General features: G+C 43.1%; 52 protein-coding genes, 1 other RNA gene and 1 pseudogene (1 of these 54 cut by a window edge). 13 read left to right on the plus strand and 41 right to left on the minus strand.

What is annotated here, in order from left to right; translation table 11 throughout:
• Positions 1 to 282: 282 nt before the first annotated feature.
• Positions 283 to 462, plus strand: a complete 180-nt coding sequence (locus ACM2FC_RS15010) for a DUF3545 family protein (RefSeq protein WP_498481774.1) — start codon at positions 283 to 285, stop codon at positions 460 to 462.
• Between the two features lie 37 nt (positions 463 to 499).
• Here ACM2FC_RS15010 and ACM2FC_RS15015 read toward each other — a convergent pair whose 3' ends face one another.
• The 3 genes from ACM2FC_RS15015 to nfo all read right to left on the minus strand — a co-directional run bounded on the left by ACM2FC_RS15015 (position 500) and on the right by nfo (position 2,971).
• Positions 500 to 1,048 carry a hemerythrin domain-containing protein gene (locus ACM2FC_RS15015; protein WP_498481775.1) on the minus strand — a complete coding sequence of 183 codons (549 nt, stop codon included), beginning with the start codon at positions 1,046 to 1,048 and terminating at the stop codon, positions 500 to 502.
• Positions 1,049 to 1,135: 87 nt separating this feature from the next.
• Positions 1,136 to 1,822, minus strand: coding sequence for a uracil-DNA glycosylase (ung, locus tag ACM2FC_RS15020; protein ID WP_498481776.1), 687 nt, complete (start codon positions 1,820 to 1,822; stop codon positions 1,136 to 1,138).
• A gap of 276 nt (positions 1,823 to 2,098) precedes the next feature.
• Positions 2,099 to 2,971 (minus strand): deoxyribonuclease IV, encoded by an 873-nt coding sequence (nfo, locus tag ACM2FC_RS15025; protein ID WP_498481777.1) that lies wholly within the window; start codon positions 2,969 to 2,971, stop codon positions 2,099 to 2,101.
• 336 nt (positions 2,972 to 3,307) lie between these two features.
• Here nfo and grcA point away from each other — a divergent pair, with 336 nt between their 5' ends.
• The 3 genes from grcA (at position 3,308) to ACM2FC_RS15040 (ending at position 5,348) form a co-directional block, all read left to right on the plus strand.
• Positions 3,308 to 3,685 carry an autonomous glycyl radical cofactor GrcA gene (grcA, locus tag ACM2FC_RS15030; RefSeq protein ID WP_498481778.1) on the plus strand — a complete coding sequence of 126 codons (378 nt, stop codon included), beginning with the start codon at positions 3,308 to 3,310 and terminating at the stop codon, positions 3,683 to 3,685.
• Positions 3,686 to 3,859: 174 nt separating this feature from the next.
• Complete coding sequence (locus ACM2FC_RS15035) at positions 3,860 to 4,417, plus strand: flavodoxin family protein (RefSeq protein ID WP_498481779.1); 558 nt, start codon at positions 3,860 to 3,862, stop codon at positions 4,415 to 4,417.
• A gap of 70 nt (positions 4,418 to 4,487) precedes the next feature.
• Positions 4,488 to 5,348, plus strand: a complete 861-nt coding sequence (locus tag ACM2FC_RS15040; protein WP_498481780.1) for a LysR family transcriptional regulator — start codon at positions 4,488 to 4,490, stop codon at positions 5,346 to 5,348.
• Here the strand turns inward: ACM2FC_RS15040 and ACM2FC_RS15045 are convergent.
• The 6 genes from ACM2FC_RS15045 to secA form a co-directional block, all read right to left on the minus strand.
• On the minus strand, positions 5,284 to 6,063 hold the full coding sequence (locus ACM2FC_RS15045) for a TSUP family transporter (protein ID WP_498481781.1): 780 nt from the start codon (positions 6,061 to 6,063) through the stop codon (positions 5,284 to 5,286). The two genes, ACM2FC_RS15040 and ACM2FC_RS15045, sit on opposite strands and share 65 nt — an antisense overlap.
• Positions 6,064 to 6,221: 158 nt before the next feature.
• Entirely contained in the window at positions 6,222 to 9,455 is a 3,234-nt protein-coding gene (carB, locus tag ACM2FC_RS15050; RefSeq protein ID WP_498481782.1) for a carbamoyl-phosphate synthase large subunit, read from the minus strand.
• A gap of 17 nt (positions 9,456 to 9,472) precedes the next feature.
• Positions 9,473 to 10,612 carry a glutamine-hydrolyzing carbamoyl-phosphate synthase small subunit gene (carA, locus tag ACM2FC_RS15055; protein ID WP_498481783.1) on the minus strand — a complete coding sequence of 380 codons (1,140 nt, stop codon included), beginning with the start codon at positions 10,610 to 10,612 and terminating at the stop codon, positions 9,473 to 9,475.
• A 460-nt stretch (positions 10,613 to 11,072) separates the two neighbouring features.
• Entirely contained in the window at positions 11,073 to 11,882 is an 810-nt protein-coding gene (dapB, locus tag ACM2FC_RS15060; protein WP_498481784.1) for a 4-hydroxy-tetrahydrodipicolinate reductase, read from the minus strand.
• 61 nt (positions 11,883 to 11,943) lie between these two features.
• Positions 11,944 to 12,345, minus strand: a complete 402-nt coding sequence (gene mutT, locus ACM2FC_RS15065; RefSeq protein ID WP_498481785.1) for an 8-oxo-dGTP diphosphatase MutT — start codon at positions 12,343 to 12,345, stop codon at positions 11,944 to 11,946.
• Positions 12,346 to 12,448: 103 nt separating this feature from the next.
• A complete protein-coding gene (gene secA / locus ACM2FC_RS15070) occupies positions 12,449 to 15,178 on the minus strand; it encodes a preprotein translocase subunit SecA (RefSeq protein WP_498481786.1) in 2,730 nt (909 codons plus the stop codon).
• Between the two features lie 327 nt (positions 15,179 to 15,505).
• Here secA and ACM2FC_RS15075 point away from each other — a divergent pair, with 327 nt between their 5' ends.
• Entirely contained in the window at positions 15,506 to 15,976 is a 471-nt protein-coding gene (locus ACM2FC_RS15075; RefSeq protein ID WP_498481787.1) for a DUF721 domain-containing protein, read from the plus strand.
• A 53-nt stretch (positions 15,977 to 16,029) separates the two neighbouring features.
• On the opposite strand, the gene lpxC is transcribed toward ACM2FC_RS15075, so the two are convergent.
• The 16 genes from lpxC to rsmI all read right to left on the minus strand — a co-directional run bounded on the left by lpxC (position 16,030) and on the right by rsmI (position 34,051).
• Complete coding sequence (gene lpxC / locus ACM2FC_RS15080; protein WP_498481788.1) at positions 16,030 to 16,947, minus strand: UDP-3-O-acyl-N-acetylglucosamine deacetylase; 918 nt, start codon at positions 16,945 to 16,947, stop codon at positions 16,030 to 16,032.
• Between the two features lie 99 nt (positions 16,948 to 17,046).
• Positions 17,047 to 18,261: a cell division protein FtsZ gene (gene ftsZ / locus ACM2FC_RS15085; RefSeq protein ID WP_498481789.1), complete on the minus strand. Its 1,215-nt coding sequence runs from the start codon at positions 18,259 to 18,261 to the stop codon at positions 17,047 to 17,049.
• Positions 18,262 to 18,291: 30 nt separating this feature from the next.
• The gene (gene ftsA, locus ACM2FC_RS15090; RefSeq protein WP_237362962.1) at positions 18,292 to 19,554 is read right to left on the minus strand and encodes a cell division protein FtsA; all 1,263 of its coding nucleotides are present in this window, start codon (positions 19,552 to 19,554) and stop codon (positions 18,292 to 18,294) included.
• 1 nt (position 19,555) lies between these two features.
• The gene (locus tag ACM2FC_RS15095) at positions 19,556 to 20,329 is read right to left on the minus strand and encodes a cell division protein FtsQ/DivIB (RefSeq protein WP_498481790.1); all 774 of its coding nucleotides are present in this window, start codon (positions 20,327 to 20,329) and stop codon (positions 19,556 to 19,558) included.
• Between the two features lie 152 nt (positions 20,330 to 20,481).
• On the minus strand, positions 20,482 to 21,954 hold the full coding sequence (gene murC / locus ACM2FC_RS15100) for a UDP-N-acetylmuramate--L-alanine ligase (RefSeq protein WP_498481791.1): 1,473 nt from the start codon (positions 21,952 to 21,954) through the stop codon (positions 20,482 to 20,484).
• A 12-nt stretch (positions 21,955 to 21,966) separates the two neighbouring features.
• Positions 21,967 to 23,028: an undecaprenyldiphospho-muramoylpentapeptide beta-N-acetylglucosaminyltransferase gene (gene murG, locus ACM2FC_RS15105; protein WP_498481792.1), complete on the minus strand. Its 1,062-nt coding sequence runs from the start codon at positions 23,026 to 23,028 to the stop codon at positions 21,967 to 21,969.
• Positions 23,015 to 24,214, minus strand: a complete 1,200-nt coding sequence (gene ftsW, locus ACM2FC_RS15110; protein ID WP_498481793.1) for a cell division protein FtsW — start codon at positions 24,212 to 24,214, stop codon at positions 23,015 to 23,017. Before ftsW ends, murG begins: the two co-directional genes overlap by 14 nt.
• 17 nt (positions 24,215 to 24,231) lie before the next feature.
• Positions 24,232 to 25,572 carry a UDP-N-acetylmuramoyl-L-alanine--D-glutamate ligase gene (gene murD / locus ACM2FC_RS15115; RefSeq protein WP_498481794.1) on the minus strand — a complete coding sequence of 447 codons (1,341 nt, stop codon included), beginning with the start codon at positions 25,570 to 25,572 and terminating at the stop codon, positions 24,232 to 24,234.
• Positions 25,573 to 25,584: 12 nt separating this feature from the next.
• Positions 25,585 to 26,667, minus strand: a complete 1,083-nt coding sequence (gene mraY / locus ACM2FC_RS15120) for a phospho-N-acetylmuramoyl-pentapeptide-transferase (protein WP_498481795.1) — start codon at positions 26,665 to 26,667, stop codon at positions 25,585 to 25,587.
• Positions 26,664 to 28,025, minus strand: coding sequence for a UDP-N-acetylmuramoyl-tripeptide--D-alanyl-D-alanine ligase (locus ACM2FC_RS15125; protein WP_498481796.1), 1,362 nt, complete (start codon positions 28,023 to 28,025; stop codon positions 26,664 to 26,666). Before ACM2FC_RS15125 ends, mraY begins: the two co-directional genes overlap by 4 nt.
• Positions 28,022 to 29,509 carry a UDP-N-acetylmuramoyl-L-alanyl-D-glutamate--2,6-diaminopimelate ligase gene (murE, locus tag ACM2FC_RS15130; RefSeq protein ID WP_498481797.1) on the minus strand — a complete coding sequence of 496 codons (1,488 nt, stop codon included), beginning with the start codon at positions 29,507 to 29,509 and terminating at the stop codon, positions 28,022 to 28,024. Before murE ends, ACM2FC_RS15125 begins: the two co-directional genes overlap by 4 nt.
• A 23-nt stretch (positions 29,510 to 29,532) precedes the next feature.
• Positions 29,533 to 31,257: a penicillin-binding transpeptidase domain-containing protein gene (locus tag ACM2FC_RS15135; RefSeq protein ID WP_498481798.1), complete on the minus strand. Its 1,725-nt coding sequence runs from the start codon at positions 31,255 to 31,257 to the stop codon at positions 29,533 to 29,535.
• A complete protein-coding gene (gene ftsL / locus ACM2FC_RS15140; protein WP_498481799.1) occupies positions 31,254 to 31,571 on the minus strand; it encodes a cell division protein FtsL in 318 nt (105 codons plus the stop codon). The genes ACM2FC_RS15135 and ftsL overlap by 4 nt, the downstream gene beginning before the upstream one ends.
• 7 nt (positions 31,572 to 31,578) lie before the next feature.
• Positions 31,579 to 32,529, minus strand: a complete 951-nt coding sequence (rsmH, locus tag ACM2FC_RS15145) for a 16S rRNA (cytosine(1402)-N(4))-methyltransferase RsmH (RefSeq protein ID WP_498481800.1) — start codon at positions 32,527 to 32,529, stop codon at positions 31,579 to 31,581.
• A 191-nt stretch (positions 32,530 to 32,720) separates the two neighbouring features.
• Positions 32,721 to 33,101: RNase P RNA component class A (rnpB, locus tag ACM2FC_RS15150), an RNA gene on the minus strand.
• Between the two features lie 89 nt (positions 33,102 to 33,190).
• Positions 33,191 to 34,051 carry a 16S rRNA (cytidine(1402)-2'-O)-methyltransferase gene (gene rsmI, locus ACM2FC_RS15155; protein ID WP_498481801.1) on the minus strand — a complete coding sequence of 287 codons (861 nt, stop codon included), beginning with the start codon at positions 34,049 to 34,051 and terminating at the stop codon, positions 33,191 to 33,193.
• Between the two features lie 63 nt (positions 34,052 to 34,114).
• On the opposite strand from rsmI, the gene ACM2FC_RS15160 reads away from it, so the two are divergent.
• From ACM2FC_RS15160 to ACM2FC_RS15175, 4 genes are read left to right on the plus strand one after another with little or no spacing between them, the layout of a single operon-like run.
• Complete coding sequence (locus ACM2FC_RS15160; protein WP_498481802.1) at positions 34,115 to 35,926, plus strand: penicillin-binding protein activator; 1,812 nt, start codon at positions 34,115 to 34,117, stop codon at positions 35,924 to 35,926.
• Positions 35,913 to 36,281 (plus strand): YraN family protein, encoded by a 369-nt coding sequence (locus ACM2FC_RS15165; protein ID WP_498481803.1) that lies wholly within the window; start codon positions 35,913 to 35,915, stop codon positions 36,279 to 36,281. Before ACM2FC_RS15160 ends, ACM2FC_RS15165 begins: the two co-directional genes overlap by 14 nt.
• Before the next feature lie 3 nt (positions 36,282 to 36,284).
• The gene (locus ACM2FC_RS15170) at positions 36,285 to 36,875 is read left to right on the plus strand and encodes a phosphoheptose isomerase (protein ID WP_498481804.1); all 591 of its coding nucleotides are present in this window, start codon (positions 36,285 to 36,287) and stop codon (positions 36,873 to 36,875) included.
• Positions 36,876 to 36,879: 4 nt separating this feature from the next.
• Positions 36,880 to 37,479: a BON domain-containing protein gene (locus tag ACM2FC_RS15175; RefSeq protein WP_498481805.1), complete on the plus strand. Its 600-nt coding sequence runs from the start codon at positions 36,880 to 36,882 to the stop codon at positions 37,477 to 37,479.
• 62 nt (positions 37,480 to 37,541) lie between these two features.
• Here ACM2FC_RS15175 and sspB read toward each other — a convergent pair whose 3' ends face one another.
• The 8 genes from sspB to zapE all read right to left on the minus strand — a co-directional run bounded on the left by sspB (position 37,542) and on the right by zapE (position 43,887).
• On the minus strand, positions 37,542 to 38,045 hold the full coding sequence (gene sspB / locus ACM2FC_RS15180) for a ClpXP protease specificity-enhancing factor (RefSeq protein ID WP_498481806.1): 504 nt from the start codon (positions 38,043 to 38,045) through the stop codon (positions 37,542 to 37,544).
• 10 nt (positions 38,046 to 38,055) lie between these two features.
• Positions 38,056 to 38,691, minus strand: coding sequence for a stringent starvation protein SspA (gene sspA / locus ACM2FC_RS15185; RefSeq protein WP_498481807.1), 636 nt, complete (start codon positions 38,689 to 38,691; stop codon positions 38,056 to 38,058).
• 96 nt (positions 38,692 to 38,787) lie between these two features.
• Positions 38,788 to 39,525, minus strand: coding sequence for a cytochrome c1 (locus ACM2FC_RS15190; RefSeq protein ID WP_498481808.1), 738 nt, complete (start codon positions 39,523 to 39,525; stop codon positions 38,788 to 38,790).
• Entirely contained in the window at positions 39,522 to 40,787 is a 1,266-nt protein-coding gene (locus ACM2FC_RS15195) for a cytochrome b (protein WP_498481874.1), read from the minus strand. The genes ACM2FC_RS15190 and ACM2FC_RS15195 overlap by 4 nt, the downstream gene beginning before the upstream one ends.
• Positions 40,787 to 41,380 (minus strand): ubiquinol-cytochrome c reductase iron-sulfur subunit, encoded by a 594-nt coding sequence (gene petA / locus ACM2FC_RS15200; RefSeq protein WP_498481809.1) that lies wholly within the window; start codon positions 41,378 to 41,380, stop codon positions 40,787 to 40,789. The genes ACM2FC_RS15195 and petA overlap by 1 nt, the downstream gene beginning before the upstream one ends.
• 334 nt (positions 41,381 to 41,714) lie before the next feature.
• On the minus strand, positions 41,715 to 42,107 hold the full coding sequence (gene rpsI / locus ACM2FC_RS15205) for a 30S ribosomal protein S9 (RefSeq protein ID WP_498481810.1): 393 nt from the start codon (positions 42,105 to 42,107) through the stop codon (positions 41,715 to 41,717).
• 15 nt (positions 42,108 to 42,122) lie between these two features.
• The gene (gene rplM, locus ACM2FC_RS15210; protein ID WP_498481811.1) at positions 42,123 to 42,551 is read right to left on the minus strand and encodes a 50S ribosomal protein L13; all 429 of its coding nucleotides are present in this window, start codon (positions 42,549 to 42,551) and stop codon (positions 42,123 to 42,125) included.
• Between the two features lie 229 nt (positions 42,552 to 42,780).
• Complete coding sequence (gene zapE, locus ACM2FC_RS15215) at positions 42,781 to 43,887, minus strand: cell division protein ZapE (RefSeq protein WP_498481812.1); 1,107 nt, start codon at positions 43,885 to 43,887, stop codon at positions 42,781 to 42,783.
• Between the two features lie 155 nt (positions 43,888 to 44,042).
• Between zapE and zapG the strand changes: the two genes are divergently transcribed.
• From zapG to degS, 3 genes are all read left to right on the plus strand, one after another.
• A complete protein-coding gene (zapG, locus tag ACM2FC_RS15220) occupies positions 44,043 to 44,492 on the plus strand; it encodes a Z-ring associated protein ZapG (protein WP_498481813.1) in 450 nt (149 codons plus the stop codon).
• Between the two features lie 134 nt (positions 44,493 to 44,626).
• Positions 44,627 to 45,988, plus strand: a complete 1,362-nt coding sequence (locus tag ACM2FC_RS15225) for a Do family serine endopeptidase (RefSeq protein WP_498481814.1) — start codon at positions 44,627 to 44,629, stop codon at positions 45,986 to 45,988.
• Between the two features lie 125 nt (positions 45,989 to 46,113).
• Positions 46,114 to 47,178, plus strand: a complete 1,065-nt coding sequence (degS, locus tag ACM2FC_RS15230; protein ID WP_498481815.1) for an outer membrane-stress sensor serine endopeptidase DegS — start codon at positions 46,114 to 46,116, stop codon at positions 47,176 to 47,178.
• 80 nt (positions 47,179 to 47,258) lie between these two features.
• On the opposite strand, the gene parC is transcribed toward degS, so the two are convergent.
• From parC to nudF, 6 genes are all read right to left on the minus strand, one after another.
• Positions 47,259 to 49,538, minus strand: coding sequence for a DNA topoisomerase IV subunit A (gene parC / locus ACM2FC_RS15235; protein ID WP_498481816.1), 2,280 nt, complete (start codon positions 49,536 to 49,538; stop codon positions 47,259 to 47,261).
• A gap of 3 nt (positions 49,539 to 49,541) precedes the next feature.
• Positions 49,542 to 51,422: a DNA topoisomerase IV subunit B gene (parE, locus tag ACM2FC_RS15240; RefSeq protein ID WP_498481817.1), complete on the minus strand. Its 1,881-nt coding sequence runs from the start codon at positions 51,420 to 51,422 to the stop codon at positions 49,542 to 49,544.
• Positions 51,423 to 51,680: 258 nt separating this feature from the next.
• Complete coding sequence (yqiA, locus tag ACM2FC_RS15245) at positions 51,681 to 52,262, minus strand: esterase YqiA (RefSeq protein ID WP_498481818.1); 582 nt, start codon at positions 52,260 to 52,262, stop codon at positions 51,681 to 51,683.
• Positions 52,263 to 52,305: 43 nt separating this feature from the next.
• Positions 52,306 to 53,127 (minus strand): 3',5'-cyclic-AMP phosphodiesterase, encoded by an 822-nt coding sequence (cpdA, locus tag ACM2FC_RS15250; protein ID WP_498481819.1) that lies wholly within the window; start codon positions 53,125 to 53,127, stop codon positions 52,306 to 52,308.
• A gap of 30 nt (positions 53,128 to 53,157) precedes the next feature.
• Positions 53,158 to 53,595, minus strand: a complete 438-nt coding sequence (locus tag ACM2FC_RS15255; protein WP_498481820.1) for a DUF1249 family protein — start codon at positions 53,593 to 53,595, stop codon at positions 53,158 to 53,160.
• Positions 53,577 to 54,212, minus strand: a complete 636-nt coding sequence (gene nudF, locus ACM2FC_RS15260) for an ADP-ribose diphosphatase (RefSeq protein ID WP_498481821.1) — start codon at positions 54,210 to 54,212, stop codon at positions 53,577 to 53,579. Before nudF ends, ACM2FC_RS15255 begins: the two co-directional genes overlap by 19 nt.
• A gap of 294 nt (positions 54,213 to 54,506) precedes the next feature.
• Between nudF and tolC the strand changes: the two are divergent.
• Positions 54,507 to 55,829, plus strand: a pseudogene (tolC, locus tag ACM2FC_RS15265) (outer membrane channel protein TolC); the annotation flags it as partial.
• A gap of 156 nt (positions 55,830 to 55,985) precedes the next feature.
• Here the strand turns inward: tolC and hldE are convergent.
• Together hldE and glnE are read right to left on the minus strand one after the other, a co-directional pair.
• Positions 55,986 to 57,416, minus strand: coding sequence for a bifunctional D-glycero-beta-D-manno-heptose-7-phosphate kinase/D-glycero-beta-D-manno-heptose 1-phosphate adenylyltransferase HldE (gene hldE / locus ACM2FC_RS15270; protein WP_498481822.1), 1,431 nt, complete (start codon positions 57,414 to 57,416; stop codon positions 55,986 to 55,988).
• A gap of 121 nt (positions 57,417 to 57,537) precedes the next feature.
• On the minus strand, positions 57,538 to 57,671 hold the 3' end of the coding sequence (gene glnE, locus ACM2FC_RS15275; protein WP_498481823.1) for a bifunctional [glutamate--ammonia ligase]-adenylyl-L-tyrosine phosphorylase/[glutamate--ammonia-ligase] adenylyltransferase. It continues 2,716 nt past the right edge of the window; 134 of the gene's 2,850 nt are visible here — the last part of the coding sequence; its start codon lies beyond the right edge, outside the window — the gene reads right to left on this strand; it ends in the stop codon at positions 57,538 to 57,540.

Genomic DNA, 57,671 nt, shown 5'->3' on the forward strand with positions numbered 1-57,671 from the left:
GAGAGCCACCTACATCTAAAAGGCCAAATTTGCTTAATTCTTGTTAATAGTATTCATTCTCACTAATGTATTAACAAACGAGAACTCACTTTATTCTTTTGTTAAATATTAAATGTTCAAAAAACAACCAAATCAAAGAGCTTTATTCTAGGGTACCTGTGCATTTTTTATTAAACATTCCACCTTTTTGTAACAAATGAGAAACAAATCAAGGTTATTCTTCAACAAAATGTGGTATTAAAAAGATTCCGTTTAGGGGCAACTAAGATTAAGAGGTAGCTTATGGATGGCTTACAATTTGACGACATGGTGGATATGGATCTCCCAAAGGCTCGCTCAACCCGATCTAAACCCGTAAAGCGTAAGTGGCGCGAAATCGAAGCAATTAAGGACAGGCAAGAACTACAACGTGAACTAATGGAAATGGACATCGGCTTAGATATTGACGATATAGAAATTTAGCAAATAAAAGGCACTCAGTTGAGTGCCTTTTATTTTATTAGAAGTATTCGTTATCGTTTTGTCGAACTCGCTCTGCCAATTGGCGGTATTTATCTGCTATGTTATTGCCAAAGACTGGATCATCTTCAACAACATCCCACAATTTTTCCACATCTACCCAATCTTGCTCGGTAAATGTGTTTTCAATCGCAGGTAATATAGATAGCTCTTCTGATTCAAGATGGTGTTTTTGATAATTGAGGAAATCTTCCAGCTGATTAATAAACATGTCTTGCGGGACAACAGCATCATTGAGAATCATCTCTACCAATAACATGAAGTCATGCGTTTTCTTAGCAAGCTGTTCATGTTCCTTGACTAGATTTTCAAGCTCTACGCTACCATATTTGGTAATGTAATGATTATAAAGAATATCTTCTTTTGGGTGATGCACCTTTTCTGAATGGTTTGATAGGTAATCGACGATTTCTTTTACAAGACTATAGTTAATTGGCTGCTCTTGTCGAAGCAAAGAAAGCTTTCTTCTAAGAATAGCAAGCAAACGAACCATATATCCGTGTTCTCTTCTTATCCTTTCTATCATCATTTCGACCCCCTGACCGAATCATATATAGTCACTTTAGTGTATAGGGTCGAACAAGAGTTACCTTGATTCTGTTCAAAAAATATCAAACTATATCGATACGTCTAGCGGTAGATGCCAATTGATAGGTTCCTGTCCTTTCGCCTCAAGTAAAGTATTTGCTTGAGAAAAATGCCGACTTCCTAAAAAGCCTCTGTGAGCAGAAAGTGGTGAAGGGTGTGCGCACGTTAATATATGGTGTTTTTGTCGGCTAATGTACTGCCCTTTCTTTTTCGCATGAGAACCCCAAAGCAAAAAAACCACTCCTGATAAATGTTGGTTGATTGCCTCTATCACTCTGTCAGTAAACGTTTCCCAACCTGTTTTTGAATGAGAATGTGCTTTACCTTGTTCAACGGTTAAAACCGTATTAAGAAGTAAAACTCCCTGCTCCGCCCAACTTTGTAGGTAACCGTGAGAAGGCGTTTGAAAACCAGGTATATCTTGGGATAGCTCTTTATACATATTTGCAAGAGAAGGAGGGGTTTTCACTCCAGGTAGAACCGAGAAACAAAGGCCGTGAGCTTGATTTGGTCCGTGATAAGGGTCTTGGCCAAGAATGACTACTTTGATTTGATCAAAGGGGGTAGCTCGAAACGCATTGAACACATCTTCTGATTTCGGAAAAACAGTTTTACCTAAGCGCCTTTCAGACTCAACAAATTCCATGGTTTGCTGAAAATACTGCTGCTGTTTTTCTTTACCAATAACATCTTGCCAAGTTAACGCTTGATTCATAGGTATGGCCCTTAAACACTTTAAACGAGTAATTTAAAAGGGAGTTTACAGGGCCACCCTTAATAAGCCTAACCATTTTTCTGTGGAATTCGATGATGTCCTTGACCAGAAATATGTCTGTTTGGCACCGGGAATCTCGGCGTCATTGGGCTATAACTTACTGTATTTGAAGAATGAACTATATTCATACGGTTTCCTCCTCACATAGTAACCATGAAAATCACAGTCTTCAAAAATTGCTATGAAAAAAAGATGCCAAAGTTGAAATAAAGCTTCTTAATACTTTGAATCTAGGTGAAATTCTCTTAAAAGGGATATTTCTTGGGGCCAAACATTCGGTTCTATTGTCTCTAAAATCAATGGGATAGAATCAAACCTAGAGTCCTTAGCAATATATTCAAAGCAGCTCCAACCTATTTCCCCTTTACCTAATGACTGATGTCTATCAACCCGACTAGACAACGTTACTTTTGAATCATTTAGATGCATTGCTCTCAAATAGTGCATTCCAACAATGTTCTCAAATTGAGAAAACGTTTCTTCACATGCACTAAAACTGGAAAGATCATAACCTGCAGCAAAGGCATGACAGGTATCAAGACAAACACCTACCCGCTCTTTATCTTCAACTTGCTCGATAATTTCGGCTAGATGTTCGAACCGACAGCCCAAATTTGTTCCTTGACCCGCAGTGTTCTCAATAACGGCCACGACATCTGGTACTGCCTTATGTGCGAGATTAATAGATTGAGCAATCTTTTCTAAACATTCGCTTTCTGAGATTTTCTTTAAATGGCTGCCGGGATGAAAATTAAGTAAAGACAAACCTAATGCTTTGCACCTTTCCATCTCATCAATAAAAGCTGCTCTAGATTGATTCAGCTTTTCATCTTCTGGCGATCCCAAGTTAATCAAATATGAGTCATGAGGAAGAATTTGATCTGAAGTAAATCCAAACTCTCTACAATTACGCTTGAACATGTCGATGCTCGTCTTCGTCAAAGGCTTCGCATTCCACTGCCTTTGATTCTTTGTAAATAGTGCGAAAGCATTCGCGCCAATTTCACTTGCTCGGACAGGTGCATTTTCTACCCCACCAGCCGCTGAAACATGTGCGCCTATAAATTTCTGGCCAAAGTCTATCTGCATTAGTTCACTTGCTCTTAATGTGATCACCGTTTTGGGGCGCTATGGTACGAGCATTATGTGTCGGATTACAACCTTGTTCCTAACTTAACCAAATCGCCTAGTAAATAAGCAAACCCAACTCACATTCACTCTATTGATAAAGAGTCTAAAATTATTATTTTATTGATTTATATCAATTACTTATCGAATATTCATAGGCGTAAGGTTAGATAAATTGATTTACATCAACATTAGTGTGTTCAATCTGTTTTATATATAGATACGTTCAACTTTTTTTGAAAAGTACTATCAAAATTAATATCAAAATAACCACTCGACGTGGACTAGGAGACAGTAATGATTCACGGTATCCAAATTACAAAATCAGACAACAACGACCTACTTAACTCAATCTGGCTAATCGACGATGAGAAGCAAGAAGCTCGTTGTGTGGCAGCAAATTCAGGCTTTGAAACTGACCAAGTCATGCAGGTTTCAGATCTAGGTAGCTATGAGAGCCGCGAAGTAGCAATCGAAACTGCACCAAAAGTTGAAGGTGGTCAGCACCTTAATGTTAACGTTCTTAAGCGCGAAACATTAGAAGATGCTGTAGAGCATCCAGAGAAGTACCCACAGCTGACTATTCGCGTTTCTGGCTACGCAGTACGTTTTAACTCACTCACTCCAGAGCAGCAACGCGACGTTATCGCTCGTACTTTTACTCAATCTCTATAATTTCTTATTTCTGATTTCTCGACTCAAAGGCGCCTTATTGGGCGCTTTTTTTATATCTACGGCTCATCTCAACTTAGGTAATTCATACTTAGTAAAGTTTTTAGTTTACTTAAAACTTTGAACGATCTAGTTTATAAGCAAAGAACTGCATTTGAAGAAGATGGGAGGTAATCAATGAAACAAATAGCCATCGTATATTTCTCAGCAAATGGCTCAACCAAAGCCATAGCTCAGAAGATTTCCCAAGGTGCAATTGGCTCTGATGTTAAATGCCATTTGGTTGAAATATTGCCAGAAAACCTTGTTCAGGGTAGGTATACAAGCAGTGACAACTTTGAGACGCTTACTCTTAGTGATGCCATTATTTTTGGCAGTCCAACTTACATGGGCTCTCCCGCTGGACAGTTTAAATCCTTTATGGATTCAACTAGCGATTGCTATGTGGATAAAGCTTGGCGTAACAAACTCGCTGCAGGATTTACCGTTGGTGGAAGTCTAAATGGTGAGCAACAGCAAACCTTGCTATCCTTTTTTACGCTCGCTTGTCAGCACGGCATGCTTTGGGCCGGATTAGATGTTTCAGAACATACCGATGACTTAGGACTTAATCGAACGGGATCCAGTATCGGCTTAGTTGCTAGTACCGATGTAAAAACAGGAAGAATGCACGAAAATGATCTACAAACCGCCTATTACTTTGGTCAGCGCATCGCACAATTACTACTGAGATGATATATCCAAACAGATCATTCTCCGTTAAAGTAGCTTAATGATTCCAACTTTTCATCATTAAAAAGTCATTATGCTGCTTGAAGGTATCGAAACACTACTGGTTCTGAGTAAAGAACAAACAATGAGTAAAACTGGCAGCCAGCTTTATATTAGCCAGTCTGCGGTCAGTAAGCGGATATCCAATTTAGAAAAAAAACTAGGTAAAAAGCTGATTGAGCCTCATGGCCGCCGAATCAAATTAACCAATGATGCATTAGCTCTGATAGAAACGATTGGACCAACGTTTAGTGAACTAAGAGGAAAGATATTTGATCAACAGGAATTGGAAGACTCAACGGTTATAAAACTTGATTGCTCAGAAACTTTAGTCGCTGGTTACTTAAGCAAAGTGATGAAAAGTTATTTTAACTCTGACAAGCATATCCAAATCACGACCAACCATACTCCAAGAATCATAGAACACGTACAATCGGGCCGAGCTACTGTGGGATTTTGTGGCGGCTACCTCCCTTCTCATCACGGGTTAATGACTTTTCATCTTGGCAACGAACCTTATTTTGTGGTGAGCAGAGAGCCGTTAGATGGCCTGCCATCTCAGCTAATCACTAACGATCTCAATAACCCTGCAAACACCTACCAGTGTTCTATTCTGGCATCACTTAATATCGACCCCGTAATGGAGATGGACTCTTATACTGCAGCCGCACAACTTGGGCTTGGAGGAGTCGCACCAGCCCTCGTTCCACTATCAATTGTCAATGCACTAAATATTGGCAAAGAGCATCTTTATGAGTTTAAACAGCTTGATCCTCTTGTTCGGCCAATTCATGTTTGCCTGCGAGCGAACTCTTATCAATCATCTCGCGTTAAAAAATTGATTGCCACCATTGAGGATGCTGTTCCCAAAGCAATTTCGCCGCAATCAACATAGACATGACGATCACCATTGGCCTTATCCACTTGCTGCCTTTGGTTATAACCATCTTTGCCCCTAGACGAGCACCTAAGAAATTACCTAGTGCCATGGTCAAACCTATTTTCCATATTGGTAGGCCAGCAATTATAAAAAACACTAGTGCTGCTAAATTAGAAGTGAAGTTTAGCACTTTAGTTCGTGCTGTTGCATCCACAATAGACATATTGGCTAACGCTACGAAGCAAACAGTAAATATTGAGCCTGTTCCTGGCCCAAAAAAACCATCGTAAAAACCAACGCCACCACCAACAAAAAACGCCAGTATCGCGTCAGAGTACTTCTGTTTGCCTTCATGTACTTGAGTTTTTGGAGCAAAAAGAAAATAAAGAGAAATCGCAATGAGCAGGCCGGGAATCAAGCTTGTCAGTACATCGACATCGATAACTTGTACCAATTCTGCGCCAAGAGCAGCTCCGACAAAAGTCCAAAATATATAGACTTTTATCTGATCTAATTTAATTATTCCATTGCGAACAAAATACCAACTAGCAGAAAAGCTACCAAATGTACCTTGCAGCTTGTTGGTTGCTAACGCTTGTGTGGGAGGAACACCCGCAGCGAGCAGTGCTGGCACGGTAAGCATTCCCCCGCCACCAGCCATTGCGTCAATAAAGCCTGCAACACAGGCTACTAAAAACAAGATCCCTAAGATCTCTATCGAGATTTCCATTTTCGCTCTCAAAAATTCAAAGAGGCCAAAAGGTAGCATTGATTTTAGTGATAGAAAATGGAATCCCTCGATTACTATCTATTCCTAATTTTCATGATTAGTGAATAGACACAAAAAAGCCCGCATTTCAGCGGGCTAAATTCGGCTTTAGAATTCAGTTATTTTGCTAAACTCTCTTTCACTTTAGCGTGCAGCTCTTGAACTGACGTCACTGTGTTGCGATCGTCAGCAGTGTGCGACATACAACATGCGAATGCTGCGTTTAGAGTTGTGGTGTAGTTAACCTTCTCCGCTAGAGCACCACGACGCAGAACCTTTGAGTCCTCAATTGCTTGACGACCAGCTGCTGTGTTAACAATGTAGGTGTACTCATTGTTCTTGATACGGTCAAGAATGTGTGGACGACCTTCATGTACTTTGTTCACTAGACGTGGGTTAATACCTGCTTCACCAAGAATCACTGCAGTGCCGTGTGTAGCATCAAGCTGGTAACCAAGCTTAGTCAGCTTAGATGCTAGATCCACAACTCGCTCTTTATCGCCTTCACGAACAGATAAAAGCGCACGGCCACCTTCTGGGTACTCTTTGCCACAACCTAGCTCAGCCTTCGCGAATGCTTCAGCGAACGTCGCGCCAACACCCATAACCTCACCTGTAGAGCGCATCTCTGGGCCTAACAGTGGGTCAACACCCGGGAACTTGTTGAATGGCAATACCACTTCTTTTACTGAGTAGTATGGTGGGATGATCTCTTTTGTGAATCCTTGAGATTCTAGAGACTGACCAGCCATTACACGAGCGGCAATTTTCGCTAGTGGTGCACCCGTTGCTTTAGAAACAAACGGTACAGTACGTGCCGCACGAGGGTTAACTTCGATTAAGTAAACTTCGTTGTCTTTCACAGCAAACTGAGTATTCATTAGACCGCGAACACCAAGTTCAAACGCTAGCTTTTCAACTTGCTCACGCATCACATCTTGGATTTCTTGGCTTAGTGTATACGCTGGAAGAGAACATGCTGAGTCACCTGAGTGAACACCCGCTTGTTCGATGTGCTCCATGATGCCACCGATAACCACACGTTCACCGTCACAGATAGCATCCACGTCAACTTCAACTGCATCATCTAAGAAACGGTCAAGAAGAACCGGAGACTCGTTTGAAACGCTCACTGCTTCGTTAAAGTAACGACGCAAGTCTTGCTCATCGTAAACGATTTCCATCGCACGGCCACCCAATACATAAGAAGGGCGAACAACCAATGGAAAACCAATCTCTTTTGATTTTTCAACCGCTTGCTCGATAGCTGTCACTGTCGCATTTTCTGGCTGTTTAAGACCTAAACGCTCCACCGCTGCTTGGAAACGCTCACGGTCTTCTGCACGGTCGATAGCATCTGGGCTGGTACCAATGATAGGTACGCCTGCTGATTCTAGAGCACGAGCAAGTTTAAGTGGCGTTTGACCACCATATTGAACGATTACACCTTTTGGCTTTTCAACGCGAACGATAGCCAATACGTCTTCAAGTGTTACTGGTTCAAAGTACAAGCGATCAGAAGTGTCGTAATCGGTTGATACTGTCTCTGGGTTACAGTTAACCATGATGGTTTCGTAACCGTCTTCGCGTAGTGCTAGAGAAGCATGTACGCAGCAGTAATCAAACTCGATACCTTGACCGATACGGTTTGGACCACCGCCAAGAACCATGATCTTGTCTTTGTCTGTTGGATTCGCTTCGCACTCATCATCGTAAGAAGAGTACATGTATGCAGTATCAGAAGAGAACTCAGCAGCGCAAGTATCAACGCGCTTGTAGACTGGGTGGATGTCGTATTGGTCGCGTAAACGGCGAATTTCGCTTTCAGACACACCCAATAGAGCAGATAAACGAGCATCAGAGAAGCCTTTACGCTTCATACGACGCAATACATCTTCTGAAAGACCGGCAAAACCGCCTGCTTTCACTTGCTCCTCAATTTTCACGATCTCTTCGATCTGAACGAGGAACCAGCGATCAATTTGCGTTAGGTTGAATACACCGTCTACTGACAGGCCTGCACGGAATGCATCTGCGATATACCAGATACGCTCAGCGCCTGCTTCTTTAAGCTCGTGACGGATTTTTGAAAGCGCATCTGGAGCATCTAGGTCAACCATCTCGTCAAAGCCGTTTGCGCCAACTTCAAGGCCGCGCAGTGCTTTTTGTAGAGATTCTTGTTGGTTACGACCAATTGCCATCACCTCACCAACAGATTTCATCTGAGTGGTTAGACGGTCATTTGCACCAGCAAATTTCTCGAAGTTAAAGCGAGGAATCTTAGTTACAACGTAGTCGATAGTTGGCTCAAATGACGCTGGAGTTGCACCGCCAGTGATGTCGTTCATCAACTCATCTAAAGTGAAGCCAACAGCAAGTTTTGCCGCTACTTTTGCAATTGGGAAACCTGTCGCTTTAGAAGCAAGAGCAGAAGAGCGAGATACACGAGGGTTCATCTCGATGATAACCATACGGCCATCTTTCGGGTTAATACCGAACTGAACGTTTGAACCACCAGTCTCAACACCAATTTCACGCAGTACTGCTAGAGAAGCGTTACGCATCAATTGATATTCTTTGTCAGTTAGCGTTTGTGCTGGCGCTACTGTGATCGAATCACCAGTGTGGATCCCCATTGGATCAAAGTTCTCGATTGAACATACGATAATGCAGTTATCCGCTTTGTCGCGAACCACTTCCATTTCGTACTCTTTCCAACCAATTAGAGATTCATCGATAAGTAGCTCGTTGGTTGGAGAAAGATCCAAACCGCGACGGCAAATTTCTTCGAACTCTTCTTTGTTATACGCGATACCACCACCAGTACCACCCATAGTAAATGAAGGACGAATAATACATGGGAAGCCGACCATATCGAGGACTTTATATGCTTCTTCCATGTTTTTCGCGGTATCTGCGCGCGGACATTCAAGACCGATAGATTTCATCGCCGCATCGAAACGGGAGCGATCTTCCGCTTTATCGATGGCATCTGCAGTCGCGCCGATCATCTCAACGCCGAACTCTGCTAGCACGCCTTTGCTTTCTAGCTCTAGAGCACAGTTAAGAGCTGTTTGACCACCCATAGTAGGTAGAACCGCATCTGGACGCTCTTTTTCGATGATTTTACGCACAACTTCCCAGTGAATTGGCTCGATATATGTTGCATCAGCCATCTCTGGATCAGTCATGATCGTCGCAGGGTTCGAGTTAACAAGAATAACTCGGTAACCTTCTTCACGCAGTGCTTTACATGCTTGAGCACCAGAGTAGTCAAACTCACATGCCTGGCCGATTACGATTGGGCCAGCACCAAGAATAAGAATACTTTTAATATCAGTACGTTTTGGCATTTTCTACTACTCCAACATTAAGCGCTGTGTTGTTTAATTAGATCGATAAAGTGGTCAAACAGTGGCGCAGCATCATGTGGACCTGGGCTTGCTTCTGGGTGACCTTGGAAACTAAATGCTGGCTTATCTGTGCGGTGGATTCCTTGCAAAGAACCATCAAATAGTGAAACGTGAGTAGCACGCAAGTTTTCAGGTAATGTCTTCTCATCAGCTGCAAAACCGTGGTTCTGCGAAGTGATCATGACTACATTACGATCAAGATCTTTTACTGGGTGGTTCGCACCGTGGTGACCAAACTTCATTTTTACTGTTTGTGCACCAGACGCCAGCGCTAGAATTTGGTGACCTAAACAGATACCAAAAACGGGTAATCCTTTATCAAGGAAAGTTTTCGTCGCTTCTATCGCGTAATCACATGGCTCCGGGTCACCCGGTCCATTTGATAGAAAAACACCGTCTGGGTTTAGTGCCAGTACTTCTTCTGCAGAAGTTTGTGCTGGAACAACCGTTAGGCGGCAGCCTCTGTCGACCAACATGCGTAAAATGTTACGTTTTGCACCAAAATCATAAGCAACAACGTGATAAGGCAAGTCACTGTCATCTTTAGCTTGTGGCAAACCACCTTCTAAAGTCCATGAGCCTTGCTTCCATTGATAAGCTTCTTTCGTTGTCACCTCTTTCGCTAAATCCATTCCTTTCAGACCAGGAAATTCTTTTGCTTTAGCTAATGCCAACACCTCATCAAGGTTGTTTCCTGCCATCACACATCCGTTTTGTGCACCTTTTTCACGCAAAATACGTGTTAGCTTACGCGTATCAATATCCGCGATGCCCACGATGTTTTGAGACTTAAGGTATTCAGAAAGGGATTGTTCGTTGCGGAAGTTGGAAGCGATTAAAGGGAGGTCACGAATTATAAGGCCTTGGGCGTGAATTGAAGAAGATTCTTCGTCTTCGGAATTGGTTCCGGTATTGCCTATGTGAGGATAAGTTAGTGTGACGATTTGTTGAGAATAGGAAGGATCAGTGAGGATTTCTTGGTACCCCGTCATCGAGGTATTAAAAACAACTTCTCCAACTGATGAACCATCTGCTCCAATGGAAACACCGCGGAATACAGTCCCATCTTCGAGGACTAACAGTGCTGGTTTACTCAAGATAACCTCCAGAATAAAAGTGCAAAAGTAATTGTATCGTTTTGTCTATAAACCTCCGCTCAATATTCTTTTTGAGGGGATTTCAGACAAATTGGCGGTATTCTAAAGATGCTAGATATACCTGTCAATAAACAGCTTAGAATAAATTGCCAATTTAAATACATTCGGATAATAAATGCGTCAAACTGCCAAAATAGCAAGTTTACTCAGTCAAATTCGCTTATTCAGAGAAAAAACCTCACGAATCTCGGGTTTATTGACTAAAATGCCTTCCAATAAAGTGAGTTTGGCTAGGTAAACGTTGGCTTTTTATTATAAACTGATTTTTATAAGCCATTACCTCATTTTTCATATAAAAGCTTATAGAAATCAAATAACAAAATTAACTATCTGTATTTTAATGAAATAAAATTCAATTAAAAAAAAATGCACCTCAAAAAGGTGCATTTTCTAAATAACTTTACAACTCATTTAACCCGAGGACATCGGTCATAGTATAAAAGCCTGGATTTTTATCATTTAGCCAAACAGCTGCCTTGACAGCACCATTGGCGAAGGTCATCCGATCTGTCGCTTTATGAGTAATTTCAACTCTTTCACCAATATCAGCAAACATTGCAGTATGCTCACCAACAATATCGCCAGCTCGAATAGTCGCAAAGCCAATTTCGTCTTTAGTGCGCTCACCAGTGATGCCTTCTCGTGCATAGACTGCAACATCACTGAGGTTGTTGCCCATAGCGCCTGCGATGGCTTCACCCATTCCGATTGCTGTACCTGACGGCGCATCCACTTTGTGGCGGTGATGAGCTTCAACGACTTCGATATCGCAATAATCCCCCATTACCTTAGCGGCCTTTTCAAGAAGCTTGAAAACAAGATTCACACCAACGCTATAGTTGGGAGCCATCACTACTGGGATATGTGTAGCCGCTTCATCAATTGCTAGCTTTTCTTGCTCACTGAAGCCTGTTGTACCAATAATAATTTTCTTATTGTGAGTCTTGCATAGGTCGAGATTAGCAAGTGTACTAACTGGCGCAGTAAAATCGATGATGACATCAAAATCATCAATGACTTGATTCAGGTCTTCAACTAACGCTATATCAAGCTTGTTCTCGTTGCACAGTTCTCCAACATCGACACCAACAAGTGAAGATCCTGGCCTTTCAGAACCCGCTCCCATTTGAGCATTTTCATTGAGTAGAGTGGCTTTGACCAAGTTGCGTCCCATTCTACCTGCTGCACCTGCAATCGCTATTCTAACCACACTAAACTCTCCAATTTCTATTTTTTGTTCGGCTTAAGTTATCAGTATTCCGCTCTAGTTTCTAGCATGAGAACTCACGGATAACCCTTTGTAGTACCGGAATGTTGGCTTCAGGGAATTGGTAATCTAATAAGTTTTCCAACTCAACCCAGCAACCTTGCTGGCCTTCTTTGCCGTATGGTTTCTCATCAAAACTTGTTACGGTGAAGAAATCGAACTGCAAACTCTTTTCAGGGTAGTCATGAGTGAGGTATTCAAAGTGAGCGCATTCGGTGACGACAATGCCAATCTCTTCATGTAGCTCTCTACTAAGTGCTTGCTCACGAGTTTCTCCCTGCTCTATTTTTCCACCAGGAAATTCCCACAAACCACCTTTGTGCTTTTTGTCGGGCCTTTTAGTGATGAACACTTCAGATTTATCGGTATTGAATATAATCGCAGCGACAATATGAACTCTTTTCATAATATCAAAATCTCTGACTCTACTTGAACAATCCCCAAGCTCTATCAAAGCCGGGAAGATAGGCTAAAAAAAGAGCCGCCTTAGCGACTCTTAGTATGTTTGTTTAGGCTATTTTGCCATGGCACTGTTTGTACTTTTTCCCACTGCCACATGGACAAGGCTCGTTTCGGCCAACTTTACGCTCTTCACGCACCATAGGCTGTTGCTGAACCGGCTCAGGAGCCTCACCATCATCAAACTGGCTGTGCGCCTGACTGTGCTGAGCTTGCGCCAATTTTGCTGCCGCTTCTGCTGCTGCACGACGCTGAGCTTCCATACGTTCAACTTCTTCTTGCTGCTGTACACGTACTTTCGACAAAACACTAATAACGTCAAATTTCAGTGCTTCCAGCAAACCTTCAAATAACTCAAACGATTCTCGCTTGTACTCTTGTTTTGGATCTTTTTGTGCGTAACCACGTAAGTGAATACCTTGACGCAAATGATCCATCGCTGCCAAGTGCTCTTTCCACAAAGTATCTAGAGTTTGCAGCATGACTGACTTCTCGAAGTTTCTTAGAACTTCTGGGCCAACCGCTTCTTCTTTCTCACGATAAATTGCTACAGATTCAGCCACCACTTTTTCACGCAGTGCTTCTTCATATAACTTGTCATCTTCTTCAAGCCACTGCTTAATAGGCAGGTGCAAGTCGAAATCATTTTTCAAGCGTTCTTCAAGGGCTGGAATATCCCACATATCTTCGAGTGATTGAGGTGGAATGTATTCGTCAATAATAGCGTTGAGTACGTCATCGCGGTTTTGATCCATCATTTCGCTGATGTCGTCCGAACCCATTAGCTCATCACGAAGCTCATAAACGGCGCGGCGTTGATCGTTTGCTACGTCATCGTATTCAAGAAGCTGCTTACGGATATCGAAGTTGCGGCCTTCTACTTTACGCTGCGCTTTTTCGATTGAGCGAGATAGCATCTTACTTTCAATTGCTTCACCCTCTTCCATACCGCTTTGGATTAAGCTTGCCATGCGATCGGAAGTGAAGATACGTAATAAACTATCTTCCATAGATAGATAGAAGCGTGAAGAACCTGCATCACCTTGACGGCCTGCACGACCACGCAACTGGTTATCGATACGGCGAGATTCATGACGCTCAGTACCAATGATATGCAAACCACCAGCTTCTAGAACTTTGTCGTGAACTTCCTTCCAGTCCGCTTTAATTGCCTCAATCTGTTCTTCAGTTGGGTTTTCAAGCTGCTCAACTTTAGTCTGCCAACTACCACCTAACATGATATCGGTACCACGACCTGCCATGTTGGTTGCAATAGTCACAGCACCTGGTGCACCCGCTTCTGCTACAATTTCCGCTTCTTTTTCGTGGAACTTGGCGTTCAATACATTGTGCTTAATCTTGGCATTTTTCAGTGCATTAGAAAGCAGTTCTGATTTTTCAATCGAGACCGTACCAACAAGAGATGGCTGACCTTTCTCAACGCGACCTTTAATGTCTTCAATAATGGCGTTGAATTTCTCAGCTTCCGTACGATAAACCACATCCGGCATGTCATCACGAACCATTGGGCGGTTCGTTGGGATAACTACCGTCTCTAAGTCGTAAATCGATTTAAATTCGAAAGCTTCAGTATCGGCAGTACCTGTCATACCAGATAGCTTTTCGTATAGACGGAAGTAGTTCTGGAAAGTGATTGAAGCCAGTGTTTGGTTTTCGTTTTGAATCTTTACGCCTTCTTTTGCTTCAACAGCTTGGTGAAGACCTTCTGACCAACGACGACCAGGCATCGTACGACCGGTATGTTCATCAACGATAACGATTTCGCCTTTTTCATCAACGATATAATCAACGTTGATTTCGAAAAGCACGTGAGCACGAAGTGCCGCATTAACGTGATGTAGTAAGCTTATGTTGGCAGGAGAATATAGCGTATCTCCCTCTTCCATTAAGCCATTCTTAATAAGCAGTTCTTCCACGTACTCCTGACCTGTTTCCGTCAAGTGAACTTGTTTCTGCTTTTCATCAACGGTGTAGTGCTTATCACCACGGTATTCTTCATCATCCTCTTTATCTTGTTTTTCTAGATAAGGAATCAGTTTGTTGATACGGGTATAAAGATCAGAGCTGTCCTCAGCTGGACCAGAAATAATAAGCGGTGTACGAGCTTCATCGATTAGAATCGAGTCGACTTCATCGACTACAGCAAAGAAGCGCTCGCGTTGAACGCGATCTTCATTTCTGAATGCCATGTTGTCGCGCAAATAATCAAAGCCAAACTCATTGTTTGTGCCATAAAGAATATCTGCTTTATAAGCCTCTTTTTTCTCTTCAGGAATCATATTTGGTACGTTAATACCAACTGTCATTCCTAGGAATTCAAATAGTGGACGGTTTGTCTCGGCATCACGCGCTGCTAGGTAATCGTTGACTGTTACAACGTGGACACCTTTGCTAGGCAAAGCGTTTAGGTAGGCCGGTAACGTAGCGGTTAGTGTTTTACCTTCACCAGTACGCATCTCTGCGATTTGGCCAGCATTAAGAACCATACCACCGATAAGCTGTACATCGAAGTGACGCATTCCAAACACACGCTTAGAGGCTTCACGAACCGTAGCGAATGCTTCTGGAAGTAATTGGTCAAGCGTTTCGCCTTTTTCTATACGTTGGCGAAACTCCACTGTCTTAGCTTTTAGCTCTTCATCGCTAAGTGCCTCAAAAGAAGGCTCATAATTATTTATTTCTTTAACAATTTTTTTAAGGCGGCGTAGTGTTCTTTCGTTACGGCTGCCAACTAACATTGTCAGTAGCTTAGATATCATTTGCTGCGAATCTCTCTTTTCTTCGACATTTTTCCGTCCACTTGCGTGCCTTCAGTCTCTAACTATTTCTTACTAACGATACTGAGATACATCATGTATCTGGTACATTGAGGTGATGACGCTGAATTTCAAGCCGAATTCAAAAATTAAAGGTCCTAGTGTAAGGAATTTTAGGGCGAACAACCATTATCAATACAAATTGTTTGAGATTCTTTTTAGTTTTTTAAGAAAAAACGACAACGAGACAAGTTAGATGGTTAATTTTAGCTTAGCAAATCAATAGTCCAGAGTATAAAATGAGATCAGATTACAATTTTAGAGGTATCCATGAGAGATCATCGGCCTACCACCACGAATGAAATCATTGCTCATTCGAAGCTTGCAGACATTCAACGTCACACAGAAGAGATCATTAAGATCAACGCGTGTCTAAAGTCGATCTTAAATCGATCACTGGCAGAACATTGCCGCGCAGCAAACATTCGAGGCAACATGCTGATATTAGAAGTAGCCAGCGGCGCGATGAAACTTAAACTAGAATATGAAAGACTGGCAATTTTAAACCAGCTAAGAAGATCTGGGTTTGCTAATTTGGTGTCTGTCGAAGTGAAAATAAACCCAGAACTTTATAAACAGATTCAAAATATTAAAAGCAAAGAGAAACCTTCTTCGCGAGTTATTTCTGAGGCTACAGCGCAAACATTATTGATGATTTCACAGCAAGCGCCAGATAAAGTGAAAAAGCAGCTAGAGCGTATTGCCAACTTAGCGAATAAAAAAACACACGAAAAAGACTAAGTACAAAAAAACCAGACCGAAGTCTGGTTTTTATAACTCGATGTTATTAGCGATCAAGCCACAACTACATTTGGATCGGCAAAAGCAACTGGGGATCCTACTTCTTCTTCAAATGTAGCCCACTCCCAAGCTTCTTGGTCAGCCAATACTGCTCGAAGTAGCTTGTTATTCAGGCCATGACCAGATTTAAATGCTTTAAACTCTCCTACAATTGCATGACCACACATATATAAATCACCAATTGCATCAAGCACTTTATGAGTAACAAATTCGTTGTCGAATCGAAGGCCTTCTTCATTCAAGATGCGATATTCATCTAAAACAATGGCACAATCAAAGCTACCACCTAAACATAAACGCTGCGATTGGAGATATTCAATATCTTGCATGAAACCAAAAGTACGAGCGCGAGAAATTTCCTTCACAAATCCTTGAGACGAGAAATCGAAAAGAAGATGCTGCTGATCGGCATCGATAGCAGGATGATTAAACTCGATTTCAAAGTCCATACGGAAACCGTTATAAGGACGAAGCTCTGCCCACTTATCGTCTTCTTCAAAACGAACGGGCTTTTTAATACGAATATAACGCTTAGGCGTATTAAGTGTTTCGATTCCCGCTTGTTGAATAAGATAAACAAACGGGTTAGCACTGCCATCCATGATTGGGATTTCTGGAGCGTCAACTTCAACAATAATGTTGTCTATTCCCATACCAGCAAGTGCAGCATTTAAATGCTCGACTGTTGAAATACGAACACCTTCGTCGTTAACAAGAGCTGTACAAAGCATAGTATCACGAACTGATTCTGGATCCGCTGGAAAATCAACAGGTTGCTCCAAATCCGTTCTACGGTAAACGATACCAGTATTCGCCGCTGCTGGACGCAGGGTCAAAGTGACTTTACGACCAGAATGCAAGCCTACGCCTGTTGTCTTGACAATCTCTTTTAAGGTACGTTGTCTGATCATTTACTTGCCTCAATCCCAAGTGCTTTAAATCACGGTCAAATCCGTCATCGACCGCGCATCCTACCATAATTATGAACAGTGTCAAATTATGATTAACATTTAATCAGCCTGGCGACGTAAAAATGCCGGTATATCTAGATAACCACTCTCTTTTTCTGTCTTAGGTGCCGTATTTTGACTGCTTGCCGTCGAAGGCGTAGCAGGTGAAGACGGCTGAGGAGTCACCTGGTTATTTCCCTGCAAAGGTTGTGCCGGTTTTTCTTCAACTTTTACTGAAGGTTGCGGGGTAATGACCTGCTGCTGTGGCTGAGCTGGCTTGCTCTTCCCTCCTGCAACAAGCGTAATATCTGGCTTTCTTTCGTTTCCAATGCCTGTCGCGACAACTGTTACTCGGATTTCCTCAGACATATCAGGATCCAACGATGTACCAATTACGACAGTCGCGTTATCAGATGCAAACGCTTTTACAGTATTACCCACTGTCTCGAATTCATCAAGACGCATATCCAAACCAGCAGTGATGTTAACAAGAACACCACGAGCACCAGCAAGATCGATATCTTCAAGAAGTGGGCTAGAGATCGCTGTTTCAGCAGCTTCTTCTGCTCTGTCTTCGCCTTTGGAAATACCACTTCCCATCATTGCGTGACCCATTTCCGACATTACCGTTCTTACATCTGCAAAGTCGACGTTAATCATTCCTGGACGAGTAATCAATTCAGCAATACCTTGTACTGCATTTTTAAGAACGTCATTGGCACTCGCAAATGCTTCCAATAACGTAACGCCTCGTCCAAGTACTTTTAACAACTTCTCATTTGGAATCGTGATTAACGAATCCACATGCTTAGATAATTCTTCTATACCTTGCTCAGCAAAAGCTAACCGTTTCTTACCTTCAAAACTAAACGGTTTAGTTACTACAGCAACAGTTAGGATGCCTAGCTCTTTCGCTACTTCTGCGATAACTGGAGCTGCACCAGTTCCAGTTCCGCCACCCATACCGGCTGCTATAAATACCATATCGGCACCAGTAAGAACTTCTTTAATTCTATCTTTATCTTCTAATGCAGCATCGCGTCCGACTTGAGGGTTTGCCCCCGCCCCAAGGCCCTTGGTGATATCGCCACCAATTTGAATGACACTATTAACGCTAGTTTTACGGAGTGCTTGCGCATCCGTATTAACACTAATGAATTCCACGCCTTCGATAGATTCACGCACCATGTGTTCAACAGCATTACCACCGCCGCCACCTACTCCAACGACTTTGATTACAGCATCGTCAGACATTTCCATCATCGGTTCAAACATGTGTTATCTCCGTTTTTCCTGCTTATCAGGTTAAAACTCTTTTTGTATCCAATTACGCACGCGCCCAAAAAGACTCGATACAGCTTGCCTTTTAGGCTCTCTGTATTCTGAGTCGTCAATAACTTGACCGTCTTTTGCATAATGAAGTAAACCAACAGCCGTAGAATGATACGGCTCTTTTACATAATCTGTGAGACCACTAACTTCTAGTGGTTTTCCCACGCGTACTTGATTGCGAAATACTCTTTCCGCGCACTCTATCAAACCTTCGATCTGAGCAGCGCCACCAGTAAGCACTACACCAGCTGCTAAATGATGTTTGATACCTTCCTCTCTCAGTTTCTCTTGGACAGTATCAATCGTTTGATTGACTAACCCCATTAATTCAGTGTAGCGAGGTTCAATCACTTCCGACAAGGTTTGTCGCTGTAAACTGCGCGATGGACGCCCGCCAACGCTAGGAACGTTAACTGCGTCATCTTTACTGACCAATTCACTGAGTGCACATCCATATTTAACTTTAATTTCTTCAGCGTCACTGACTGGCGTCCCAAAGGCAAAAGCGATATCACTTGTAACGGCATTTCCGGCATAAGAAAATACCTCAGTGTGACGAAGAGCTCCTCCCGTCCATATAGAAACATCCATTGTTCCTGCACCGATATCAACCACGCAAACGCCAAGCTCTCTTTCATCTTCGGTAATAACAGCATTGCTTGCCGCAAGACCAGAATAGACGATCTGCTCTACCTTCAAGCCGCAACGCTCCACTGCTTTGATAATATTCCTTGCCATATCATTATGGCAAGAAATTAGATGCACGCTAACTTCCATACGCACACCAGACAATCCAAGAGGATTTTTTATCCCTTCTTGGTAGTCAATAGTAAATTCTTGAGGAATAACATGTAATATACGCTGTTCATCACCAATTTTTATTGATTTTGCGGTGTGTATCGCGCGATCCATATCTTCTTGGGACACTTCCTCGTCTGAAATGGTTCCCATTCCTTTTTCAATTCGGCTCGCGATATGTCGGCCTGACAGAGAAATGAAGACGCTACTAATTTGGCATTCTGCCATTAGCTCAGCCTGATCAATGGCTCTTTGCACGGACTTAACGACAGATTCCAGATCGTTAACTCCACCTTTATCCATTCCCCTAGAAGGGCTAGTTCCTGCACCTATTATGTTAATTTGACCATCTGGTAAAAGTTCACCTACCAAAGCTGATACGGTTGCAGTCCCGATATCTAGACCAACAATTAAGTTGTCGTCAGAGGATTTTGTCATTTTAACTCTCTTGCTTTGATTCTTCGTCTGGAAGCCATCCCACAGCTGCTCCCGTATCGTATCTAAGATCGACGTAACTGACTTTGTCAGCTTTATTTCCTAATTGCTTATACAAAGAGATGAATCGAGCAATTCGTTCGTGCAGTGCATCTTTACCAAGCTCTAACCTAACACCATTGCCAAGGATAATCTGCCAAGCTCCACGCTCATTAAACACTACCGAACTAATATTGAGTCCTAGCTGGTTAAATTTTGGGTTAATTTGTTCCCATAAGTCTAAAACCTGCTCACTAGTCCCTTTAGGCCCATAAAGCTTCACTCGGCTACCTTGTAATTGGCCTATATTGCCATTGAATACTTTTCCTTGTTTATTTAGCAACTCATTGCCATTCCAAATAGCTACCGCCTGATATTCAGTTAGGTAGACATTGATCGTATCCGGCCATTGCTTACGTATTGAAGCACGAGCTACCCAAGGTATCGTCAGCATCGCTTGCTGCAGAGAGTTTACATCCTGAGACATAAATGTCCCGAGATGTCCTAACTTGGCCAATGATTGCTGAACATCTTTTGCCGTTACATGGTGCAGGTCCCCTTGAATAACCATCTTGGATAATGGCAAACGTTGCTCATCCCACATCCAAGAAACCGTTATATAGAGGAAAAAACCGACTAACAGTAACACTACCAACAAAAAGCTAATGCCAGCGGCGTGCTCTTTTAAAAATGGATATTTTGATACTTTCGGGCTTTTATCTAAAGCACTTTCATCCAAAATCCGTTATCCCTGCACTCACTAATAAACCAGTTTCTCAAAAGACAATTTACCGTAACTTTCGAATTATACTGAGGAAGTCAAAGTTATCAAACAATGAAAACGTCAAAAATACACGTAAAACTCACTATTTAGTTAACTGGATCACAGCATCAATTCGATTTATATGCATTCTTCATCTTATTGATATTTAACTCCAGAGACTCTAGCGACTTCGCTACTTTGCCAATATCTCCCGCACCTTGGGTTAATACTAAATCACCATCTTGTAAAACATTAGCCAAAACTGAGGGTAACGTCTTGCTATCAGGCACAAAAATCGGATCTAGCTTACCTCTTCCCCGAATTGTTCGGCACAACGCCTTACCATCGGCACCAGAAATTGGCTTTTCACCTGCAGCGTAAACGTCCAGCATAACTAGCACATCTACTTGATCAAGCACATTGGCGAAGTCGTCATACAAATCTCGAGTACGACTATATCTATGGGGCTGAAATATCATGACTAAACGTTTGTCTTTCCATCCATTTCTGGCTGCCTTTATAGTGACATCAACTTCGGTTGGGTGATGACCATAGTCGTCAACCAGCATAGCTTTACCATTCCCTGTTTCAAACTCACCAAGATGCTCGAAGCGCCGTCCTGTACCCTGTGTACTTTCCATCGCTTTCAGGATTGCTTCGTCAGAAATATCATCTTCAGTGGCGACAGCGATGGCTGCTGCTGCATTTAAAGCATTGTGCCGACCCGGAATATTTAACGTTATAGATAAGCTCTCTTTGCCTTCCCTTACGACGGTAAATTTACCTTGCTGACGCTCTTGACGATAATTTTCTATTCTTACATCTGCATCATCAGAAAAACCATAAGTGACAACTTGGCGACTCACTTGGGGGATCAACTCTCGTACAACTGGGTCGTCGACACACAAAATCGCTTGACCATAAAACGGCAACTTGTGCAAAAAATCTACAAACGTTTGTTTTAGCGTTTCAAAATCACCACCATAGGTATCCATATGATCAGCTTCGATATTCGTTACGATGCTCACCATTGGTTGGAGGTGTAAGAATGACGCATCACTTTCGTCCGCTTCAGCAATCAGAATTCGGCTTGAGCCCAATCGTGCATTGGTTCCCGCACTTTTTACCAAGCCCCCGTTTACAAAGGTAGGATCGAGATTAGCCTCAGAATAAATCTGCGTCACTAATGCAGTTGTCGTAGTTTTTCCGTGCGTGCCCGCTACAGCGATCCCATGTCTGAATCTCATCAATTCAGCTAGCATTTCAGCTCGCCTCACGATAGGAATGCGCAGCTCACGTGCGGCTAGGATTTCTGGGTTCTCTTCATTTATAGCCGTAGAAACGACCACCACGCTGGCTTGTTCTATGTTGGACTTCTGGTGGCCGATATAAACCTTAGCACCTTTACTTTCAAGGCGTTCAGTTACCAGATTGTGTGCAATATCAGAACCGGTGATCTTATAACCTTCATTGAGCAATACTTCAGCTATTCCGCTCATTCCCGCACCACCAATACCAACAAAGTGGATACACTCCACTCGGCGCATTTCAGGAACAACCGCTCGAATTCGAGCTAAATTTTGAGTATGTTTAACAGTCATTTATAATTCTCGTTAATTCGCTATAGCGACAATAGCTTCGGCGACTACACTATCGGCATTAACCTTTGCAGTTTCTCTGGCTTTATTTGCCATATCAAGCAAGCTTTCTCGGTCTAGCTGACGTATTTCTCCAGCCAATTTTTCAACACTAAGATCAGGTTGTTCAATCATTTTCGCGGCTGAGCATTCGATCAACTGTTCGGCATTAAGAGCTTGCTGCCTATCTTTATGCATAAAGGGGACGAATATAGCACCAACTCCAGCTGCTGCAACTTCAGATACAGTCAAAGCACCAGAGCGGCATATCAATAAATCAGCCCATGCGTAAGATTCCGCCACATCACTGATAAACTCAACTACCGAAGCATTTTGAACATGATTATCTTTATATGCTTGAATAACGCTCTCTTTGCTACCTTTTCCTGCTTGATGCAAAACCTCAAACCCTTCGCCTAAGCTTGCCATCACACTAGGCAATGTCTGGTTCAGAACTCTTGCTCCTTGGCTACCGCCCATGACCAGAATACGAATAGGTCCTTGCCGTCCCTTAAATCTTTCATCTGGATTTGGCAAAGCCACGACATCTTCTCGTACTGGATTACCTACCACTTCAGCGGAAGGAAAAGCACCAGAGAAGGCTTGAAAGACTTTGTTAGCAATCTTTGATAACCAGCGATTGGTTAATCCTGCCACCGCATTTTGTTCGTGCAAAACGATGGGAATTCCAAGCGTACAAGCAGCAACACCTCCTGGACCACTGACGTACCCCCCCATACCTAATACCGCATCAGGACGCCAATTTTTCATATGTCGTCTGGCCTGAAGTACCGCATTAGCAATCTGAAATGGCGCGCCTATTAGTCGCAGTGGACCTTTCCCTCGCAAACCTTTAACTTTAATAAAATCAATCTCGATTCCATGCTTGGGCACTAAGTCTGCTTCCATTCGATCAGATGTTCCTAGCCATCGAATTTCCCAGCCTTGCTCCTGAAGTTTTTTAGCTACCGCTAATCCTGGAAATATATGACCGCCTGTACCACCGGCCATCACCATTAATCGTTTATTCTTTGTCATCAGAGCTTTGTTCCGCTAACTGGTCATTTCGTTTTTTTAATCGACACTCATAATCAATTCGCAATAGAATAGCTACCGCGACCGACATTACCACTAAGCTCGATCCGCCATAACTAATCAAAGGCAGCGTTAGACCTTTCGTTGGCATAATACCGGCGGCTGCACCGACGTTAACTAACGTTTGAAAGGCAAACCAAATGCCGATACCTATTGCTAAGTAACCACCAAAATTTTGTCCTTCTTCAAAAGCTCTTTTACCAATCATTATCGCTTTAAACACCAAGCTAAAAATCAACATTAACACCAACACCACACCTACAATGCCGAGCTCTTCAGCAATAACGGCAAAAACAAAGTCGGTGTGCGCCTCTGGAAGATATTCTAGTTTTTGTATGGAATTGCCTAAGCCTTGACCAAACCACCCACCGCGACCAAAGGCGATGAGAGATTGAGTAAGCTGATACCCACTACCAAATGGGTCTTGCCAAGGATCCATAAAAGAAGTAACCCGGCGAATACGGTAAGGCTCAGCTAAAATCAAGCCAACCACCGCAGCAACACCAGCCATCATCAGAGCAATAAATTGTGAGAGCTTGGCACCGGCGATAAATAACATGCCAAACAAGGTGACCAGCATAACAATGACAGTGCCTAAATCCGGCTGGCCTAAAAGCAACACTGCGAGCGCGCCAAAAACCATAATAGGCTTCATAAAGCCGCCAAAAAACGTTTCCCGTACTTCGCTTTGCTTACGAACCAAATAACCCGCCATAAATATAAATAGAGAGAGCTTGGAAACTTCTGCTGGCTGTAAGTTAAAAAAACCAAGAGGGATCCAACGGGAGGCCCCATTGACTGAGCGACCACCAATTAACACCACAATGAGCATGAAAAAAGAAATGGCTAGCAACCAAGAGCTATATTTCAACCACTTCTCTGTTGGAATTTGCAATACAATGGAAGAGACGCCAAGTGACAAAAGCAAAAATATTGCGTGTCTTGTCATAAAATAGAAAGGTTGCCCCGTTAGTCTAGTACTCACGGGAAAAGAAGCGGAAGTTACCATAATCAGGCCGAAAGCCATTAGCCCTAAAGAGATCCAAACTAACTGCCTGTCAAACAACGCTTCAGCGGACGGCTTTGCCAGCCACCGCTTGACACTAATTGCGGAACCCTTTATTTGCATATTTAGTAACAACCCTGTTAAGCGTACTTCTGAGCGAGCTCGGTAAACGCTTCTCCTCGAACCATAAAGTTTTTGAACTGATCAAAACTTGCACATGCAGGTGATAGCATCACCATATCATGTTCCTTTAATAACGGGGCTATCGATTTAATTACATCGTGCATGGTGTCAAATTGCTCAGCAGATGGGTGCAACGGCATAAATTGAGCAGCGTCTTTGCCAAAACAGCAAAGCTTTACATCAACAAAAGATAAATGTTCACCAAGCTCAGAAAAATCTGCACCTTTACCTTCACCACCGACTAACAAGTAAAGCGTACCTTTACAATCCAAACCGGCTAGCGCAGCAGCGGTACTCGCAACATTGGTTGCCTTTGAATCGTTAACCCACTTTATACCTTTTTTATCAACCACTACCTGACAGCGATGCGTCAAACCATTGTAAGATTTAAGTGCATCAAAACCTAGGGAGTAGTCAACGCCAGCTTGTTCAAGTAAAGCGAGGCATACCAAAGCATTCGCAACGTTGTGCCGACCAACTAAAGAAAGGTTCTTGGTAGCAATTAAAGGCTGACTATTTACAGATAAATATTCTTCGCCTTTAACAGAAACCACACCATATCGGGCACTATTGTTAAGACCAAACTCGACGATCTTACTTTGAGTGGGATTGTTTGGGTAGGTTTCCACGTCTTCAGAATTCACTACGCAGCACTCAGCATTGTCGAAAACTCTTAATTTCGCCTGACGATAATCTTCCATAGAGTCATAGCGATCCATATGATCTTCTGACAGGTTTAAAAAAGCAGATGCGGCTGTGCGCAGGCTAGATGTGGTTTCAAGCTGAAAGCTCGAAAGTTCAAGAACATAAAGATCATGATCGCTCTTTAGCAAGTCAAGAGCAGGTAACCCTATGTTCCCGCCAACTCCTGTATTAATTCCACAAGCATTTGCCAGCACTCCCGTCAGGTCTGTTACGGTGCTCTTACCATTGGAGCCTGTGATTGCCAGTACTGGTTTATCCACGTGCCAAGCAAATAGCTCTATATCACCAACCACTTTAATGCCACGCTTCATTGCTTCTTGAATCTCTGGTGTTGCTAAAGCGATACCAGGGCTGAGTACAATCAAGTCTGAATTTAGAAGCCAATCTAAATGCCATCCACCAGAATGAAGTTCGACCTCATTAGAAAGCTGCTCTTTTCCAGGAGGCTCAGCTCTAGTATCCATGACTTTAATGGATAAGTTATTCGGACGGTTTTTCAGAAAGTTGACCACAGATAGCCCTGTGATACCAAGTCCGACTACAACAACATTGGCAATATCTAGCCAAGGATCTACAGCTTTTATGTCTGTCACAACCAAACCCTACTATCGAACTTTTAGCGTTGCCAAACCAATCAAAACTAACACAATGGAAATAATCCAAAATCGTACAATCACTCGCGGCTCAGGCCATCCTTTTAGCTCATAATGGTGGTGAATTGGTGCCATACGGAAAATTCTTTGCCCGCGTAGCTTATAAGAACCCACTTGAAGGATGACGGAGACGGTTTCCATCACAAATACACCCCCCATGATGACCAAAACAAATTCTTGTCTAACCAAAACAGAGATGGTTCCAAGTGCGCCACCAAGCGCGAGCGAGCCCACATCACCCATAAAAACTTGAGCTGGATAAGTGTTAAACCACAAGAAACCGAGCCCAGCACCGACCATTGCAGTACAAACCACCACAAGTTCAGAGGTAAGAGGAATATAAGGAATATGAAGATAATTAGCGAAATTGAAGTTGCCGGTTGCCCAAGCAATCGCTGCCATACCAGCAGACACAAGCACCGTTGGCATGATCGCTAAACCATCTAGGCCATCAGTTAAGTTAACCGCATTGCTCGTCCCAACAATAACGAAATAGCTGAGAATAATATAAAAGAAACCAAGCTGCGGCATCACATCTTTAAAAAACGGGACGACAAGCTGAGTTGCTGCGGTATCTTTACCGTGAACATACAATGCGAAAGCAACAACAAGTGCAATAGCTGACTGCCAAAAGTATTTCCATCGCGCAATCAAACCATCAGTGTTCTTGTGAACGACTTTTCTGTAGTCATCAACAAACCCAACAATACCGTAACCCGTAAGCACCGCTAGTACTGCCCACACATAAGGGTTGGTAAGATCTGTCCAAAGTAGTACGGTAATAATAATAGAAGCGAGAATCATTATCCCGCCCATTGTTGGAGTGCCTTGCTTACTAAAGTGAGATTCAGGCCCATCGTTGCGAACAACTTGACCAATTTGTAACTTCTGCAGCCGTCTAATGACAATCGGCCCCATCCAAAGGGACAAAGATAATGCTGTTATGATACTGAAAATAGCTCTGAACGATAAGTATTCAAACAATCGAAAGAAAGAAAAGTATGGCTGTAACAACTGCGCAAGCCAAATAATCATGAATATTTCTCCTTCAAAGACGCAGCAATTTCGAACATTCGAGCGCTATTTGCCCCTTTGACTAATAATGTGTGTTGGTATTTTTCTTCTAATGATAGATGATGATTTACGTAAGATATCAAGTCGTTATGGCTTTCGAAGTGATTTCCGTGACAGAGTTGGCTAATTACTTTTGCATCGTCACCATATGTTAAAACATGGTCAAAACCATACTGAGCAGCATGTTCTGCTACTTCTTTATGCAAGCTTTCACTTTCACTGCCAAGCTCCGCCATGTAAGCAAGAATTAACCACTTTTTACTAGAATAACAATCAAGCAAATCCGCAGCTGCTTTCATTGCTGGAACACTCGCATTATAGCTATCATCAATGAGCGTTATGTTATCAGTTAATTTGATAACTTCCACTCGCCCTTTCACATTCGATAGGTGCGCTAAACCAGCTTGGATATCTTCAAGGCTAACATCCATTTCTAACGCTAGAGCGGATGCCGCTAACGCGTTGGCAATATTATGTTCTCCAACAATAGCAAGCTGGATTTCTGCAGAGCCGCGTGGCGTATGTAATACAAAATCGGCTTCACCTTTTGAATTCATCATTACACAAGAGGCGAAAAAGTCAGCCTGAGGATTGGTCACGGAAAAAGTTCTGACTTTTTTATCTTTTAGAACATCTGTCCACAGCTCTTCACCGCAACTATCCAAGTTGAGAATGGCGCTGCCACCCGCAGATAAACCTTGGTAAATTTCGCCCTTGGCAATTTTCACACCTTCAATTGAGCCAAACCCTTCAAGGTGTGCTTCTGCAACGTTATTGACTAATGCCACATCTGGCTTAACTAGCTGCGTGGTATAAGCAATTTCACCGATATGGTTAGCTCCGAGCTCAATCACTGCGAATTTGTCTTCTGGAGCAGAACGCAACAGTGTCAACGGCACGCCAATATCGTTGTTAAAATTACCTTGTGTATACATCACTTTTCCAGCCCGAGACAAAATACTGCTTAACATCTCTTTTACTGTTGTCTTACCACAGCTACCAGTGATTGCCGCCGTTTTCGTTTCACATTGTTGATGCACCCAAGCGCCAAACTTACCCAGAGCGAGTTTCGTATCTTCTACCACAAGTTGAGGTACCGATACTTTTTGCTCAGACGAAACCAGCAAAGCGCAAGCACCGGACTCGATAGCTTGCTCAACGAAATTATGTGCGTCGAAACGCTCTCCGACCAGTGCAATAAACAATGCTCCAGATTCGATATTTCTGGTGTCAGTGGAAACAGAATCTATTTCTATACTCTGGCCAATCAATTTTGCATCGAGCACTTGAGTTAATGTTTGAAGTGAAACTTTTATCATGAGATGAGTCCTAGTAAAGTTTGGGCAGACTCTCTGTCAGAATAATGAACGGTCTCTTGCCCTATTACCTGATAGTCTTCGTGTCCTTTCCCTGCAAGAAGAATAATGTCTTCAGGGTTTGCTGTGTTGATTGCGTGAGTGAGAGCTTTGAATCGGTTATGTTCAACCAAAACGGCATTCGGTGTATTAGTACCACGCAAAATATCTGTCACTATTATGTCTGGGGATTCGCTACGTGGATTGTCGTCCGTTACAATTACGCAGTCTGCCAATCTTTCGGCAATTTCTCCCATCATAGGGCGTTTACCAGTATCTCTGTCTCCGCCACAACCAAAGATCGCCCAAAGCTTTCCACTACAGTGAACTTTTAAAGCCTTGAGAGCTTTTTCCAACGCATCGGGAGTATGAGCGTAATCGACAACCACTTTCGCTTTGCCTACCGTTTGGAAAAGCTCCATTCTGCCAATCACTGGGGTAATATTTGCCGCCTGATTAACCAACATATCTTTGTCGATACCTAACTCCAATAAAGCACCAAAAGCCAACAAGACATTGGACGCATTAAATTGGCCGATTAAAGGAACAGAGAGTTTCCCGCTGCCATATTCACCATCGAACTGTATTTCAATTCCTTTGGTTGAGTAATTGACTTTCTTGGCCCATAAAGCACGTTGTTCGCCAGTCTGTGGTTGCAAAGAAATAGCCAAGGCATTCGGCATTTCATCGAGCCAAGTTTTACCCACGTCATCATCCGCGTTAATGACCGCATGTTTTGTTTTGTGCTTTGTAAAAAGAGACTGCTTGGCTTTAGCGTACTCTTCCATCGTATGATGATAATCAAGGTGGTCACGACTTAGGTTTGAAAAGACGCCAACTTCGAATTCTGTCGCCTTTACTCGATATTGCACCAAACCATGAGAAGAAACCTCAAGCGCTGTAATTTGAGCACCTTGTTGTTCTAATTCATGTAATGTCTTTTGAATTTCAATGGCATTACCTGTTGTATTAACAGCGGGCTGCAAATTCGACAAAAAGCCGTTACCTGTGGTACCCATTACTGCAGCTTTTGTTTCTACCAGCTCAAGCCACTGTGCTATAAGCTGTGTAATTGTCGTTTTACCATTTGTACCTGTAACACCTATGAAACGACAATTTTCGGTAGGATAAATTCGAGCAGATAGTTCAGATAAGTAGTGAGACAAATTCTCAATATTAACGACTGGTACACCCTCGACCATATTGATGAATCCATGCTCGTTACGACTGCTCGCCTCAGCTATGACGCAATTTGCGCCATTTTTTATCGCTGATGGGACAAACTTACGGCCATCAACTTCATGCCCATTCATTGCCACAAACGTATCGCCTGGTGAAATTTGCCTACTATCGAGCTGCAAATCCTTTATTTGAAGTGCTGCATATGGCGTGTTTGATAGTTCAACCCAAGGAGAAAGCAATGTTGCTAGTGTATGTTGTGTCTTCATAATTGTGCTTCCTACTTTTAGGATTATTTCTTCGCATCTGGTGGAATATTCAGTATTTGCAAAGCACCTTTCATGATTTTTGCAAACACGGGACTAGCAACCGTACCGCCGTAGTAATTATCCCCTTGTGGCTCATTCACCATCACTGCTAGAGCAAGCCTTGGGTTACTTATTGGTGCAATACCGGCTGTATAAGCGAAATACTCGTCGCTATATTCACCATTTTCTGCTTTACGAGATGTACCTGTTTTAGCCCCGACTTGGTAGCCAGGTACTGCCGCTTTTACTGCCGAGCCACCAGGCTCTGTTACGGCCTCCAGCATTTTCAATACGCGTTTAACATTTTCATGGCCAAACACCTGACGACCTTCAGCCTGATGGCTGGTTTTTACAATATGCAAGGGCATATAATGACCGTAGTTACCCAAAGTGGCGTAGGCATGCGCTAGCTGTAAAGGCGTAATACTTAAACCATAACCAAATGCTAGAGTCGCTATTTCAATCTTCGACCAGCGACGACGATTCGGGAATATACCCGTCGTTTCACCAACTAAGTTAAGCCCAGAAAGCTCTCCAAATCCGGCGGCGCTGTACATATGCAGAAGTGTTTGAATCGGCATTCTCAAGGCCAACGTTGCTACACCGACATTACTCGATTTTTGCAATATCGTCGTCAGATCAGCCTTGCCCACTTTTTCAGTATCTGTAACTAAGCTTCCTCCAACTCGCATAACGCCATTACCAGTATCAATCACAGTGTTCGGTTTCGCAGCGCCACTATCAAGTGCAGCCAAAATTACAAATGGTTTCACCGTTGAACCAGGTTCAAATGCATCGGTAATGACCCGGTTACGCATATTGAAGCTCTTTAAATCCGAGCGATTGTTGGGATTATAAGAAGGCGCGTTAACCATAGCGAGAATCGCACCCGTTCTTACGTCAATCAAAACCGCCGAGGCAGACGTTGCTCGATAATCAGCAACGACTTGTTTAATTGCTCGGTAAGCGATAGCTTGAATTCGTTGATCAATGGTTAAAGTAAGCGGCTTACCTTCTTGGCGTTTTTCAAGCGAAATATTCTCCACCACACGACCATAACGATCTTTGCGTATTACTCTTTTGCCCGCTTCACCGGTCAGCCAATCGTCATAGCTACGCTCAACACCTTCTAAGCCATGGCCATCAATACCTGTAACACCCACAATATGAGCACTGGCTTCACCAGCTGGGTAATATCGACGAGATTCGTGCTTTAATCCCACGCCTTTAATTTTTAACTCTCGTACGTAGTTCGCCATGGCAGGGCTGACTTGCCGCTGAATATAGATAAAGCGCTTCTTAGCGTTTTTCTTTATCTTATTGACTAATGCGTGGCGGTCCAAATCCAATACGTCGGCAAGCGCGTACCATCGCTCAAGGTCTTTCAAATCGCCATCTTTTATGATGGTTGCTGGATCAGCCCAAACCGCATCAACAGGAACACTTACAGCAAGAGGTTCGCCGTTACGATCGTAAATAATGCCGCGAGCAGAATGAAGAACTTTGGCTCGAATGGAACGAATGTCCCCTTGATGAATAAGATTTCCGGGCTCTATTACTTGGATATAGGCAATACGACTAACAAGCGCTGCAAACGCTACGAATACAAAGAAAATTACAAGGTAGAAGCGCCAACGGATCAGTAGCGGCGCGTGAGTATCTTCCTTGCGTTCAGGCTTTGAGTTTGACTTGGATTTTTTTGATTTCATTTGGCTGAAAAAGTCACTTCCTTGCTTGAATCTGGTCGTACCATGTGAAGTTCGGTCTTAGCGATTGTTTCGACCCGACTACTGTCCGCTAATGATGTTTCCTCAAGAAGTAGGTTACGCCATTCATCATCCAGCTTTTCTCGCGCCACTAACGTTTTGTCCTTTTCAGCGATCGCGAGCCGTGTATTGTAGGTGGTAAATACGACACCCATAGAAGTAAATAAAATCAGAAACAACAACAAGAGAGGCAATCGACCGACTGTCACTAAATCTTTGGCAATAATCTTGGCTAAGTTGGGTGACGACTGCTTCATAATTCCATTACAGTTTTTCTGCGACTCTCAATACTGAGCTGCGTGAACGAGCATTAGCATCTATTTCTTCTTGCGAAGGTTTAATTGCTTTGCCAATAGGCTTTAGGTTTGCAGAGCCTAAAGCTTGAATTTCTTTTTCTGTTAACGGTAAGCCATGAGGAACTTGCGGGCCTTGGCTCTCCTTGCGGATAAATCGCTTCACCATTCTGTCTTCCAGAGAGTGAAAGCTGATCACCGATAAACGTCCTTGCTGAGACAAAATACTTGCTGCACCTTTTAAAGCTACATCGATTTCTTCAAGCTCACTATTGATATATATACGTAACGCTTGAAACGTTCGCGTTGCTGGGTGTTTTTTCTCTTTGAAACTCTTTGGCGCAGCCTCTGATATTAATTTGGCTAACTGAGTAGTACGTGTCAACGGCTCTTGCTGTTCATCTTCTCGAAATGCGACAATGGCTTTTGCAATTCGTCGTGCATGCTTATCTTCACCAAATTCACGAATGACCCATGTGATGTCATCCAACTCTGCGTGCGCAAGCCATTCAGAGACTGGTATCCCAGATGTCGGATCCATACGCATGTCTAGCGGGCCATCTTTCATAAAGCTAAAACCGCGCTCAGCATCGTCTAATTGAGGTGATGACACTCCCAAATCAAAAAGCACGCCATCAACCTTACCTGCTAAGCCATACTCTTCAGCATATTGAGAGATGTTAGAAAACGGCCCATGAACAATAGTAAACCTAGGATCCTCAATTTTATTTGCTTCTGCGATTGCTTGAGGATCTCTATCAATACTGTACAGTCGACCCTCTTCACCCAGTTTCGACAAGATCGTTCGACTATGACCACCTCGACCAAATGTTCCATCGATATAAATACCGTCAGGTTTAATTGCTAACCCGTCTACCGACTCATTGAGTAATACAGATACATGTTGGAACGATTCAGTCATGATAATCTCGCCACGCAGCCCAAAGCTTGTTGATAATAACGTTAAAACGTCAAGTTAACTGACGACTATAGCATTGAGGGCCGCTGCTCACACCTCATGTTATTGAGCTAATTCTAGTATTTAGAAATTAATTTTCGTCAGTTACAAGTAAAAAACCCATCATAACTTGTTGTTATGATGGGCTAATAAAAGGGAGGAGTTGACACATAAGCCGGGTTCTGTGCCGCTTTCGCGGTAGTAGCCATTCGTCTAGGCCAGCAATCGCTCACTGGCTCAAGCAACCTACCCGCTTCCTTACGCGAGCAGCGCAATATGGAAGCCTATTTGGTCTTGCTCCGGGTGGAGTTTACCTTGCTACGAACTGTTACCAGACGCACGGTGCGCTCTTACCGCACCCTTTCACCCTTACCTGTACCCATAAGGCCATCGGCGGTTTTCTCTCTGCTGCACTTGTCGTGGGCTCGCGCCCCCCAGGCGTTACCTGGCACCCTGCTCTATGGAGCCCGGACTTTCCTCCCCTTCACCAGTCTCCCAAAGGACATCAATGAAGCAGCGACTACCCAGTCAACTCCGAGGCGCGATTGTATAGATTATCGAGAAACCTGTCTATAGTGAAAAGGCGTAGAAACGGTATAAACGATCAATTGTTAACGTAGTTGACCTATAAATTTTCTAATCCCCACTTATAAAGGGCATTCTTTTTCAGTTGATGAAGCTCTGCGGTTATCGCTGCAGCCTTTTTCAGTGGTAATTCTTTTGCTAAAACAGACAAGGTACGTGCCGCTTCATCTGAAATTTCTTTGCTAACTTCTTCTCGATAGCCATGAATCAGCAGCACCATCTCGCCTTTCTTGCGATTGTCGTCTTCATCTACCCAAACTATTAGCTCACCAAGAGGCAAACCTTGAATCGTTTCAAAGGTTTTAGTCAGCTCTCTCGCGAGCACGACTTCTCTATCCGGGCCAAGAACCTCAAGCATATCTTTTAAAGTATCTTGTATACGGTGTGTTGACTCGTAAAAAATACTGGTCGCCGTCGATTTCTCAATTTGTCTTAGTTTGTCTATTCTGCCTTTACTCTTGGCAGGTAAAAAGCCCTCAAAGCAAAACCGATCCGATGGTAAACCTGATGCGCTCAAGGCCGTAATCACAGCGCAAGCCCCTGGCAATGGGACAACTTTGACGCCTGCTTGACGACATTTTTTTACTAAGTGGTACCCTGGATCACTAATTAGAGGGGTTCCTGCATCAGAAACCAATGCAATGGAGCTTCCTGCTAAAATTTTTTCGACCAAGACCTGCGCTTTTTGTTGCTCGTTATGATCATGTAACGCAAAAGTTTTAGTATGAATATTGAAGTAAGATAATAATTTTCCGGTGTGTCGAGTATCTTCCGCAGCGATAAGATCGACTTCCGTTAAGACTTCTATGGCTCGCTGAGTAATATCACTCAGATTACCAATAGGAGTCGGTACAATATAAAGAGTTGGGATGTTAGCCGATAATATTTTGCTATCTGTCATTTGTTAACTATCACTTCAACGATTAATATAGAAACAATTTCACATGGAACCTCATAAGAACTCATGGCTATAAAGAACCATAAGAAAATTAGTGTAACACGCTTACTCACTCCAGTTGTAATAACAATGACACTAGCTGCCTGTTCTTCGGTACCGACAGGCAAAGGCGATATCGATATTACACCTCCTGCTTCCGAATCTGCTCAAACCTATATCATGCGAGCAGACGCCAGCGTCGGAACACTACAAAACGATTGGTTGATTATGGCTTTGAAGGCGTCCATTAAAGCGGACAACAAAGACCAGACCAGATTGCTGTTGAATCGCCTTTCTAAGCAACAACTCAACAACAAGCAGCAGGCTGAAATTGATCTAACTCTTGCCAATCAACTGATTCGTAATCAAGAGTATCAACAAGCACTAGACAAATTAAACTTCAAATTATGGTGGAAACTGCAAGATGTTCAGTGGAAAGAATACCATGAGTACCGTGCGAAAGCGTTCACTGGGCTCAACGATTATTTCCAAGCTAGCCGCGAATTAATCTTGTTATCCGACTATTTACCTCAAGACGATCAAGCGAAAATCGCTACTGAGGTTTGGCACAACCTCAACAAATATTCTGCGCAAGACATTACCAAGCTAACAACAAAACCTAACGAAGATATACTCGATGGGTGGTTGCAGCTCGCTATCTATATGAAAACGCTAGCCAATAACATTCCTCAACTGCAAAATACGTTGAAGCATTGGTTGGCAGAAAACAGTCACCACCCAGCCGCACTTTATACACCACAAGATATCAAAGATGTTCTATCACTTAAGTTCATCAAACCAGTTCACACTGCATTGCTGCTTCCGTTGACTGGCAAGTTCTCCAAGCAAGCTCAGCTAATACGTGATGGCTTTATTTTGGAGATGCTCAACGAAAAAGATCGTAATCCAAATGCAACCCTAACCATCGTGGATACCAACAGTGACAATGGCCAAGCAATTGCGGATACACTGAAAAATAAAAACATCGACTTTATAGTCGGACCTCTGCTGAAAAGCAACGTTGAAAAACTTCAGCAGTTGCAAGAGCAAATGCCGACACCTATCCCGACGTTAGCTTTAAATATCCCAGAGCAAGTGGATCCAAACATTGATACTTGCTATGTCGCCCTTTCCCCAGAACAAGAAGTGGCTCAAGGAGCAAAACACCTGTATGAACTTGGCTATAAATATCCATTGATATTAGCGCCACAAGGGGCTTTTGGTGACCGAGTTGTACAAGCCTTCAAGAACGAGTGGAAAAAATACAGCACTGACAACGTAGCGGTTAGCCTGTTTGGCGATAAGCGTGAATTGCAGAAAAATATCAATAATGTGTTTGGCTTACAAGCGAGCCAACAACGCATAGCGCAAATGGACAGATTGATGGGAATACCTCTACAATCTCAACCGAGAAGCCGCCGAGATATTGATGCTGTCTACATCGTTGCTAACAGCAGTCAGTTAACGCTCATCAAACCATTCATAGAAGTCGCCGTAAACCCAGATGCGACTCCGCCAAAATTATTTGCAAACTCTACAAGTAACAGCGGCAATACTAGATACGAAGATTTGTCAGGCATCGCCTATAGCGATATTCCAATGATCGTTAATCCAAACCCTGCTCTAGCAGAAGAAATGAATAAGATTTGGCCGAAAAGCACCAATTCAGAGAAAAGGCTACAAGCATTGGGAATGGACGCGTATCAGTTAATGGAGAAATTACCACAGATGAAAATTATTGATGGCTATACCATCGATGGTGAAACAGGCGTGCTTAGCATCAACAAGCAATGTGTTGTACAGCGCGAAGTGAGTTGGGCAGTGCATGGTGCTGAGTAGCCGTAAGAAAATTGGCTCTCAATATGAATTACAAGCTCGAAAATATTTGAAGCGGCAGGGATTGCGCTTCATTGAGCAAAACTTCTTAGCGAAGTGTGGTGAAATTGACTTAATCATGCGTGAAGGCCAAACTTTTGTTTTTGTTGAAGTACGATACCGAGCAAATCAAAGATTCGGCCACGCTGCTGAAACCGTAACAGCCAGTAAAATGAGAAAGTTGGTAAATACCGCTAACTTGTGGTTACAGAGGCAAAGATTAAGCCTTCACTCGACAGATTTTCGATTCGATGTTGTCGCCATCCACCAAAATGGTGATCATATCGAATGGATAAAAAATGCAATAACCGAAGGATAAACAATGCTAGATAGCATTAAAGACAGCTTTAAAGAAAGTATACAAATACAAATTGCAGCAGCGGAAGCGCTGCCCGATGTCATTACTCATGCCGCTCAAGCAATGGTGACGAGTTTGCTCAATGGCAACAAAGTTCTTTGTTGTGGAAATGGAGGCTCATCTTCAAACGCTCAACAGTTTGTATCTTGCTTGTTGAATAAATTCGAAACAGAAAGACCGAGCCTTCCAGCCATGGCACTTACTGCTGACAATACGACTTTAACGGCTGTTGCTAACGACTATCACTATGAAGAAATTTTTTCCAAGCAAGTACGAGCCTTTGGACAAGCGGGTGATATTTTGTTGGCTATTTCAACCAGTGGTAACAGCAAAAACATCATAAAAGCAATGGAAGCTGCAGTAACTAGAGATATGACAATCATCGCCTTAACCGGCAAAGATGGTGGTGAGATGGCTGGACTGTTAGGAGAAAATGACGTTGAAATACGTATCCCCTCTCATCGCACTGCTCGGATACATGAAGTTCATATGGTGACACTCCATTGCCTCTGCGATTTAATAGATCAAGTTTTATTCCCTGCCCATGAAGAATAGAGTTATGAAATATTTATACGCAATTTTTATGTCTATGGTTATCCTATCAACGTCAGGTTGTGTAGGTATTATTGCTGGAGCGGCTGCTACCGGCGTTGTTGTTGCGACAGATCCTCGTTCAAGCCAACAAATATGGACTGATGAGAATATCGAGTTTGAAATAGCAGGAATCAATAATAAGGCACCGTACAGCAACAATGTTCGTATTGCGGCCAGTAGCTACAATGGTGTTGTTGTCTTGATGGGCCAAGCCAAAACTGAACAATTAAGCCAATCATTTGAAGACAAAGTTCGCCAACTAAAAGGGGTTAAATCTGTTCACAGTGAAGTACAGATTATGGCTCCACTAAGTATTTCTGCTGTCAGCAATGATAGTTGGATCACCACTAAGGTAAAATCAGCGCTACTGACTAGCAATGATTTAAATGGCTTGAAAATCAAAGTGATTACAGAAAATAGTCAAGTTTTCCTATTTGGATATGTGAATCACAAGCAAGCAGATATCGCGACGCAAATTGCTCGAAATATTTCTGGAGTTAAGCGAGTCGTTCAAGCTTTCCAATACAATAACAAAGCCAGCACTACTAGCAATACAAACAGTTAGGTTGGTACGTATAAAAAAAGCAGCGCTTAAGCGCTGCTTTTTTGTAGTCGTTTATTAACAAGCTACTTAACTACCCTTAGGCTAGGTTTACCTTTAGGCCTAGGTGGCTCGTCATTAGGCTCTGGCTCTGAGGACGTGATAGTTTCATCTTCAACTTGAGTAGCGACACTCAATGGTGAACTCAGCTGAGACTCTTCCTCTAACGAGTCAAAGTCTTCATTTTCCACCTGCTGCGTATACGCGTCTTCTGGTTCAAACATAGTTCCTGCGCCATTTTCACGGGCATAGATAGCTTGAACAGCATACAGAGGAACAATAACTGAGTGAGGACGACCACCAAAGCGAGCGTTAAACGTAATCGCTTCATTACCTAGCTCTAAGTTTCCTACCGCTCTAGGCACGATATTGAGAATGATTTGACCATCTTGAACAAACTCTTCGGGAACGCGAACACCCGGTAAAGTAGCGTCCACCACTAAATGCGGTGTTAGGTCATTATCCACTAGCCAGTCATAAAAAGCGCGCAGCATATAAGGTCTGCGCGGCGTCATATTTGATACGTCCATTAATCAACCATTATCGAGTAAGACGCATTTCACGCTCAGCTTCAGTTAGAGAAGCTAAGAATGAATCACGTTCAAATACACGGTTCATATAGATTTTTAGCTCTTTTGACCCTGGCCCTACTAACTCAATACCTAGCTGTGGTAAACGCCAAAGTAGCGGAGCTAAGTAGCAATCAATCAAGCTAAACTCTTCGCTCATGAAATATTCAAACTCTGCAAAAACTGGAGCAAGAGTTAATAAGTCATTTCTTAGTTTATTGCGAGCTGCATTTGATTCTTCAGCGTTACCACGAACGATTTTATCAGCCAGTGAATACCAGTTCTTTTCGATACGGTAAATCATTAAGCGACTGTTACCACGTGCCACTGGATAAACAGGCATCAATGGTGGGTGCGGAAAACGCTCGTCCAAGTATTCCATTATAATTTTTGAGTCATACAGTGCCAGCTCACGGTCGACTAAAGTTGGTACCGATTTATATGGATTCAGTTCAATCAGTTCTGCTGGCAAGTTTGCTTCATCAACCAGCTCAACTTCAACACTTACGCCTTTTTCGGCCAAAACAATACGTACCTGATGGCTATACATATCAGATGTACTTGAAAATAGAGTCATCACAGAACGTTTATTGGCAGCTACAGCCATGGAGCCCTCCAGCACTTAAAGGTATAAAAAATCAATGGAGGCTAAGCCTCCATTGAAAACATAAAATTTGGATATTAGCACGGCATGATAGCACAATTAGTGAACATCACGCCAATACTCTTTCTTAAGAAGCACCACAAGAATGGTCAAGATCACTAAGAAGCCCATAACCCACCAACCCATGGTGTGCCGTTCCAACTTAACTGGGTCACCGGAATACTCTAAGAAGTTAACTAAATCGCGTACTGCAATATCGTATTCTTCTGTATTCAACTCACCAGTACCGTCGGTCTCGATACCCATGATTGTTTCAACTTCTTCTCCATTGACCACTTTCTTACCGTAGACAGGAATTGGAATACCCTGAAGTTCTTCCAACACATGTGGCATACCGACGCTTGGGAAAACGATATTGTTCACCCCAAATGGGCGACTAGGGTCTGCATAAAAAGAACGCAAATAAGTGTATAACCAATCGACACCTCTCACGCGAGCAACGAGAGTGAGATCTGGTGGTGGCGCACCAAACCATTTTGCAGCCGCTTTTTCAGGAATCGCATTAGTCATCAAATCACCGATCTTAGATTCTGGATTGAAGACTAAATTTTCTTTCATCAGATCCAATGGGATGTCTAAATCCGTCGCTACGCGCTCATAACGTTGATATTGAGTCGCATGGCAGCCAAAGCAGTAGTTCATGAATAATTTGGCGCCATTTTGCAGCGAAGCCTTATCCGACAAATCATTGTTCGCCTTGTCTAGCGGCACATTTGCACCTGCGGCAAAAACTACCGAAGGGAAGATTGCAAATAAAACTAAAATCCATTTTTTCATTTGAACCTCACCCTCTCTGGTAACGGTTTGGTATTTTCGTTTTTACTGTAGAAGTACAGCAAAACGAAGAACATAAAATATCCCAAGCTAAATATCTGCGCCATTAAGGTATAAGTTGGGGTAGCTGGTAGCGCACCTAAAATACCTAGAGCGATAAAGCAAATAGTGAACTGGATGATATTGAATAAATGGAATTTACTGCGATAACGGTATGAGCGTACTTTACAGCGATCAAGCCACGGTAAAACAAATAGCACGACGATTGATGCACCCATCGCAATAACACCAAGCAGCTTATCAGGGACTGCACGTAAGATTGCGTAGAACGGCGTAAAGTACCAAACTGGCGCGATATGCTCAGGTGTTTTAAGTGGATTAGCCGCTTCAAAGTTCGGTGGCTCTAAGAAATAGCCGCCCATTTCTGGGTTGAAAAACAACACGTAACAGAAGAAGAACAAGAAACCGGCGATTCCGACCAAGTCCTTCACCGTGCCGTACGGATGGAAAGGAATCGAATCGATAATGTCGTATTTCTTCGAGTAGTATTTGTGGAATTTAAACTGTGTTTTGTAATCGTCGCCTTGGCTGCCTTTAGGTAACTTAGTATCAATACCGTCTGGGTTATTCGAGCCAACTTCATGCAAAGCTAGAACGTGTAAAACAACAAGAAGCAGTAGAACGATTGGTAGAGCAATAACGTGCAATGCGAAGAAACGGTTTAGCGTCGCGCCTGAGATAACGTAGTCGCCACGAATCCAAAGTGTTAAGTCATCACCAATCACGGGAATCGCACCAAAAAGTGAGATGATAACCTGAGCACCCCAATAGGACATTTGCCCCCAAGGTAGAAGGTAGCCCATGAAGGCTTCAGCCATCAGCACCAAGAATATCAACATACCAAACAACCAAAGAAGCTCCCTTGGTTTTTGATAAGAGCCGTAGATCAAACCACGGAACATGTGAAGATAAACAACGACAAAAAAGGCAGATGCACCAGTGGAATGCATATACCGTAGTAGCCAACCATAATCCACATCACGCATGATGTATTCAACCGAGGCGAATGCACCTTCTCCTGATGGTACATAGTTCATTGTCAGCCAGATCCCCGTCAAGATCTGATTGACTAGTACCAACATTGCTAGAGAACCAAATAAATACCAAAAGTTAAAGTTTTTTGGCATTGGATACTCAGAAAGATGCTTTTTATACGCATTCATTGCGGGAAGGCGTTTTTCCACCCAATCAAGTAGAGCTTGCATCATGCTTCTCCCGTTTCATCTACACCGACAATGATTTTGGTTTCACTCAAGTACATATACTTGGGCACAACCAAATTCAAAGGAGCCGGTACTCCTTGAAAAACACGCCCTGCCATATCAAATTTTGAACCGTGGCAAGGACAGAAAAAGCCAGATTTCACTCCCTTAACTTGATCACTAAAACTGTCTGGTAAATAGGTAGGTGAACACCCTAAGTGGGTACAAATTCCAACAGCAACAAAGTACTCTGGCTTTATTGAACGATATTCATTTTGCGCGTAATCGGGTTGTTGTTCCTCCTCCGATTTCGGGTCTCGAAGTTGATTATCAAGACTAGGTAAGTTTTCGACTACAGAAGCAGCACGACGAACGACCCAAACTGGCTTACCACGCCATTCGACGCGAACCATTTGTCCATCTTCTAGTTTACTGATATCGACTTCGACCGGAGCTCCCGCAGCTTTCGCTTTAGCACTGGGATTCCATGATTTGATAAAAGGTACGGCAACCGCGACGGCTCCAAGCCCACCAACAACCGCAGTTGTAGCAGTTAAAAAGCGCCTACGTCCGTTGTTTAAAGGCACATTGCTCATCCAAACACTCTCCAAATTGCTCCCTTTGGATTTAATCTTTAATTCCTATTAAAGAGCATGGCTAATAAAATACGAATTTTTTTGTATCTATTTGGTTGGAAATCATAATTAAATCCTTACTTTTTGACAAGATAAAGCTACCTTTTTGTAACAATTGTGAAGCAAGTCAGACGCAAGGTCACAAAAGGGATAAAAGAAAAACAAAGGTTAGCTAACCTTCGGCATTCGTAGGATTAATGAAGGGACAGAAAACAAAAAAGCCTGGCAAAATGCCAGGCTTTTAACACACAATTCAGCAAAAAACTGAAACGTAATCCCAAAAAGTAAAAAGAGATTAACGCTTAGAGAATTGTGGACGACGACGTGCTTTACGTAGACCAACTTTCTTACGTTCAACGCAACGAGCGTCGCGAGTAACGTAACCAGCTGCACGTAGAGCAGGACGTAGAGACTCATCGTATTCCATTAGCGCGCGAGTGATACCGTGACGGATAGCACCTGCTTGACCAGAAATACCGCCACCTTTAACAGTAACGTATAGGTCTAATTTTTCAGTAAGTTCAACTAGCTCTAGTGGCTGTTTAACAACCATGCAAGAAGTTGGACGACCAAAGTACTCTTCAAGGCTACGCTTGTTGATTACAATGTTGCCGCTGCCTGGTTTGATGAAAACACGCGCAGCTGAGCTTTTGCGACGGCCAGTGCCGTAGTATTGATTCTCTGCCATTTTCGAAATCCCCAATTAGATGTCTAGTACTTGTGGTTGTTGAGCAACATGGTTGTGCTCAGCGCCAGCGTAAACTTTTAGCTTACGGTACATAGCACGGCCAAGAGGACCACGTGGAAGCATACCTTTAACCGCTAGCTCAAGAGCCATTTCAGGCTTACGATCAATTAGCTTTTCAAAAGTAATTGATTTTAGTCCACCTGGGAACTCAGTGTGACGGTAGTAAACTTTACCTTTAGCTTTGTTGCCAGTAACAGCAACTTTCTCAGCGTTAACAACGATGATGTAATCACCAGTATCAACGTGAGGAGTGTATTCAGCTTTGTGTTTGCCACGTAGGCGAGATGCAATTTCACTTGCTAGACGACCAAGAGTTTTACCCTCTGCGTCTACAACGTACCAGTCACGTTTTACAGTTTCTGGTTTAGCAACGAAAGTTTTCATGCTAATAATAACCCGTTAATTTAATTTTAAACTTAAAGGAGCATTGCTCCCACTGTCTAAGAGCCCATTCATCACCCCTTCGAGTGGTTGGCACTCTCGGCATTTCAATAGAAATGTGCCTGCAGTAACGGTGGGTCGCAGGATTATAGTGAAGTAAGACGAAAAAATCACCTTTTTTTTTAGGCAAAAAGGTGATTTTTTTAGCTTTAGAGGCTGTTAACCAAGTCGCTTAAGATAAATGCTCTTTAGATAAGTAGTCACAGCTTTGCATTTCCACCAGACGAGAGATGCAACGCTTAAATTCAAACTCAAGTAAACCGTTGCTATATAGCTCTTCCATCGGTACTTCAGCTGAAATAATCAGTTTTACGTTGCGTTCATAGAACTCATCTACCAAAGCAATGAAACGCCTCGCTGCATCTTCTAAATTACTGCCCATACTCTTAACGTCGGATAGTAAAACAGTATGGTAGATTCGAGATAGCTCTATATAATCGTTTTGGCTGCGAGCAGTCTGACATAGCTGTTCAAAAGAAGCATAGAGGATACCATCACTCTCTTTTAGAACATCTATCTGTCTGTGATTAATTTCGATACTGCTCTCAATGTGCTTATCTTCACCTGAAAGCTTTTCGAAGTAATGTTCAAGATTTTCATTCGCCGCTTTGTCCAAAGGGTGATGATAGATCTCTGCTTTCGTCAGAGTACGCAAACGATAGTCTATTCCACTGTCAACATTGAGTACCACGCAGTTATTTTCGATTTCTTCTATCGCAGGTAAGAAACGCGCCCGTTGAAGACCATTGCGGTATAGATCTTGAGGTGGAATATTTGACGTCGCAACCAAAATGACACCACGTTTGAACAGAGCCTGAAACAAAGTTCCCAGAATCATTGCATCTGTAATATCTGAGACAAAAAACTCATCAAAGCAGATAATTTCGGCTTCTTCTTTAAACTTGTCAGCGACAGACTCAAGTGGATCACTAATATCACCAAGTTCGCGTAGTTCATCATGAACTCGAAGCATAAAGCGATGAAAGTGCGTACGCATCTTATTGTTGGTTGGTAGAGACTCGTAGAATGAGTCCATTAAGTAAGTTTTTCCTCTACCAACTCCTCCCCACAGATACAAACCTTTGGGAGTCTGTACTGCATTGTCCGTCTTTTTAAACCATTTTTGCCAAGCTTTTCCTTTGTTTTCGATTGGCGCATTTAGGTAATCAATTAGGTTTACGTACAATTCATCTAAGGCTTCAATTGCTTTTAATTGAGCTTCATCCTCTTTAAACCCAAGTTGTTCAATGTCGTTTTGATATTTACGTTTAGGTGTCATTGCTAAACTGCTCACAGACGATAAATTTGCAGTGGAAACTACAACCACTGTATATTGCTTTATTACAAAGGGCTGACATAGTACCATGTGATTTGTACTTGTCTAACCAAACTCGCTTATTAGATATGTAGCACAACAAAAGAGAAGGAGTGACTATGCCTTGGATCTTTGCGCTTGTAGGCTTGATTGTTGGTATCGTAATTGGGGTTCTCATCACACGTTTAACCACCCCTGACTACAAAAAACATAAAGTCATTCAAAAAAACTTAGACGCCGCCAAATATGAATTAGAGCAAAAACGGCAGGAAATAGCCGATCATTTTGCTCAAACAGCAGAAATGTTGGATACCTTGGGTAAAGACTACACCAAGTTGTATCAGCATATGGAAAACACCTCTTCTGAGATGCTGGCTCACTTACCAGAACAAGATCATCCGTTTTCTAAAAAAACCGCTCAGCTCGACACTGAAGAGCAAAAGCCAACCACCCCCTCCTCCAGCGATGAACAAGCACCTAAAGATTACGCCAGCGGTGCCAGTGGACTTATGAACGAAGATAATGAAAAAGAGTTTGTAAAATCTGCTGAAGTTGTGACATTGCGTTAAGTCTTGCACCCTCTCAGTATGAGAGGGTGAACTTTTACTATCATTCCCAAGTCAGAATTTTCACCAACACCAATTGAATTTGTGTTTGGATGGATAAATAAATAACAAAAGGCCATCGAAAAAGGAGTTGTAAGATGAAAAAGCCTTTATTAGCTATAGCGATTCTATCTTTAAGTTCAATTCTAACCCCCTTATACGCTACCGCCTCTATTCCAGCTGCAATAGAAGGTGGTGAAGTTCCAAGCCTTGCCCCAATGCTAGAAAAAGTCACACCTGCAGTCGTGAGTATTTCAGTTGAAGGCACACAGGTGTCGAAACAACAAGTACCCGAGCATTTCCGCTTCTTTTTCGGACCTGACTTTCCCACAGAACAGCTGAAAGAACGCCCGTTTAGAGGGTTAGGCTCTGGCGTCATTATTGATGCTAAGAAAGGCTATGTCGTTACTAACTATCACGTTATTAATGGTGCTAAGAAGATAAAAGTTAAACTGCACGACGGTCGAGAATACGACGCTGAGCTCATCGGTGGGGATCAAATGTCCGATATTGCTTTATTAAAACTTGAAGAAGCAAAAAACCTCACTGAAATTAAAGTTGCAGACTCAGACAAACTGCGCGTTGGTGATTTTGCAGTCGCAATTGGCAATCCGTTTGGCCTTGGCCAGACCGTGACATCCGGCATTGTTTCTGCGTTAGGTCGTAGCGGCCTAAATATCGAAAACTTCGAGAACTTTATTCAAACCGATGCAGCAATCAATAGCGGAAACTCTGGCGGTGCACTCGTGAACTTACGCGGAGAACTTATCGGTATCAATACTGCTATTTTGGGCCCCAATGGTGGAAACGTGGGTATCGGCTTTGCTATTCCGTCTAATATGATGAAAAACCTCACCGACCAAATTTTAGAATATGGTGAAGTGAAACGTGGCATGTTAGGGGTTCAGGGTGGAGAAGTCACTTCTGAGCTAGCTGAAGCATTAGGTTATGAAGCCAGCAAAGGTGCCTTTGTTAGCCAAGTTGTCCCAGACAGCGCAGCGGACAAAGCGGGTATCAAAGCTGGTGATATCATCGTCTCCATCAACGGTAAGAAGATAAACACATTTGGTGAGCTGAGAGCCAAAGTCGCAACGCTTGGCGCTGGCAAACAGGTCAGCATTGGCGTGATTCGCGATGGCAAAGAGAAATCATTTAAAGTGACTCTAGGCGAACAAACCAACATCAAGACTGATGCCGACAAGCTCCACAAAGGGCTGACTGGGGCCGAACTAACTAACACAACGAAGAGCGACCCAGTACAGGGAGTAAAAGTTGACTCAGTCAAAGAAGGCTCTCCTGCTGAGGCATATCAAATTGAAAAAGGCGATATCATCATGAGCGTCAACCGTAAACGAGTTAAAAACCTTGCAGAATTCCGCAAGATCCTTGATACCAAACCAGCGGTACTTGCGCTCAATGTCCGTCGAGGCGATAGAATGATCTATCTAGTCGTTAGATAGCCAACGAGTTTTTACTCAAAAGCAACACAACAGTGAGGCATACTTTCAAGTATGCCTCTTTTGTTATTTATTCAACTAATGCTATTCTTGCCACTCTATCGAAGTAATTACAGTGACTCGAAGGCATGCTAAAAAAACTTCTACAATCTGTCGCGCTTGGCTTAATAACAGCGTTGATAATATTATTAGTTATCCCTTCTCTGCGTTCTAAAGTTTTGCCAGAGTTTTCAACAGCATCGACCGACAACGTCGATACTGTCCAACTTTCATTTAATGACGCGGTTAGACGAGCAGCACCTGCTGTCGTTAATATCTATAGTCGAAAATATACTGAAAATGACCGCACTAAGCTTTCAACACAGGGCTTGGGCTCAGGTGTTATTGTTAGCAAAAAAGGCTACATCATCACAAACTACCACGTCATTGCCAATGCAGACCAAATTGTCGTGGCGCTGCAAGACGGTCGTGTCGCCGCTGCCCAACTGGTTGGTACGGATAGAAGAACGGATATCGCTATCTTGCGTATTCAGATGAACGATCTCCCCGTTATTCCTCTCAATCCGAATTACAAACCTAAAGTCGGGGATGTCGTCCTAGCTATCGGCAACCCGTACAACTTAGGTCAAACGACAACATTCGGAATTATCTCTGCAGTAGGGCGCTCTTCGATTAATGCAGGAAGCCGCCAAGATTTTATTCAGACCGATGCGGCAATTAATAAAGGTAATTCTGGCGGTGCTTTGGTGAATACGCGTGGTGAACTTGTAGGTATAAATACAGCCTCTTTCCAACAGGGTACCGACTTAGAAACATACGGTATCTCTTTCGCTATCCCCTATTCACTAGCCAACAAAATAATGCAAAAAATCATCGCTGATGGCCGAGTAATCCGTGGTTATATTGGCATTGATGGTCAGGATATTAATACTCTGACTTCTAGATTATCAGGAAGCGATCATCTAGGCGGAATCGTTGTAATGGGCGTTGATCCAAACAGTCCAGCAGCGCAAGCTGGCTTTAAACCTCAAGACATTATTCTTAAGATTGATGGGCACAAAATCAATGGCCGTGAAAGTGTTATGGATACCGTGACAAACTTACGTCCGGGCACAACGATTAATGTGGAAATTATGCGTGCTGGTAAAAAGATGACTCTGCCAGTGACCGTTGCTGAAGATCCGAGAGGTTAAACAGCCTTTATCTAGGATGGAAACCGAGACTAAAAAACCTGCTTTAAAAGCAGGTTTTTTAGTTGGGTATACCTTGGGGCTTACTCTTCTTCTACTGCTTCAGAATCGTAGACACCAAGTTCGATTTCAACTCGAGTCACTTTTTGTAAGCCTCTTGGAAGCAAAGAACCACGACGGCCTCGCTCTCCTCTAAAGTTATCCAAATCACTCGACTTCAGACCAAGTTTACGTTTACCTGCATAGAGAGTTAAAGTGCTCTCCTTAGGCAACGCGAGCAAGTGCGATAAGTATTCTTCACGCTCTTTTGATTTAGCCGCAGGGATATTGATGATCTTATTCCCTTTACCTTTGCCGAGCTGAGGTAAATCCTTAATTGGGAACAACAGCATTCGACCTAAATTAGTGATAGCGAGAATCTCATCACTATCGAGATCTCTAATCGCTTTAGGTGACATTATCTCAGAGCTTTGCGGCAAATTAACTAGTGCTTTACCACTTCTGTTTTTCGACAGTAAGTCAGAACCCTTACAAACAAAGCCATAACCTGCGTCAGAACCAACCAACCAAAGCTGCTCATCCTCACCCATCACTACTTGGCGAATATTGGTACCAGCGGTAATGTTTAACCGGCCTGTTATTGGCTCTCCTTGGCTTCGAGCAGAAGGCAAAGAGTGCGATTCAAGTGAGTAGCTCCGACCATCACTGCCTAAAAATATCGCTTGCTGATTGCTCTTACCACGAGCATGGGCGAGATATTTATCGCCAGATTTATAATTCAGACCAGAGGCATCGACTTCATGACCTTTAGCATGACGAATCCAGCCTTTTTCCGATAGCACTACCGTAATCGGTTCACTTGGAACAAGATCTCTTTCTGTTAATGCTTTAGCTTCAGAGCGCTCAATCAAAGGTGAACGGCGATCATCACCATACTTATCAGCATCTGCTTTGATCTCTTTTTTCAACAGTGTGTTTAAGCGACGTTCAGAACCTAAAAGCAACTCAAGCTTTTCGCGCTCTTTTTCTAGTTCATCTTGCTCGCCTCGAATCTTCATCTCCTCAAGCTTCGCTAAGTGGCGAAGTTTCGTGTCAAGAATCGCGTCCGCTTGAATGTCCGTAATACCAAAACGACTCATCAATACCGCTTTGGGGTCGTCTTCGGTGCGGATAATTTCAATCACTTCATCGAGGTTTAGGAAAGCGACCAACAAACCTTCAAGAATATGCAACCGAGAAAGTACTTTATCTAGACGATGTTGTAAACGGCGACGAACTGTCGCACGACGAAACTCGATCCACTCAGAAAGGATTTGCACCAAGCCTTTTACTTGAGGGCGATTGTCTAGGCCAATCATATTCAAATTAACACGATAGCTCTTCTCAAGGTCGGTTGACGCAAACAAATGATCCATCAACTGTTCACAATCGATACGGTTAGAGCGAGGAACAATCACGATACGAGTAGGATTTTCATGATCCGATTCATCACGCAAGTCATCGACCATTGGTAACTTCTTCGCTCGCATCTGATTGGCAATTTGCTCTAACAATTTGGCACCAGATACTTGATGAGGCAGCGCAGTAATGACGATATCTCCACCTTCGCGCTGCCAAACAGCTCGCATTTTTATGCTGCCTTTGCCGCTGCGATAGATTTTCTCGATATCTGTCTTCGAAGAGATAATTTCTGCTTCTGTTGGATAGTCTGGACCTTTGACATACTCCATCACATCGGCAAGTTCTGATTTAGGCTTATCGATAAGATGAATAGCCGCATCAGCAACTTCACGGACATTGTGTGGTGGAATATCTGTCGCCATACCAACAGCGATACCTGTTACGCCGTTGAGCAATATGTGTGGTAAGCGAGCAGGCAACATTTGTGGCTCTTTCATCGTGCCATCAAAGTTAGGTTGCCACTCCACAGTACCTTGTCCAAGTTCACCCAATAATACCTCTGCAAACTTGGACAGTTTAGCTTCGGTATAACGCATCGCAGCAAAAGATTTAGGATCGTCTGGCGCGCCCCAGTTTCCCTGCCCATCCACAAGCGGATAACGGTAAGAAAACGGCTGAGCCATCAAAACCATGGCTTCGTAACAAGCAGAATCACCGTGTGGGTGATACTTACCTAATACGTCACCAACAGTACGTGCAGATTTTTTGTATTTCGCCGCTGCAGATAAACCCAGTTCCGACATCGCGTAGATGATACGGCGTTGAACGGGCTTAAGCCCATCACCGATGTACGGCAGAGCGCGGTCCATAATTACGTACATGGAATAATTGAGGTAGGCGTCTTCAGTAAACTTACGCAGCGGTAATTGTTCGACCCCATCAAAAGACATTTCAATAGACATGCATTACACCTCCGCCATATCGCCGTTGTTTTGCAGCCAACTGCGACGATCATCGGCGCGTTTCTTACCAAGTAGCATATCCATCATTTCAATGGTCGCCTCATTGTCATCAATGGTTAACTGAACCAAACGACGAGTGTTTGGATCCATGGTTGTTTCGCGAAGTTGTAGCGGGTTCATTTCACCCAAACCTTTAAAGCGCTGCACGTTGATCTTGGCTTTCTTCTTACTCAAACGTTCTAATACGCCCTCTTTCTCTTGTTCGTCAAGCGCGTAATATACCTCTTTACCACAGTCGATACGGAACAATGGTGGCATAGCGACATAAACATGCCCTGCTTCAACTAACGCTCGGAAGTGCTTAGTGAATAACGCACATAGAAGAGTCGCGATATGAAGTCCATCGGAATCCGCATCCGCAAGGATACACACTTTACCGTAACGCAAAGAGTTGAGATCGCTGCTATCTGGGTCAATCCCCAAAGCAACCGAGATATCGTGCACTTCTTGTGACGCAAGAACTTGGTCAGCAGACACTTCCCAAGTATTGAGGATTTTACCGCGAAGGGGCATGACAGCTTGGAACTCGCGATCGCGAGCCTGCTTAGCACTGCCGCCTGCCGAGTCTCCTTCAACCAAGAACAATTCAGTTCGATTCAGGTCCTGTACCGAACAATCAGTCAGTTTACCTGGTAACGCAGGGCCTGAAGCGACTTTCTTACGCACCACTTTTTTGCTTGCACGCATTCTACGATGAGCATTGGCGATGCAAACTTCGGCGAGCTGCTCTGCAAGATGCGGTTTTTCATTTAACCATAAGCTAAAGGCATCTTTGACAACGCCAGAAACAAACGCTGAAGTTTGACGAGAAGATAATCGCTCTTTAGTTTGTCCAGCAAATTGCGGATCCTGCATCTTAACTGATAACACGTATGAGCAACGCTCAAAGACATCTTCACCAGTCAGTTTTACACCACGAGGAAGTAAATTACGGAACTCACAGAATTCGCGCATAGCGTCAAGTAGGCCTTGGCGAAGCCCATTAACGTGAGTACCGCCCTGCGCGGTCGGAATCAGGTTAACGTAACTTTCGGTGATCATCTCACCGCCTTCTGGCTGCCACACCACCGCCCAATTCGCCACTTCTGTTTCAGCTGAAAATTCTCCAGTGAAAGGCTGCTCAGGAATTAAGGTATAGCCCTTAACACCTTCGGCTAGGTAATCTTTTAAGCCGTCTTCATAGTACCAACGGTGTTCATTAGCATTCACTTTATCGCTAAAGGTAATTTCTAGCCCCGGACACAGTACGGCTTTCGCACGTAAGTTATTGAGAAGACGAGTAACCGAGAAGTTACCGGAATCAAAATACTTGCTGTCTGGCCAAAAGTGGACACTGGTTCCTTTGTTGCGTCTTCCGCAAGTCCCAGTAACAGTTAAGTCTGATACTTTGTCACCATGCTCAAAGGCGATTTCATAAACTTGACCATCTCGGCGCACCGTCACTTCTACTCTTTTTGAAAGTGCGTTAACGACCGAAATACCAACACCATGCAAACCACCAGAAAACTGATAGTTTTTATTGGAAAATTTGCCCCCAGCGTGCAATCTACACAAAATCAATTCAACGCCTGAGACGTTTTCTTCGGGGTGAATATCAACTGGCATTCCTCGACCGTCGTCAATCACCTCTAGGGATTGGTCGGCATGAAGAATCACCTGAACCTTGGAAGCATATCCGGCAAGCGCTTCGTCGACACTGTTGTCGATCACTTCTTGTCCCAAGTGGTTTGGGCGCGCTGTATCCGTATACATCCCTGGTCTGCGACGCACTGGTTCTAAGCCATTAAGAACTTCAATGGCACCAGCATTATATTGTTCTGTCATAATACGGAATGCTTAATTAGAAAATGTATGTAGCTAAGCTATACCCAGCAGCTCTGGCGATACTGGGCACAATTCGGCACTGCGTTCGAGTTTTAGTTATAGCCAAAAGCAAACAAAACAGTACCGACAATGTTAGAAGCAGAGATTATCATCACAAATTTACTCTGCAATGTATATACTCGGTCAGTATTTACCGTTTTACTTGGCTAGAAAAGCGTTTATAGCGATCTGCTCGTATAAAAATAAATCTATGCCACTCTACAGCTTCAAAAACTCAACGATTTTTTCAAGGTAACGATCAAAGCCAACAAAGCTATGATCTCCTCCTTTTTCTATTGTCTGCTTACCACCTTGGAATCGCTCAATCGCCTGACGATAATCGAGTACCTCATCGCCTTCTTGTTGAAGCAACCAAAAATCTGCTGGATTATTTATAGCAGCGATATCCAGTTGCTTGAGCTCTTCGATATGGTGTCTTTCTAAAAGATAGGTTTCATTAGTGTATGGATTGGTTTGCTCGCCTAGATAATCAGCGAGCAGTTCATAGGGCTTCACCGCCGGATTAACGACAGCAGCTCTCAAGCCAAACTTGCTATTTAACCAAACAGACAGATATCCACCAAGCGAGCTACCCACAAGACCAATGTTATATTGATGTTGATATTCTTCGACCAAATCATTCAATAACTGGGCAGCTTGTTGCGGGAAGTTAGGAAGCTTAGGAACAACCACCTTAATATCTGGACGATGAGTTTGACAAAACTCAGTCATCATATTCGCCTTTAGAGACTTCGGTGAGCTGTTAAACCCATGGATATACAACAACAACGGCTTTTTCATATTGCGACTACTTCGATTACTAAGACCTGAGTTGAGCCTAATACTAATAACCTGCCGCGTTAAAGTCAGGTAAAAACTGCCCTGCTGGCAATCTTTTTACTTGCGTTGTGATTCTACCATCATCATGCAATTCCAACTCTCTCCAGCCTGGAGCAAGATCATCTAGAGCAAAATCATCGGATACAGGTTTAAATTGAACACAAGTGGACGGTGTGGCTAACACACGTACTTGATTGACCATTTGATCCATTTCTTGGTGAATATGACCGCATATCACAGCTTTTACCATTGCGTATTTTTCAAGGATTTGCCAAAAATCTGCGCTGTTTTTTAAGATATGGTTGTCTAACCAAGCACTGCCTGCTGGAATTGGGTGATGATGAAGCAAGACTATGCTATGTCTATCTGAATGCTCAGTAAGCTTTTGTTCCAGCAGCTCAAGCTCACTATCACTCAATCGACCATGAGGAACTCCAGTCACCTGAGAATCTAGCAAGATCATCTGCCAACTATCACCTAAAAGCACATGATTTTCTTGCTTAATTTGTACTGAAGGGAGCACGGAGCTCATAGCTGCTTTTTCATCATGGTTGCCCGGCAACCAAAAACACGGTTGCTTTAAGCAAGCTATACCCGCTGCAAACTTTTGGTAGGCCCCTTCGCTGTGATCCTGACAAATATCACCGGAGGAAATAATGGCGTCGAAATCGTATCCATCGTTTTGCACAGCTTCGACAACAGCTTTGAAGCTATGCTCAGTATTAATACTTAAAAGAGAGTCGTCGTCAGATGCAAAAAGGTGTGTATCCGTAATCTGCAATAACTTTATGCTGCTTTGTTGTGCTGACCTAAACGGCAATTTCATAATTTAGAAACCTAAATTTAATGCTTAATTTTATAATATTGTTGTTTTGCTAATTCCGTGCTTTAAACAAAAGGTGAGCCAATCACCTAAAAAACGATTCAGTTGAGCTTTCTCGTCTTTTTGTAACATCTTGTCATTAGGATAATGATAAACAGGCTTCACACGCTGGATGTGTTCACTACTACACACCTCTGCCACACGGGCGTCGTGGTAAAGCCTGACAGACATTTTTGGCAATGGGAACACTGGGACGTCATCGCTTTGACAGATATCGACAAGAGTTGTGTACTTTGTGATTTCGCCCACTTGCAGTTGGTAAGTCATGTTTGCAGCCTGATAACTGCAGACATGCCCCACTGGCGCATTGCGTGGAACAAGCGCATTAAGTTTTGCATAGTTTGTCTCATATACACGCATCAGCTCAGCAAGATCAACGTGATATGAGTTATTTACTGCTGTGTTCGCCATTGTTTTTGAATTGACTCATAGTTCATTTGTAACCATTGCAAAGCAATAATTGATGCTCCATTTTCAATAATTCCAGCTTCAATGGCCTCGTATGCTTCGACGCGGCTCATCACATGGACTTTTATATCCTCTCCTTCATAGTCTAAACCATGAACGCCATGTGCTGTAGCTGCATCGACTCTACCGATATATACATCAATTTTTTCTGAGCAGCCTCCAGAAGAAGGATAAAACGAGGTAATCTTGTGAAGTTGGTCAATTTCAATTCCCGCTTCTTCCTTTGCCTCACGAATTGCAACTTGCTGAGACGACTCGGCAGTATCAATCACTCCAGCTACAATTTCGAACTGCCATGGGCTTATGTCATCAAGAGCGCCGACTCTCACTTGCTCCACAATGACGACTTGATCTTTCTCAGGATCGTAGGGCAACACGGCAACCGCATGACCTCGCTCAACAAGTTCTCTTTCTATTAGAGCGCTCCAGCCACCATTAAATAATTTGTGTTGAAAATGGCATTTCACCATTTTCAAAAATCCTGTAAAAAGCGGTTCCTTTGACACTATTTTGATATCTTGCGGACCAAAGGTAGGACGTTGCTCTTTAGAATGACGCATTTTTACCTCATATATATGTACGACCAAACCACCGTATTGTGCGTGATTCCAAGTGTAAAGATAACCAGCATATTGGAAAATGTTTGGTATAGTCTACTGAGATAAAGGTAAGACAACAAAGGACGTAGCTCAACTTTTTGTACAAATATTGTAGAAATATTTAAATCTAACAAAAAAATTTGTTGCCCAAGCGGACAATTAATTGCAAAAAGTGCAAAATTGCGGATAAAATAGCATCAATTTCGGTTACACTTCTGGTGTGACCTCTAAATACATTTGGCAGGAATAGGACATATGAAAAAACTGCTTCCATTATTAATCAGTGCAGCCATCGGTACCGTCAGTACTTCTTCTTGGGCCGAGAATCTTACTGAAATTTATAACCAAGCAAAAAAGAACGACCCTACATTACTTAGCTCAGCTGCAACTCGTGATTCGACTGTGGAAGCTGTTAATTCGACGCGTGGCGCATTACTACCTCAAATCGATCTAACTGGTAGTACAACCGCTTATAGAGGTACCTCTGGTGGAGCTGACTCTGATTACAACCAATGGAGTTCATCTCTTACATTAACTCAAGCTCTATACGATCGTTCTAGCTGGATTGACTTAACTACGGCGCAAAAAAATGCTCGTAAAGCCGATGCAACTTATGCAGCCGCGCAGCAAGATTTAATTATGCGTACCGCAACTGCGTATTTTGATGTTCTAAAAGCCAAAGATAACTTGGCCTTTGTGCAAGCAGAAAAAGCCTCGGTTGGTCGCCAATTAGAACAAACCAAGCAACGTTTTGATGTAGGGCTATCCGCCATTACTGACGTTCAAAATGCACAGGCTGATTATGACAGCGTATTAGCCAGCGAGATAACGGCTAAAAATGACTTACTAAACAGCTATGAAGGCTTACGTGAGATTACAGGCCAAGAGCCAACTAACTTAGCTGTGCTGGATACTAAACGTTTTTCTGCAAGCAAGTTACCAGAGAGTCTTAACCAATTACTTGCTCAAGCGAAAAAGAAAAACTTAAGCCTATTGGCTGCTCGCATTACACAAGATATAGCACGTGATAATATTAAAAATGCAGAAGCGGGTCATTTACCAACACTATCTCTAAGTAGTGGCTATACAAAAGCAGAGAACTTTGACGCAAGCTCCACTTCAGGAACTCAGAATTCTACAACTGGGCAATTCAGTGTTGGACTAGACTTAGACGTACCAATATATTCTGGTGGCAGCGTTAACTCACTCACGAAACAAGCTGAATACGATTACATCGCTTCGAGCCAAGACCTAGAGTCCACTTATCGTTCAGTAGTAGCGAACGTGCGTGCATACTACAACAACGTCAATGCTTCGATTGGCTCTATCGCCGCTTATAAACAAGCTGTCGTTTCTGCTAAGTCTTCACTTGAAGCAACAGAGGCGGGTTTTGAAGTAGGTACTCGTACTATCGTTGATGTATTAAACGCAACGCAAAGCTTGTACGAAGCAAATGAGAACCTGGCGGATGCTCGCTACACATACATTCTTAACGTTCTTCAGCTAAAAGAGTACGTCGGTATTCTAAGTGAGCAAGATGTCCTAGATATCAATGCTGGCCTTGAGTCTGCCACAAAAGCGGCTCAGCAAAAGCTGGCAGCAGAAAAAGCAGCCAAAGCGAAAGCTGCGAAGAAAACCACACATAAAAAATAAGCCTTGTTTAGACCTCGATTAAAAAAGCGCTTGCCTAACGGCAAGCGCTTTTCTTTATAAGTAAACAAAAAAGTTGAGCTGTTAGCCTCGACCGCCTTTGATCGCATCAATAATTTCGGAAGTTGAACAGCCATCTTCAAAGTTCAGTACTTTCACTTCACCACCTGCCGCAATCACTTCTTTTCCACCAGCGATCTCTTCAGGTTTATAGTCACCACCTTTCACCAATAGGTTAGGCAGCACTTCTGAAATCAGCCTTTGCGGGGTTTCCTCGCTAAATGGAACCACCCAATCGACGGCACCAAGCCCCGCTAATACAGCCATACGACGATCGGTCGGATTAATTGGACGACCAGGCCCTTTAAGCATTTTCACTGACTCGTCAGTATTTACTGCTACAATTAGGCGATCGCCCAACTCACTAGCATGGTTAAGATACGAAACATGACCAGCGTGGAGGATGTCAAAGCAACCATTGGTCATCACGACTTTTTCGCCTTTTTCTTGCGCGCGTTTTACCGCTGCAATCAACTCATGCTCTTCGACCACACCAAAATCAGTATCTTGGCTACCATGCACCGCTTCAGCAAGTTCAATCGTTGACACGGTAGACGTACCAACCTTGCCCACGACCACACCAGCAGCCGCATTGGCTAATGCACAAGCTTCATCCAATGCTTTACCTGAAGCAACAGACGCCGCCAAAACAGATATAACGGTATCACCTGCACCCGTCACGTCGTAAACCTCTTTAGCTTGAGTAGGCAAATGCAGTGGTTCTTTATCGCGCTGGAGTAACGTCATTCCGTGTTCACTGCGAGTCACCAACAACGCTTCAAAATCGAATTCTTCAATTAGCTCTAGGCCTTTTTCAACTAACTCCTGAACCGAACTAACCTTACCCACCACATCTTCAAATTCAGCCATATTTGGCGTCAGCAAAGTAGCTCCGCGGTAACGTTCAAAATCCGCCCCTTTCGGGTCAATAAAGACAGGAACTTTAGCTTCTCTCGCTTTTTGAATAAAGCGTTGAACATGCTCCAAAGCGCCTTTGGCATAATCTGAAAGCACCACCGATTTTACTTTCGGCAGCGCTTGTTCCATGCGTGAAAGCACAAGCTCTTCGTCAATATCTTCAAACTTATCTTCAAAGTCGAGACGAATAAGCTGTTGGCTACGGCTTAGAATTCGAAGCTTAGTAATCGTCGGGTAATTCGGCAGAGAAACAAAATCACAGGTCACTTTTAAAGAACTCAAAATTTCATTGAGTGTTTTGGCTGGCTCGTCGATTCCGGTAAAACCAACCAAGTGCGCATGCCCACCGAGAGAAGCAATGTTCATCGCAACGTTTGCTGCTCCACCAGGTCGCTCTTCGTTGCTCTCAACTTTAACGACAGGGACTGGGGCTTCTGGTGAAATGCGCCCAGTTGGGCCATGCCAGTACCTATCTAGCATGATATCGCCAATGATCAGAACGCCAGAGTCACTGTAATCTGGTAGGATCGGTTTCATTCTTGTTCTCCATATGGGGTCAATTGACCTTAAGCCTTCTATATGTTCAATAACGACAGGCTGTCACTTTGTTGCGCAGAATTTTAACAGAAAATAGCCTTAAAGCTACTTTATGCTCGGTTTACTCACCTAACCATTCATTCCATGCCAGCTGAACAGCTTTGCGCTCTGCTTGGTATTTATCTTCTGCGACGTCGGCGTCTAGGTTTAATAAATTTCTACGGTGGATTTGATCGCGCATGGTCGTGTAGGCAT

Source organism: Vibrio sp. A37 (assembly GCF_059777565.1).

Bases quoted from the DNA above. Each gene is read 5' to 3' on its own strand.
- ACM2FC_RS15225 (WP_498481814.1), top strand. From the start codon at position 44,627: ATGAAAAAGCCTTTATTAGCTATAGCGATTCTATCTTTAAGTTCAATT.
- nfo (WP_498481777.1), bottom strand. From the start codon at position 2,971: ATGCAGATAGACTTTGGCCAGAAATTTATAGGCGCACATGTTTCAGCG.
- ACM2FC_RS15125 (WP_498481796.1), bottom strand. From the start codon at position 28,025: ATGATAAAAGTTTCACTTCAAACATTAACTCAAGTGCTCGATGCAAAA.
- ung (WP_498481776.1), bottom strand. From the start codon at position 1,822: ATGAATCAAGCGTTAACTTGGCAAGATGTTATTGGTAAAGAAAAACAG.
- carB (WP_498481782.1), bottom strand. From the start codon at position 9,455: ATGCCAAAACGTACTGATATTAAAAGTATTCTTATTCTTGGTGCTGGC.
- grcA (WP_498481778.1), top strand. From the start codon at position 3,308: ATGATTCACGGTATCCAAATTACAAAATCAGACAACAACGACCTACTT.
- ACM2FC_RS15195 (WP_498481874.1), bottom strand. From the start codon at position 40,787: ATGCAAGCTCTACTTGATTGGGTGGAAAAACGCCTTCCCGCAATGAAT.
- sspA (WP_498481807.1), bottom strand. From the start codon at position 38,691: ATGGCTGTAGCTGCCAATAAACGTTCTGTGATGACTCTATTTTCAAGT.
- ACM2FC_RS15040 (WP_498481780.1), top strand. From the start codon at position 4,488: ATGCTGCTTGAAGGTATCGAAACACTACTGGTTCTGAGTAAAGAACAA.
- hldE (WP_498481822.1), bottom strand. From the start codon at position 57,416: ATGAAACCGATCCTACCAGATTACAGTGACTCTGGCGTTCTGATCATT.
- ftsW (WP_498481793.1), bottom strand. From the start codon at position 24,214: ATGCAAATAAAGGGTTCCGCAATTAGTGTCAAGCGGTGGCTGGCAAAG.
- secA (WP_498481786.1), bottom strand. From the start codon at position 15,178: ATGATATCTAAGCTACTGACAATGTTAGTTGGCAGCCGTAACGAAAGA.
- petA (WP_498481809.1), bottom strand. From the start codon at position 41,380: ATGAGCAATGTGCCTTTAAACAACGGACGTAGGCGCTTTTTAACTGCT.
- nudF (WP_498481821.1), bottom strand. From the start codon at position 54,212: ATGCGTCATTCTAAAGAGCAACGTCCTACCTTTGGTCCGCAAGATATC.
- ACM2FC_RS15165 (WP_498481803.1), top strand. From the start codon at position 35,913: ATGGTGCTGAGTAGCCGTAAGAAAATTGGCTCTCAATATGAATTACAA.
- ftsL (WP_498481799.1), bottom strand. From the start codon at position 31,571: ATGAAGCAGTCGTCACCCAACTTAGCCAAGATTATTGCCAAAGATTTA.
- mraY (WP_498481795.1), bottom strand. From the start codon at position 26,667: ATGATTATTTGGCTTGCGCAGTTGTTACAGCCATACTTTTCTTTCTTT.
- ACM2FC_RS15255 (WP_498481820.1), bottom strand. From the start codon at position 53,595: ATGGCGAACACAGCAGTAAATAACTCATATCACGTTGATCTTGCTGAG.
- ACM2FC_RS15035 (WP_498481779.1), top strand. From the start codon at position 3,860: ATGAAACAAATAGCCATCGTATATTTCTCAGCAAATGGCTCAACCAAA.
- zapE (WP_498481812.1), bottom strand. From the start codon at position 43,887: ATGACACCTAAACGTAAATATCAAAACGACATTGAACAACTTGGGTTT.
- murG (WP_498481792.1), bottom strand. From the start codon at position 23,028: ATGACAAAGAATAAACGATTAATGGTGATGGCCGGTGGTACAGGCGGT.
- ftsA (WP_237362962.1), bottom strand. From the start codon at position 19,554: ATGACAAAATCCTCTGACGACAACTTAATTGTTGGTCTAGATATCGGG.
- mutT (WP_498481785.1), bottom strand. From the start codon at position 12,345: ATGAAAAGAGTTCATATTGTCGCTGCGATTATATTCAATACCGATAAA.
- parC (WP_498481816.1), bottom strand. From the start codon at position 49,538: ATGTCTATTGAAATGTCTTTTGATGGGGTCGAACAATTACCGCTGCGT.
- rsmI (WP_498481801.1), bottom strand. From the start codon at position 34,051: ATGACAGATAGCAAAATATTATCGGCTAACATCCCAACTCTTTATATT.
- ACM2FC_RS15075 (WP_498481787.1), top strand. From the start codon at position 15,506: ATGAGAGATCATCGGCCTACCACCACGAATGAAATCATTGCTCATTCG.
- zapG (WP_498481813.1), top strand. From the start codon at position 44,043: ATGCCTTGGATCTTTGCGCTTGTAGGCTTGATTGTTGGTATCGTAATT.
- cpdA (WP_498481819.1), bottom strand. From the start codon at position 53,127: ATGAAATTGCCGTTTAGGTCAGCACAACAAAGCAGCATAAAGTTATTG.
- ftsZ (WP_498481789.1), bottom strand. From the start codon at position 18,261: ATGTTTGAACCGATGATGGAAATGTCTGACGATGCTGTAATCAAAGTC.
- yqiA (WP_498481818.1), bottom strand. From the start codon at position 52,262: ATGAAAAAGCCGTTGTTGTTGTATATCCATGGGTTTAACAGCTCACCG.
- lpxC (WP_498481788.1), bottom strand. From the start codon at position 16,947: ATGATCAGACAACGTACCTTAAAAGAGATTGTCAAGACAACAGGCGTA.
- murC (WP_498481791.1), bottom strand. From the start codon at position 21,954: ATGACTGTTAAACATACTCAAAATTTAGCTCGAATTCGAGCGGTTGTT.
- ACM2FC_RS15160 (WP_498481802.1), top strand. From the start codon at position 34,115: ATGGCTATAAAGAACCATAAGAAAATTAGTGTAACACGCTTACTCACT.
- ACM2FC_RS15010 (WP_498481774.1), top strand. From the start codon at position 283: ATGGATGGCTTACAATTTGACGACATGGTGGATATGGATCTCCCAAAG.
- rsmH (WP_498481800.1), bottom strand. From the start codon at position 32,529: ATGACTGAATCGTTCCAACATGTATCTGTATTACTCAATGAGTCGGTA.
- ACM2FC_RS15190 (WP_498481808.1), bottom strand. From the start codon at position 39,525: ATGAAAAAATGGATTTTAGTTTTATTTGCAATCTTCCCTTCGGTAGTT.
- ACM2FC_RS15170 (WP_498481804.1), top strand. From the start codon at position 36,285: ATGCTAGATAGCATTAAAGACAGCTTTAAAGAAAGTATACAAATACAA.
- ACM2FC_RS15135 (WP_498481798.1), bottom strand. From the start codon at position 31,257: ATGAAATCAAAAAAATCCAAGTCAAACTCAAAGCCTGAACGCAAGGAA.
- rpsI (WP_498481810.1), bottom strand. From the start codon at position 42,107: ATGGCAGAGAATCAATACTACGGCACTGGCCGTCGCAAAAGCTCAGCT.
- sspB (WP_498481806.1), bottom strand. From the start codon at position 38,045: ATGGACGTATCAAATATGACGCCGCGCAGACCTTATATGCTGCGCGCT.
- ACM2FC_RS15015 (WP_498481775.1), bottom strand. From the start codon at position 1,048: ATGATGATAGAAAGGATAAGAAGAGAACACGGATATATGGTTCGTTTG.
- ACM2FC_RS15175 (WP_498481805.1), top strand. From the start codon at position 36,880: ATGAAATATTTATACGCAATTTTTATGTCTATGGTTATCCTATCAACG.
- murE (WP_498481797.1), bottom strand. From the start codon at position 29,509: ATGAAGACACAACATACACTAGCAACATTGCTTTCTCCTTGGGTTGAA.
- parE (WP_498481817.1), bottom strand. From the start codon at position 51,422: ATGACAGAACAATATAATGCTGGTGCCATTGAAGTTCTTAATGGCTTA.
- degS (WP_498481815.1), top strand. From the start codon at position 46,114: ATGCTAAAAAAACTTCTACAATCTGTCGCGCTTGGCTTAATAACAGCG.
- ACM2FC_RS15045 (WP_498481781.1), bottom strand. From the start codon at position 6,063: ATGGAAATCTCGATAGAGATCTTAGGGATCTTGTTTTTAGTAGCCTGT.
- rplM (WP_498481811.1), bottom strand. From the start codon at position 42,551: ATGAAAACTTTCGTTGCTAAACCAGAAACTGTAAAACGTGACTGGTAC.